This is a genomic window from Paenibacillus sp. FSL H7-0326, assembly GCF_001955535.1.
Taxonomy (GTDB): Bacteria; Bacillota; Bacilli; order Paenibacillales; family Paenibacillaceae; genus Paenibacillus; species Paenibacillus shunpengii.
Genome location: NZ_MPVN01000001.1, coordinates 403,700 through 461,370 on the forward strand (window position 1 = coordinate 403,700; position 57,671 = coordinate 461,370).

The following is a 57,671-nucleotide window of genomic DNA, read 5'->3' on the forward strand; positions in this document are numbered from 1 at the left end:
TAGGCATATATCGCATCTCCTCTACTTTGAAATGAAACCGTTTGCTAAAAATAATGAGAGGGCTTACAAAAATCCTATACCTAAGGTTAACACATTTTCGCCCCGGATAGAAACGCTAAAGTTCATCAATTTGTAACGAAAAGACTCTTTTTATCCATGGTTTTGTGATTTTTCTCGCTGTTTGAGCCGAACTAGTAATTATTTTTCCAATCCGGCAGTTCATCCAGTGTAATTACATATGGACTGTTATACACCTTTGTCAAATGCTGTGTACTATTCTGAATACCATCTCGCAAGAACTCTCCAGACCAAGTCACAAACCAGCTCCAATCCGCATGATAGGCCTGCAGCAAATCCGGATCAGGAATAGGCCCATTTTCCGTCAATGCAATGATCTTGTGATCGTTCACCAGTGTCTTCAGATTCTCATAACGGCTGCTTACCGGCCCATAATTCCCAGCACCTGGATAGCTGTCAACGCTGATAATATCAACATATTGATCCCCCGGATACCAAGCCGGATTCTCCGAGTTCCATACCCATATGAGATGATCAAGCCCATGGAAATTCGTGAATCGGTCATACATCAGCTGGTACAGCTCTTTGGCAGGTTCCGGACCCTTGGCACCCCACCAGAACCATCCTCCTTCCGCCTCATGCAGCGGTCTCCACAGTACCGGTATATTTTCCTGCTGAAGTCTTTTGAGCTGGACAGCAATGGCATCCATATCCCGAATGAGCAGCTGATAATCCTGGGAATCCGGGTGTGACATGGCATATTCAATGTCGAAAGTGGTTGCTTCCGTATAGAAGCCTCTCCACCATTCCTTTCCAGGTTGATCGATCAGATCTTTTGGCGCATTCCAATGCCACGCAAAGGTGACGATACCGCCTCCGGCATCCCACTCGATCGCATGCTCAATATCCGATGATACCGTCCCCCGCTCTGTTCTTGAAGGTGAATAGTCCATCAGATCAAGACCTAATACAGCCGGCTTCTTGCCAAGTGTGCTATGGATCCAGTTCGCATCGGCCAGTGTTTGCTGCCCAGACAGAATATGCTGTCCATACTCTGATTTCAAATAATTGTATAGGGACACGGCCTCACTGCTGGCATCTGGATTAATGAGTGCTGCATTGAGTTGATGCGGTGGTGGATCTGAAGCTCTCTCCAGCCTTACATAGTCAATATAATACCAGCCCCAATTACTGATGAAGCTGATCTCCGTCGTACCTCCTTGAAGCATGATTTTTCCTGCATCTACTTCACTGAAATTCGTTGTTTCATGAAGTGTAATCTCACCTTGCGATGAACCTCCCACGACAAGACTCGTGTTCTTCGTTCCGTGCGGAGCCTGATAACGGATACTTAAATTGTAGAGACCTGTATCCGGTACGGTCACTTGTATACTCAGCTTATCGTTCTGCGCATCAAATCCTCCTACGTACCCGCTGCCAGAGTAGCCTTGCAATTGTGTCATTACATCAACACCTGTGAATACTCCATTCTCCGCTTCAAATATAATGGGAGCCGCCTCCATTTTCTTCAAATTAGAAGGTATCATACTGCTAATCAGCAAAATACAAAGAAATACTGCCCAGCTATTCTTTACACGCATGGCTAGTTCCTCCTTTCCAATGGCGATGCATTCCTCCGCATCACAATCAATCCAATCCGTTAAGCAATTTAAGCGTCTACATTTTCATTAGTCTGATCACCTCCTTATAGAGATGTGGCCGATAAGGAGTCCAAGTCATGGACTCCTTGATCAGGTCATCATTTTCTTCAATAAGGCTTGTTCAAGTCGTGGATTAACAGACAGGTTCATATAGGATTGAGGAGGATTAAACGCATAGCCCCCCTTAAGCAGCTCGAGCGACATGGGCGCAAATTCGATACAGGATAAGATAGGAATGGCATATCCATGAGACACACCGCTGAAATATTCACGAAGCTCCGCCCCTGATCCTCGCTCATGTCCCTCTGCAATAGATACGAGGGTGTCGATATCCTCCTGGATCGGCATTCCAAATTCAATAAAAGCTTTAATTTGTTTCACAGGAGAGGATACATATATGAATGCCGCTGCAGGCTCCTTTATAAACCTCCGACGAAATTCAATCGTTTTCTTGCCTTCTTTGATTTGCTGGTAAGGCTCAGGCTGTAAACTCAAAATAATCTGACGTTTAGGCAGATCCAATAACAGCTGTAATTGTTCATTCATCTCGTCAGCACGCTCCTTTGTCTGTTTCCAACTGAATATTTTCGCTAAAAACAGACTGAACCCTGCTCCTTCGATTACAAATGAACTTAAGCGGAGTTCCAGTGTGAGAAGACAAATACAGCTGGTGAGTTCCAGTAAATCGTGATTTCGTTCCCCGCATAACTATCCTCATCATCGATATAGCAAGCAGCAGCAGGCTTGCCTTGAAGATGAGCTCTCATGCATTCATCGTTTAAATGTTTGTTTGGTCCACCAGCCAGCATGCCTGGTACGGGTGCATCTACACCATCACCTACGGATGGCCGATGATGAGGATGCATAACGGAACGCTCTCCAAACCCTGTTACATAAGACAGATCAAGTACATTAAGGCCTAATATATAATGCACATGACCAAGTGCAGCCTGTTCGTACTCCACATTTCCACATAATTTATGAGCCAAGAGAAGCAGCATCGCTCTGTTCATGACAACCATATTACTCCCCCAGATATAATCGTCTTCTAAAAGGGAGATACCATAGCCATCTTGCTTCGCGATCTCCAGCAAGCGATCTGCTTCATTCATGAGATGGCCCTTGAGGTCAGCGTAGAGGGCAGTATCTTTCTCTTGCTCATCTGCCAGCAAATATCGAACGGTTCCATATCCGCCCATATCCGCCCAGCTCAATTCACATTTAGGGAAATCCCCCTGCACGTACCCTTTGACCGCATCATGGTATACCGATTCACCGGTGGAAAAATACAGCTCGGTTGCAGCCCAATACCGCTCATCAAGATCACATGCATCTCCATATTCACCCGTGTAAATGTCCGGGGGATTTTTAAATCCTGGCTCATTCGGATGTGCCTCAAGCCAAGCCCAGGAACGTTTGGCTGATGTGAGACATCTGTCAGCAAACTCAGCGTCATAGGTATCGTATATTCTTGCTGCAGCAGCCATCACTGCACAGCTGGCCGCTGTTGCCGTTGCAGATATAGGAGCGAATACAAGTTCGTCCTCGTCCTCCTCCGGCATGACATCAAGCCCGGGAAATTGCTTGGTTGTCAGCTTGTGATAGGACCCGCCGGTGACCGTATCCTGCATCTTAAGCAAGAACTCCAGCTCTACCTTGCATTCATGCAGCACATCAGGCAACACACCATCCGATTCGGGCAGAGGTACCGGATAATCAAAGGCTTCCGGATACAATTCCCAGCTAAGCATCAGATCGGCCAGTGCTTTTGCACCAGCTACAACATATTTCCCGTAATCGCCTGCATCGTGCCAGCCTCCATTGCCGTCAAGCCGCTGATCCGGATTCGTATGAACATAGCCCGGAGAAGTATGACATGCCTTATGCTTCCACACTCCCGCATACTCCTCGTCCAAGTCTTCTCCACAGCGCAAATAATAGAAGGCCTTCAATAATCCGGCATGAACCTCATTATAAGGCTGTTCGGATATCATAAATGGAGCAGATTTATTCCCTTCCTCATCTTCAATCCTGTATTGTCCAGGCTCTTCAAATGATGAAAAATCACCCTGAAATAAATGATCACCAGAGCATAGATCCTCCACTCCATCCTGTGCCTGAGCAGAATAAACAATCTCAGAGGTCGCTGTATCCCTAATGTGGAAGGTAGAGCTGCTTCCTCTTAATATCACGAGCTTGTTCCCCCTCAAGGGGTAGCCGATCTGATTGACAAGAATTTTACGATTCGAATTAGGCACTTTTTCGCCCTCCTGATCTTTTATTCGATAGAAGAAGCCATCCCTATGCATGATACTTACATGTCTTTAGGAATGGCCTCTTTTGAAAAACACAAATGGACTGCAATTGAGTTATTGATTGTTTATTTGTTCAATAAATGAGTGGCTTTAATGAAATCTGACATGGAGCGAACGACCACTTTACCTGGTGATGCCGCTGCAAAAGCTTGTTCTCCATAAGTACGGGAAGCAAACGATACTTCTTTTACTTCACCTGGGAGCAAGTCGAAGAAATTGTCACTGAATACACCTTCGGCTTCACTATCCAGCCATACCTGCTTCGCCAGCATATTGGATTCCAAGACAAAGCGAGTTCCACTCGAGCCTTCGACTTCAGTGATCTTCACTTCAGCAGCGCCCAGCTTCAAATCCTTGAATGGAACAAAATAGTGACGCTGCACATCAACGACTTGACCGTTAACCAAGAGTTTAGCAACGGCCGTTGTACGTTCCGGATCATGACCTTGAAGCAGCTTCGCAAGTGAGAGAGACAGAACGAGATTCGTCGCATTCCCCGGATTACTTACCGCATATGTCTCGGTATGATGAACCGTACCGTCAAAATCGACAACTCGGATTTGCAGTTCACCTTCTATTGGACGGAGCAGATCGGACAGCAAGTAGAAGTCAACTTGGTTATCCTTGGTTCCGTCAATGGAGATCATTTCGTCGGCAAAGCTGCGTTTAGCGTAATATTGCAGTGCTTTCCAATTGCCGTAATAGTCCATTCCTGCCCAAGAAGCGACAGGCCACGTATCGTTCATCTGCCAATATAATGTTCCCATAACAAATGGTCTGTTTCTGCGGTGTGCCTCAATGGCCATCTTCATTGCATCCGCTTGGAGCACCTGGCTCATATAGAGGAAGGAAGGAAAATCCTTCGGCTCTGTCATATACATATCCATATATTCTTTGATGAGGCGGTTTCCATCCCCATTCTTCTGATGGGCGCGCATCACTTCGGAAGTCAGCTCAAGATCCGACTCTGTTGCATAACGAAGAACAGATTTGTGCTCAGGGAAGGATTGGAATCCATATTCACTCATGAAACGGCCCAATTTGATATTGTAATTCTCGAAAGGCTCCGTGTTATGCCATACTCCCCAATAATGGACATCCCCTTCGATTGAGCTGGTAGAAGCATGCTGGTTAATATCGTTAGTAACCGAAACAATCGGTGATGATGGCCAATAATCTGTACCTGGAACGAGTTCTGACAATACTTCTGGGAGCAGTTTATGGAAGACAGCTTCATAATCGGCCCAGATTTTCTCACGCTGCTCGTGCGTATAATCCTTTTTCCAGCCCCAGCCAGCATCTTCATTGTAGTGCGCCCAAGCCGAGTCAATCTCGTTGTTTCCGCACCAGAGTGCGATACTTGGATGGTTGCGTAAACGCTTGACATTGTCGATCGCTTCATGACGAACACTCGTAAGGAATGCTTCATCACCCGGGTACATACTGCAGGCAAACATGAAGTCCTGCCATACCAGGATTCCATATTCGTCACACAGCTCATAGAAGACGTCCTGCTCATAAATACCGCCGCCCCATACACGAAGCATGTTCATATTGGAAGCTGCTGCAGATTCAATCTCATGTCTGTAGCGCTCACGGGTTACCTCTGTAACGAAGCTGTCGTTAGGAATATGGTTAGCCCCTTTAGCAAACACCGGAACCCCATTGAGCTCAAAATAGAAGGATCTGCCGTATTCATCCTTATCACGGACGAGACGAATGCTGCGCAGCCCCGTTTTTACAGAAGCTTCAGCTAGTGCTGTTCCAGCATCCTGATCCAGCACCTGAGCGGTGAACGTGTACAAGTGGGCTTCCCCAAGACCTCTGGACCACCATAATTTAGGATTCTTGATATTCAGTGCAATTTCTACTTTCTGAAGTCCTGGTACCAGGGAAACCTTCTCACTCCACTCTCCTTGCTCTGTAGCAATGCGAATGACTCTGTCGCCTGGCTGATCTGCCGTGATCTCTAGAATGGCGGTCAGAGCAGCGGCCTCCTTCGTTACTACCTGCTGGTGAATATACAGGTCTGCTATGCGGACACCCGTCCAGGCTCTCAGCTCAACCTCACGCCATATACCGCTCGTTACAAATCTCGGACCCCAGTCCCAGCCGTAGTGATAAGGCGCTTTTCTAGCAAAGATGCTTACTCTCTTATTGCCGAGTTCTCCTACCTCAGACTGATCATTCGAAGCTGGAAGCGCGTATCCGAGTGCTTCAAGCTTGGGCAAATCCTCGTTGATCGGAGAACGGAATACGATTCTCAGTTTATTGCCTTCTGATTTGGCGTAAGGCTTAATATCCGCTTCCCACGTGCGGAACATATTGTCTGCGGATAAGACATGCTTATCATTAATGAACACTTCCGCATATGTATCAAGCCCGTTAAATACGAGCTCAATATGCTCCTTCTCCAGCAGTTCATTTGGTATATCAAACAGGGTTTTATATTCCCAGTCTTTTTTATCAATCCATTGAACAAGCTTTTCATTCGTACCATAGAACGGGTCAGGAATCTGGCCATTTCGCAGCAGATCCGTATGAACACATCCCGGAACTACGGCTGGCAGCCATTCTTCTCCTTCACACGATTTAAATGTCCAGTCATTTAGCAGCAGCTTCGATTCATGCATGGTTTAGGAACCCTCCAAATGTGTTATATTCGAATCCATTTCATAATACTATTTGGGATGACTTATAAAATAGATTCATTTCTGAAACCTATTGTCTCATGGAATCGACAACACTTCAATCATTTTGTTATCCTAACAATATATATTTTAGATAACAAAACAAAACATCAGATAAGTTCGGGTTTCCAACATATAGAGTTGTGACTGAAATATTACATGCGCGGCATAAGTGGGTTGTTCTAACGCTTAACGATCTTAACCAACTACACCCGTACGCTCCACACTTTCGACAAAGTAGCGCTGTACGAATAGGTACAAAATGATCAGTGGGGCAATCGCCAGCAGGATCCCTGTATCCACAATCATTGCTACATGGTTTGGATCCGCCTTAATGTCTGTACCCGACAATCCCATCAGCTGAGGAATAATCAGATTAACCTGCGAAGGAAGCGAAGCAACCTTCAAAGACATCAGACTGCTGTCGCTCATGAACAAGGATGGATAGAAGGTATCATTGTACGTCCACACAAATGAGAACAGCATGACAGTAATCATCGGAGGAATGGCGTTTGGGAGCATGATTCGGATAAAGGTCTTGATTCCGCCTGCTCCATCAATCAGGGCCGCCTCCTCGATCTCCTTCGGCAGACCCTTAAAGAACTGGCGGAAAATATAGATAAACAACCCCGCCTTTAGTCCGGTCGCAGTAGCCGCTGTGATCATAGAGGGCCAGTACGTATTTAAGAGATTGACTCCTTCTTTACCTGTTAACAAAGTAATCATGCCTAAGATATCAAAGTTTCTAAAATGGAGGTACATCGGTACCATCAGTGTACTGGAAGGTACCAGGATGGTCAGAATCACCGCACCAAACAATATTTTACTCCCCGGGAATTCAAATCTGGCAAAGCCGTAACCGGCGAGAGCCGTGGATAATGTCGTCAGCAGCATGATAACGACAACATAAACCATCGTGCTCCCAAGCAGAGGGAAATAGTTCATTACCTCAGCTGCAAGCTTAATATTATCCAGTGTAAAGTTCACCGGTATCATATAGATTGTCGGATTATATATATCTACTTTATCTTTAAAAGCTGTAGATACCTTCATCATGATGGGATAGAGGATGACAAAGGAAATGCCGATTATGAGCAAATAACGAAAGATGTCCCAGAGCACGTTCATCACTTTGTTTTTCGTGCGCTGCATTCGAAATACGACCGCTTCGCTGCGTCCGATTCTTTTGATTTCCTGCATGAATACCTCACCACCTAACAAGACGGATTAATTGTAATGAACGCGCTTCGATATAAAGAACCCAATGAAGAAGAGCAATAGGCCGACTACGACCGTGTAGATCCATGACATCGACGCGCTCAGCCCGAAATTCTGCGTCTGAAATGCGGTCGTGTAGATCGTTTGAGTAATTGGACTTGTTGTAAAGGAATCGATCACCGTATAGATGACATTCGTCAGAATCAAGGGACTGACCATCGGAAACGTAATCTTCCAGAAGGATTCATAGCCTGTTGCGCCTTCAATCTTGGCTACTTCATACATTGAGCTAGGGACAGATTGCAGGGCTGCAAGGAAGATAAGGATCTGTACCCCCGAGCTGCGAATAATATCGTAAATTCGCATTACGGCATCCACAATGTACTCGGTGATAACAAGGGGTAACCCCGCCTCATTCAACAATTGGACCATGGACAGTGTATTAAACTGAGAAGAGGCTCCGGCCGTTTCTTCCGCCACGGTTGCATTACCGATTAGGTTAATTAGTCCTGAAGCTTCTGCAGATGCGACTGCACCAGATGCCAGGATCACGGGTAGGAAGAAGATCGCTCTCGCCAGTCCTCTTCCTCTAAACTTTTGATTAAGCAGCACTGCCGAAAACAGGCTGAAAAACAGAATAAGCGGAACATTAACGATCATTTGCAATACAGATTCTGTCAGAATACGGTTGTAGTTTGCATCGATGAGCAGCGCTTCTTTGAAGTTGCTCCAGCCAACATACGCCAGCTCATAGCCTTGAGAAACTACCGTCAGCTCACTAAGACTGAACCGAATGGACTGGATCATAGGTGTAAGAAATAGAAAGATAAAGCCAAGCAGCCAGGGCGAAATGAAAATGATGCCAAGAAGTGATCTCTTCTGAGACAAGGTTATACGGCGTGTTCTCATGATGGGTCACCGCCTATTACATAGTCCTGTGCTGGAATTCTGACTCCGCGAGCCACCACAGTCTCCGAATTATAATTAATCAATATGGAAGCTCCGTTACTGTATTTCACCTCAACGACACCAGGCTGATGAACAATCCGATCCTGCATCTTCTCGGTCCGGAGCGGACCCAGCACCTGATTCACTTCGTCGTACATAGATACGGCATCATCGATCCAGTTGGAATACTCGGCTGAGTACATATAATCATACCGGGTGTATTTCAGCTCTGAAGAAGTGTTCGCTGTCCATAGAAAATGCGGAGCGGAGCCAAGCTCCAGGCTGTACAGAAGCTGGTGCCTCATATTGGCTGCGGCCGTAAGATTGACCGGATCTCCTGCATAATCGATATACCCGTGAATGACCATCTGATAGAAAGGCACCGATTCATCTGTCAGGTTAAATCTGCTGGAGGATTCCGGTATGTTGACAAGATGCTGAGCATATTGCAATGCATAGGCGTTCCCTCCGCTGATCATCAAATTCGGATATTCTTCTGCCAGCAGGCCGATTTGCTCTTCTACGATCGCTCTCGCCGTATTTCGGAAGATTAAGCTGTTGTTACGATAGTCAGAATGCAGTGTACTTCCCAAATCGCGAAGCGCAAGAGCCGACAATTCCTTCTTGCGGTACTGCTCCATAAATTGAGCGGTTACATCCGGAAGCTTGGCAGGAGACAGCAGATAATATTCATCCTGCAGTAGGGACATTCGATTAAGCGATCTGTCATACGGTGAGAGCTCTGCTGCTTCTTTGGTTATAAAGCGGGAAGCGTCACTAGACGATCGAAAACCTTTGCCATTGTCATAGACCTGTTGAAAGGCTACGTCAGGATACAGCTCTCCCCCTGTACGATTCAGCTGCTCCTGCAGTGCATTCAGCTCCCGGTCTTTGCCTAACTCAGAGGTGTTCAATTTGACAGGAAGCTCGTGCTCAAGCCCCGCTCCGAACCATCCCAAGTACTGCATTTGAATATTGGAGATGCTCTGTGCCTGCAATTCTGCAGCAATGCCCTGTGCCTCTTTGAAAGTGGTCATCGGTACGGTTGCATTATAAGGTACACCCAGAAAGGATTGCTGTTTATCAATCGCTCCCACAATATCGACATAGAATGGGATGTCCTCTTGATCGGATAGAGGCTGAAGAACACCTTGTTCTACAAGCATTGTTTGATAAGCTTGAGCCATTCCAGAGTAGCTTGCACCGTCACCTGACAAAAAGCTGTATTTCACACGAATATCACCATTATATTTTTCGCTTGACAGCAGCTGGATTTCTTGAACCTTACTTCCTGTGTACAGCTCCAGCTCATCATCTCCCCGCACAGCATATCGGCTGAACACGTGATTGAAGGAATTTTGTTTACCGCTGATATCGGCAGCGATGCTGGCATTTCCTTCCCCTTCCTCAATGACCGCGATGAATGCATGATCACCTGATTTCAAGCCAAACACCGGTAAGCGGGCGGGTTCAGCAATTTGAGCTCTCGTTCTGCTGTTATCATTCGGATCCTGTCCATAGACGGGCTGAACATACTGCGGCTCTTTTACTTTACCGTTATCAAAATGGATAAGGCTGCCTGAGCCATCAGGCACAAGCATATAGCCATCCTGACCAGAGATTGCAGCCCCGAAGTAGGAGAGCAAATCCAAGGTTTGAATTTGATGCCCTTCACTTTCCTCCAGCTGGGAGAGCGGAACGGTTACCATGAGGGCATCCCCTTCCAGACGGTATTCCACAGGAATGAGAAACTTCGGTTTATCCGCGGACCCTCCGGGTCCACCAATCCCGTTCTCTTCATTGTCGTAAGCTAAATCTTCTGGCGTATATCCTGCCTGCTCGAAGGCTGCCAGCATCTTGCGGAGCACGAGTGGCCGCTCGACCTGCGTATCCGCCCTTTCCACGACCTCAGGATTAGCATCCTGCACCAGATAGCGGGTCTCCACATAGCTTGCGGTCACCTCATCCAGTTTGCTCAGCACTTTTTCCTGCAGCCTTTGTTTACTAATAAATTTGGGAAGCGCATCGATCCCAAGCTCTGCATCCCCAAGGGTATATTCAATACGTACACCATCCTTAATGCCTTGTAATTCGAACTGTCCATTGGAAATGCTGTACTTGTAATTCGTATACGTATCTAGAACGCCCAGTGTATTGCGAAATGAGACCGAGACCTGGGAGGCGATGGATTCTTTTTCAAAGGCAGTAGCAATACTATCCTCTTCCATCTCCGGCGGGTTACTGTACCAGATCTCTCCTGACCGATGATCCTTCACTGCAATCACTGTCGTATCTTCATTAATGTACAAGCTTAAGCTGTCATTCTTGGCTGCAAGAGCCATTCCAGCTACACCCTCTGTCGAATCCTGAAGCGGTGTGAATGGTTCTGCTCCTGAATCAGCGGATGCTGACACATATGACTCAGGATTTACCCCGGATAATTTTCCACTTAGCACGATAAAGCAGAGAATACTGACCAGCACGAGCGCGCAAGCCAGCACAGCTGTATATTTCCATTTACGAGATGACACCAGACTTACGCCTCCTTAAGATCGGAATATGAGCTCACGGTAAATGTTGGTTACAAATTCAATGATCTGTTGGATCAGACTCATCACCAGCGTGCCCAGAAATACGATAATCGCCATAACGACGATGGTCAGCAGAATCGTTACAATCGTCTTCGTTGCTGTGTATTGATGTACTGTCATGATGCCCACAAACAGCAGGTAGATGAACCAGATGGCCGCTACGGTATTCAGCAAATAATAAAATGCGGTCTCCTCCTGCGTCATAAATCGGCTGATCAAAGTCATGGGCAAGTACACCAGGATCATCGGGATGAGTGCATAAGCGGTGGCGTTAACTATTTCACGAAACTTCCCCTCCCCTTCCATAAGTGTCGTAATGGACCAATTAGATACACACCACAGGATAAAAGGAAACACGACGTACTGGAGCTCAGCCAGGCTGTTTAATGTTCTAGGATCGTTGAAGTTAACCAGAAACCCGGCAAATTGACGCTGTATAACCATCGTTATAAATAGAAGAAATAGAATGGTAATCGCAACTCTCAGTTTTCCTTTCCCCTCATATTTAAGATCCCAATACCCTTCAAACGGATGGATGATGAGATGGAGAGGAAACTTAATAAAATCCTGCTTCATGCTGCTCTTTCCTCCTTTTACGCCAGGATTTCGACCATCTGTATCCGGCAAACACGATGACGGCTGTTGTGCCGATCGTTAATATCGTACCGAAATGCTCCTGCAGCACTTCCTTTCGGTACCTCTTAAAGGCAACCGAGTAATTTTTACGATCCATTCCCAGCTTAAAATGCTCCATCGCTTCCTTATTTTCCTTCGCATATAAGAGAGATTTTCCGATTCCGATGTAAGCGATATCATAATTCGCGTTCAATCTCAGCACTTCTCTCCACTTGGCTACTGAAGCCTCATCATCCCCGTTGTAATGCGCGGTGACAGCATCGTTAATGGCACTTCCATAGCTGGTCGGAGAGAAGAGTGTGATGGTTTCTTTGCCTTGGTCGAGGACAATATGCTGATTCCCCAGCTTCTCTATAGCGACTGGTGTACTAAAGGTTCCGACCTGTGTTCCTATTCCGCCGTAAATATATAGCAAATTGCCTTCATGGTCATATGTGAAGATACGCCCTCTGAGTGAATCCAGCACACTATACATGCCGTTTCCCTGATATTTGATATCTACTAATTTGGAGGGTCCTCCATTGACTCCTATGGACCGATATCGGATATCTCCTTTCACATCAAAATACCCATACCTTTTGAGCACATCCTCACCTGAAGGATTCAGACGCTTAATCGGGGTGCTCGAGCCAGGATCAATATTCGTTGCATATACGAAACCTTTCTCCCCCATATCAATATTGGAGAATTCTGTCGGAATGTATAATGCCATCTGATTCTTCTGTGCATCGGTAGCGATGAGACGCCATAAATAGTCAACAAAATTGCGGCGTACCTGTATTGTTCCGACGTAACCAATGAATTCACCCGACTCATCAAACTGCAGAATCCCCTCGTATGCTCCCCGGGATGTGACAAATACCCGTCCGGCATCATCCACCGCCAGCTTTAACGGAACGAAGGAGAAGCTGGCTCCGAGCACCTCGGACTGTGGGTTCTCAATCGTTTTGATCCATTCTCCTTCTGGGGACAAAATAACGATTCGCTTGTTCTCCGTATCTGCAATATATAGGTCTCCTGCTTTATTCACCGTGATGCCAGTAGGCATATTAAAGGTCTGCTCCGCTCCGTCCATGCTGTAATCGGAGAAGATTCGATCTACTGTCCAATCCTTATTTAGAACGACAATGCGATGATTCCCTGTATCCGCAATATAGATCTTGCCTTCACTGCTTACAAAGATGTCCTGCGGAGATACGAAGCCTCCAATGCCGAGATCAACTCCCGATATGCTTCTGTCCGGCAGAAATGCATCGGGAGCCGGTACAGCTTCTTCATAATAATTATAGGTATAGCTTTCGTATGGAGCCTTGGCCGCTACCGCTGAAGGAGCGGAACAGAGCAGCGCTGCTGATATTAAGGCAATGCAATATCGCTTCAACCTTCGTTTATAAGCATGCAAGTTCTTATCCCTCCTATTCCTTCATTCCGGAAGTTGCCATAGTTTCAATGATACGGCTCTGAGAAAAGACAAAGATCGTAATCGGAACACTCATCATAATGAGTGCAACAGCTGCACCAACACCAGCTCTCGCTATTCCCCCTTGAATAATATTCGTTGTCGCAGAGGTCAGCGTCTTCAGGTTCTCACTATAGATAAATCCATTACCGTCGGTCCCCCACAGGATCTGAAACAGCAGAATAATAAGTGTGAGCCAAGCCGGCTTCACATTCGGCATAACAACCGACCAGAAGATTCGATACTCACTCGCCCCATCCATCTTCGCGGCTTCGATCAGTGCGTCCGGAATCTGCTCCATGAACTGCTTCATCAGATACAGTCCGAGCGGATAAGAAAAGGCCGGAATGATGACAGCCCAGTACGTATCCACCCACCCCAGCCAGGACATGATCATATAGGTTGGGATGGCCGTAACTGCAGGGGTGAACATCAACGACAGTACGATCATCTGGAACATGATTTTGTTTCCAGGAAATTGATGCTTGGCAAGCGGGTAAGCAGCAGCAGAAGCCAGCAGAACGTGACCCACGATCCCCATCCCGGTAATAAATACCGTGTTAAAAATGTACCTTGTGAACGGCACCCATGAAGCACCCAGCAAGTTGATCAGATCTGCAAAATTATCCATCGTTGGATTTTTGACAAACAACGTCGGCGGAAAAATAAAGATCTCATCCAATGGCTTGAAGGCGGCATTTATGGCATACACCAGCGGCAGCACCATGAAGGCACCTACAACTCCCAAGACAAGAAACAACGACAAGCTTCCCAGAAAGGAGCGATTGACTCTCTTAACTCTTTTTCTCCGGAATAGGCGATAGGGTATATTCATCATCTTTATTCACCTACTCTACGCAATAATTTTTGGACAATGATGTTGGAGCCAATCATGATAATGAACAATACCGTTGCAATTGCCGATGCAAATCCCATCTCGAAGCGGATCGTGCCAAAATCCATCAAATGCGTCACAATCGTCTCTGCTGCATAATTGACGCTTGGGAATCCCGCTAGCTGAATGGACACATCGGATACGGCAAGGGAAGTTGTAATCTGAATAACGGCACCGAACATCAGCTGGGGCTTCATTGAAGGCAGGGTAATATACCACAGCTCCTGCCATCGATTCTTAATCCCATCAACAGCGCCTGCCTCATACAGCGTCTTGTCAACGGTTTGAAGACCCGCAATAAAAGCTAGGAATCCCGTCCCAAGACTAAGCCACAGCTGAACCAGGATAATGATTGGCAGCACATAGGCTTCGGTTTTGAGCCATTGAATAGGCTCGAGCAGTATTCCAATCTCAATGAGCAATCCGTTAATGATCCCATAACGGTCCCCGGAGAAGATGAGCAGCCATATGAAGAAGACATTCCCTGAGATGGAAGGAGCATAGAAGATCAGGGTCATGAAGGCCCGCCATTTGGGACTCAGCTCATTGATGATCCAGGCGAAGATAAAGCATGCAAAATAACTGACTGGTCCTGTAATGGCAGCAAATAGTAGTGTGTTCTTTAAGGCAATCAAGAAAATATCATCTTCAAGGAACAGCCGAGTATAATTCTGCCATCCTACAAACTTTGGCATTTCGAGCATGTTGAAGTACGTAAAGCTGATAATAATGGAGAGAACAACTGGCAATACAGTGAACATCAGGAACAAAATCATATAGGGTGCCATCAGTATATATAAGTGCTTCTTTACTTTTATTTCCTTGATTACTCTGCCAAGTTTGCTGTCTCGAGGCGCCCGTTCGCCCTGTGGAGGGACTGTGCGAGTCTTGTTTTCAATCTGAATATTGGACATACACTTGTATCCCCCCTCTATTCCGTCAGACCAAATTCACTGCGCTTGGCACGAATTTCATCCTGAATATATTGAACGTAATCCATCAGCGCTTCGCGCGGTTCAATCTGTCCATCTACCGTACGATAAAAAGCATTAATGAGATGTCGTCCTGTAAAGTAACCGCCCGGCACTTCCGGAATACCCTCTACCCATTCGAATCCGGCCTGCAGCTGATCAAAATCCTCAACTGGCCATGGCAGCTTCTCAAGTGCATTAATATTCGCTGTCGGATATCTGGCAGCCGCGCCCATTAAGCCTTCCATCTCACGCCCAAATTTGACCTGTGTCTCCTCGCTGGTCCACCATTTCATATACTCCCAAGCCGCTTCTTTATCTTCGGCACCTTCCAGCATAAGTACACCGCTTCCTCCGCTGGCTACAGAACGATTAATAGATCCATTCTCCAGCTCCGTTCCCGGAATTACGGTAAATCCCCACATACCGCGAATTTCTGGCGCAAAGACGGTCAATTGGTTATAGGTCGTGTAATCCGCAATGCCAATCGGCATTTCTCCTGTCCGAAAACGGTTCGCAAAGTCATATTCTCGTTCCAGCTTGTAATCCGTATAGAACTCCGTCCATTGCTTAAAGGCATCAATGCCGATCTGGGAATCGAGGTCCGATTCCTTGCCTCCATCCCGATAGAATTCTCCTTCCGTCTGGAAGAGCAGCATCGAATATACGGAGTTCGGAGGTACGTTCTCTCCGGGATAGCTTGGCTGCACGACCAGCGGCAGGCCAAAATCCATATGGTTCTTATCCAGCACAGAGAGAAGACTCCATACTTCATCCCACGTCTGAGGTACTTCGAGTCCCAACTCATTCAATACATCCTTACGATAAAACAGCATGTTGAACGTCTGTGTTTCAGGAAGCGCATATACGCCATCCTCATACGTGTATGGAACTAGAGCACTGTCACGGAATCTTGCAGCCACCTCGTCATAATCCGAAAATACAGATATATCTGCAGCTGCATTACGCATCGCATAGTTGACAGGTATGTCATTTCCCATTTGCATGGCGACATCCGGGCCTTGACCGGATAAGGTGGCAGGCAGCAAGGAGCCCATTGGAACCAGCTTCAGATTAACCTGAATTCCTGTCTCTGGAGTGAATGTCTCATCAATCATGGATTTGATCGTATTCGCCTGGTCTCGGCCACTTCCGATCCATACCGTGACCGTTCGCCCCTCCTCTGATTCGCTCGCTACACTCCCGATGGAATCATAATCAATGAAGAAGGAATAGAAGAAGGTTACAATTTCATGCCACATTTCCGCGAACCAGCTGCTTCCCTTATTAGAAATCGTTTGATCTGATGAAGCTATGTAGATAGAATCGATCTCAAGCGGCTGCTCTCTTATTTGCTGGAGCCATGTACCGAGACCGCCAGTATTGGTCTTGTAGGCCTGTAGTCGTCTAGGAATCGTATCCGGATCATCGACCATTTCATCAAGCTGCAATGACATCGTTTTTAATAATGCGTCCTGATCTCCGCTGCCTGGAGACAACACTCTTAGCTGTGCTCCGACTTGCTTCAATCGTTCGCTCTCCCTGCTGAACACTTCGAGCAGATCAGGAATCCGTTCATCGACTCGGTAATCCCGCACTTCATCAGGGGCCGTACCTGTGATCATCAAAATTTTGCGGTACATGGAGTTCAGTTCGATAAGGCTATCCTCTACCTCGCGTATAAGCGGTGCAAACTCGCCTAGTGTGACCTCCATACGAATGGTGTTCGTGCCAGCCTTCAAATGATACAAATACGGCTCTTTGAATTCATCTTCCATGATTCGCATTTCGTAGCCATTCTCGTATCGAAAAGGAATTCTGCTCATTTCTTCGAAAGGAATTTCACCATTAATTGTCAGCTTTCTCGTTGAATAGATCCCTCTTACAAAATTCTGCTTGGTGTTAAAGGCGAGTTTATACAATCCTTCCTTCGGCACCTCGACCTCCCATTCAATCCACTGACCTGGGATCCGCCAGTTATACCCGCCGATCGTGTTCACTTTTGACAGCTTCGGACTGTATGGATAGGTAGCCGGGCTGGATCGATCCATCAGCGGATATAGGGTTGGGGAAGATTTCGCTGTGGCGTCCTCTGCCTGCAGCTCAATGAGTACTCCTGCTGGTGAATCCACTCCTTCAGATGTCTTCAAGCCTGCATATTGTTCATACGCGGCCGGCTCCTCATACTTGTGAAGCGTAAGCTCCTTGATGATCACCGGCTCACGTTGCGCAATTAACGATAAGGTATGTGTCCCTTGACTGAAATAAAATGCAAAGGGCTCCTCATAGTAACCGTTAGAATCCTTAAGCATCGTCGTTTGCCAATCCGGTGTCTCATGCTGCTGAGGACGAAGATCATTGCCTCGATTATCCTGTTCTATCTCGGGCTTCAGATTGTCCCATACCCGGTCCATTTGAATGAAAGCCGCCTCACGAAATGGAAGCTCCCCATCAATGAGCAGACTTCGTTCGATGGCTGAGCTCTTGCCTTCGATTGGATAATAAGTGGATGAAATATAGTATAGGCCAGCTGTTTCGACCTTAAATGTCCATTCCAAAGTGCTGTCTTCCCCTGTTTTTATCGATTGTCCTGAGGCTCCCTCTGCATTTGAAACGATTTCTGAGCCCTCCCCCTCAAGAGAGCTTACCTTCGCTGCATCCAATATGATGGATTGGTCAGGGTAAGATGCCTGCTCATACTTTTTAATATATTCGCTGTAAGATTCATCTTTGGTCAGAATCAGATCTTGTGACAACAGGGGGGCTTGCTCCGTAGATTGAAGCATCGAAGCATTCTCATCGGCAGCGACAGTTCCTATGCCTGAAGCAGAGAACATCACAGTGGAGCCGACCGCAAATACCAGTATCACTTTTAACCATGTTTGCACACGCATCAGCGGATTCAATTCGCACGCCTCCCTACTACCATAGGCAGCATAATTCATTTCCTTTATAGTAAACTTAATAAAGAGAGGGACAGGGCATTGTGTATCATAAAACCCTGCCCCTCTCCAGCTTCAATGGATAAAACCAATTATTTATTTTGTGCTTCGAGCTTATCGATTGATGCCTGAGCCTGCTGCTTATATTTCTCCGCAGCCGAAGCCACGGAAGCGTTCTCAACAAGAACATCAGCAACGAAGCTGTAATACGGATACTCTGGATAAGCCTCGTCAAGCGATACCAAGCCAGTGCCTGTAATGTTTTCTCTTATAATGCGGATGTCATCTTCGTAGGAGTAGAGGCTTTCTAAGTAGTTCTGGGAAGGATACTCCTCCAGCTGTGGAACATCGTACAATTCCTCGAAGATCTGATATACAAGTGCCGGATCCTTCACACCTTTCGGGATGAAGTAAGCATTCAGAGCCGTATCTCCATAGGTGACTTCAGGATTACCTTGAGGTCCGATCGGATATGGAACAACACCAATTTCAAAATTAATATCGCCGATTTGCCATTGTGCAGCGTGGAACATCGCAATATCGCCGTCCTTGAAAGTGTCTGTTTCTTCCCACAGTGTCTTGTCTCCCGATTTCACTTTGACCACGTTATTGTTGTACAGTGACGCCAGATATTCTATCGCTTCAATCGTACGAGGGTCGGTGAGACCTTCAGTTGCCTTCGTCTCGTCTCCTGCTGGATCGAGCACTGTATTACCGCCATTTGCCACGATCAGATTGCGTCCGACCTGAGCGGACCAGCCGGAGAAGCCCCAAGTGTCCATTTTTCCATCATTGTTTGTGTCCTTTGTGGCCTGCTTGGCGATCTCAAGCATCTTATCCCAGGTCCATTCGCCTTTGTCGTATAATTCTTGAAGATCAGGGAGTCCAAGTTCTTCGAATAAATCTCTGTTGTAGTGAATTCCTACGCCGCCGTTACTCGGCATGCCGCCGTAGAAACCGTATTGCTCTCCAAGTAATGCTGGCCCGGCATTCGCTAAGCGCTGATCCGTGTTAATGCTGGATTCTGGTGTTGTAAATTCCGAGATTTTGTGAAGCTGGCCTTTCTGAATGGCAGGAAGTGCTGCTTTGTATTCGAGGTAGGTGATATCAGCGAGAGGCTCTCCCGCCAATACGGAGGCTGTGAATTTTTCCATGTATTCTTCATAAGGTATATTAACGAATTCGAACTTGACGTTGTATTTCTCTTCTGTCTTCTTCAGCTGTTCAACCAAAGCCTTGCCTTGTGCATCTGTATCTGTCGGTGTGAGATCCCACCAGGCTGAGAGCTTGATGACCCGTCCGCCTAAATCGGGCACGTCTTCGGCAACTGCTTCTTCCGTATTTTCAGTATCCGTTTCGGCAGCTGGTTCTGTATCATTACCGCCAGAAGCTTCCGTATTCGTTTCAGGAGTCGTCTCTGGAGCAGCAGCTGGTGTGTCTGCCCCCCCTCCAGAACACGCTGCCAAAAAGATGAACGTGAACACCATCAACAAACTTAAAAGCGCTTTCATTTTTCTCATTGAAAAATACCCTCCCCTTTAAATTCATCAAGTTTGCTGTCTGCATGCGCTGTCTGACGTGTCTGCTGTTTCATGCTGTAAATGACCACCACCCGTTATGTTAATGCAATCAATTTACAAAACAACAATAACATCTCATGGTAAAATCAGTCAAACACTTTTTTGTTTAATTCAACTTTTGTTATTTATATGTTATTTTATTTAGGGTATTGTTTTATATTTTATGCTGAATATGTTGGATATATGATTTGCTTCTCTGCTATTACCAATCGAGGGGCACTCGTTGAAGAAGTAAAAAAAGCCGTCCTAATGGCAGACCCATCAGTACAGCTTATTTATCAATTCATTTCAGGATTTAGCATCTTTTCGGGGCTAGTTATTGCTGACAGCTGCATCTGCGGCTCCTCTTGCCGGAATGCTCAGCTGATTCCGTATAACCAATTCTGCTGCCAGCTGCTTCTTCTCCATCGGCGCCTCCGGATTGGCAATTCGCCACAGCATTTGATCTACAGCTCGCATGCCAAGCATTTTTTTATTCACATGCACGGTTACAGCAATGCTATGAAGATCATTGATATGATCAAATCCCGTAACCAAGCACTCCTCCGGAGTCTTAATCCCATGCCTGCTGAGCTGTTCAATCAGATCCAGCGCAGTTGCATCATTCATACACACGAACACCTCAGGCAGTGTACCCTGCATGTCTGTTAAAGCCTGCCCTATATCCTCGAAAGTTCCCTTGAGGAGCTTCTCATTCTGATTACATGCAATACCATATTGTTCCAACACAAGTCGAAATACGGTCCAGCGTTCAAAAAAGCTGTAAGCCTCTGTCTTGTTGCCTACAAACTGATAGCTTCTAAATCCCTTTGTTACAAGGAGCTGCATCAATTCTCGCATACTTGTCTGATTATCCGTGAAGATCATATCACAGCCTAACGACGCATCCATATGATCAATCATGACAACCGGAATTTCCAGCTTGTGCAGTTCAAATAAGCTTGCGGACGAGACCGCCCCCACCGTTATTGTACCTCTAATCGCCTCTGGATTAAGGAGAGAGAATAAATGATCATGTGACGGCTCGGTTACCGTCAGGATGTCGAGTCCATATTCATTAAGCTGGGTTGTTACTCCCTCCAGTATGGGTCCCCAGTAGGCTGAGTCATAATTCTGAAATCTAACATTTGGAAAAAGAACGAGAATCGTGCCCCGGTTCCTTGATTCTTTGTTAATCTGGCCAGCGTCTCCTGATCTAGCTGCGGAACTGTCGGAAACAGAGATTGGCATGTGATTGTAATAACCAAGCTGTTCTGCCACATGTACGATTAACTCACGTGTCCGCTCGCTGACACCTGGTTTGCCAGCTAAAGTACGTGAAACCGAGAATTTGGATACACCTGCCTGGTTGGCAATTTGCTGAATGGTAACCTTTTTACGCATGCTATCACCTATGCTTCCGTCTGCAGTATCTACTTCTGCTCTATATTAGCATAATATCGACCTAAACCAAACATTAAATGTTATTCCTATATCATAACAAATCATAACAAAATCTTAATCCAGATAAAAATCTATCAAAAAAAGCATATCTCTCTCAACCAAAAACGGTTAAAGCAGGGATATGCCAAAGATCATCCTATTTTGTTAATGCATAATGGTCTCTATGGATCAGATCAGCCTGTATCAATAGTCTCTCATATGGGGATTCAGGATGAGACAGCCTCCATATCAACTGATCTACCGCTCTCTTGCCAAGAAGAGCTTTGTTTACATCGACGGTTGCCAGTATCGGCTGATCTGTTTCCACATTATCGAAACCCGTTACCGCACAGCTATCCGGTACAGATCGTCCTAATTTATGTAACTCCTCAATGACAAAACGTGCTGTAATATCATTTACACAGACAAACACTTCTGGTAATTCCTCCGGCGGGATCTCATGGATGGAGTGTATCATGTCTATATCATCCAGATATCCGAGCAGAGACTCCTTCTGAGGACATTTAATTCCATGCTCGTCCAGCGCCATACGATAGGCAGTCCACCGGTCCATAAAGCTAGGTGCTTCCTTAATATTCCCAACAAATTGAAACTTCCGATAGCCTTTGCCGATGAGGCCATTCATCATTTCCCGCATCAGAGTAATATTATCGCTGAATATCGTATCACAGTGAAATACCGGCTCAATATGATCGACCATCACTACAGGAATTTGAAGTCTTTGGAATTCCAGCAGCAACGAGACAGACACGGTTCCCACCGTAATAATCCCTTGTATTGCATCAGGATTCAATAAAGAAAATATCTTCTCTGAAGAAGGCTCGGTCAGCGTCAAGATGTCATGACCCATCTCATTTAACCGCGCTGAAATGCCTTCAAATACAGGTCCCCAATAGAGTGAATCCATGTTCTGGTATCGGATGTTAGGAAAAAGCACAACGATCGTTCCGGTTCCTTTACGGTGATCGGTTATATATTGTTCTTTGGGTGATTCACCATTCGCTGGCTTGCCAAGTCCCGCGGTATTCTTGAAATAACCAAGCTGTCCAGCAGTGCGAATAATCATTTCCCGCGTCGTCTCGCTTACTCCGCTCTTTCCAGTCAACGCTCTGGACACGGCAAACTTGGAAACGCCTGCTGCATCAGCGATTTGCTGCATTGTAACTTTGTTCCGCATTTTTTCACCTGTTTTCTAGTGTAAAGATATAGGTCATCTTATCATAATCCGGAGGAAAAATGCCATGTTAGAGTTGATAATTCACGATATAGGGACTTAACATCGTGTTGTAATATCCGGTACTCCACTCAACAGCACGACCATCTTCCGTATAAGCAAAACGTTGTCGTCTGAGAACAACATCTCCTTCAGACATGCCCAATTCACTGGCGATGCGGGCAGATAAAGGCGCTACCGTGAACTGATCACGGTACTGTTCAGCTACCAGATTATGATCCTCTAACCATTCGTATAAGGAAAATTCATCTCCAACACTCCAGTCCTCTGCCTCGGCAAGACCAAGCGGCAATCTATGCTCATAGTAGATAAAGGGCTGGTCATTTAACAGGTACAAGCGCTCCAGGCACAAGCAGCGATCCCCAAACAGCGTATAAGCTTCGCTGCCCGGACTATTCTGCTCCATATTCTTGCCAACCAGCCGTTTATATATCGTTTCCCCTTGCTCAACCAAGATCTCGGTAAACTGCTTGCCCTTCGATAATTGAGGCGCAACGCTGTTTCGTTGAACCGTTGTCCCTACACCGCTCTGCTTCATCACGTACCCTTCCTGCTGCAGCTCCTTAATTGCATTTCTCACGGTCATTTTGCTTACCGCAAATTCCTGCTCCAGCTGGGGCTCAGAAGGGATCAATGTACCAACCGGATATTGACCATGCACAATTCGATCTCGGATGATCTTTTTCAGCTGCAAATAGAGCGGTCCTTTCTTTCTTGATAAGGACACAAGTATCACTACCTTTCAATATCTGGTGCAAGCTCATGCATTGCTCTTACGATATCCTGCTCGGATAAAGCTGCAGTATCACCCGGCACGGTATGAGCCAGAATGGAAGCAGCTGTAGCGAACTGAACCGCATATTCAGCATCATAGCCATTAATATTGCTGTGTATAATACCTGCCGTGTAAGCATCACCTGCACCAACCCGGTCCAGAACAACAGCGTTCATGGGTCTTCCAATCTTCATCATACCATCCTTATACATATATCCGGTAATCATATGATGATGGTCTGGACCAACCTCCCGCTGCGTTCCTGCTATCATTTTTATTGCATATTTGGACGCGATCATAGGAATAAGCTCCTGAAGCTGCTCAGTACGTCCTTCAAAGCTGGACTGATAACCTAGCAGTGAAATGGCATCCCGCTCATTCATCATTACTATATCTGCAAGACACAGCATTTCCTCGTAATACGATTTGGCATGCCTGCGTTCTTCTTCCTCCCACAGTGTGCTCCTGTAATTACAGTCAAACACCACACTTCCGCCTGCCGATTTGACCTGTTCTGCAAGTGACTTCATTTGATATCGTACATTCGCATTCATAGCCAGGCCAATACCGCATAAATGCAAGTAATCTGTATTTTCAGCGATCAGCATCGTGTTATATGCCTCTTTGGCCGTGCTGTTAAAGCTGCTGTTCTTCCGGCTTCCATACGTAACTCTCGTTGGTCTCATGCCATAACCGGTTTCAAGATAGTAGCTTCCGAGGATGCTGCCCTCTGCACGTACAAAGCGTGTATTTAGATCTAAGGCCCGAAGTGAAGCCGCAGCCGCATCTCCAAGCGAATTGTCAGGGACGGTGGTAACTATGGATGCTTCATGCCCTAAGCGGGCCATAGCTGCAGCGATGTTAACTCCTGTTCCTGTAAAAGCATAAGTCAGAGACCTGGATTGTGACAATGTCTCGTAATTCGGGACGGCGAGCCGCATCATCACTTCTCCAAATGCAGTAATCCGCTTATGTGCCTTCATGGGCATCCACCTCGCACTTCAGAATCTGTGTCAATTCAAGTACGTCTTGGATGTTAGTTAGACCCGTTTCCTTATCAATAATGGAGGAATAAACATGCGGTATCACTTGCGGTACTCCTGCATCTAGAGCAAGCCGTAGGATATCTCTGAAATTGTCCTTGTCGATGCCTCCGGTTGGTTCGAGAGCAAAGTTCGCCCTGGCACAGGCCTTAGCGACCTCTAGGTATTCTTCTTTTGTCTCCAGCCCGTTCATCGGAAAATACTTCAGCGCGTTTCCTCCCATATCGGCCACGAGAGCAATCGCAGCCTCAACGGGCACGATGGCTTTTTGGGTCAGCATAGAACTGGCTGGTCCGGTAGATAGATTCACGAATCCGGGCTTGCCGCATGGGGACACCAGGCTGTTGATCCAGCTCTCCTTACCGTTTAGATTGGCACGCGTCGCTCCAACACCGGTAAACACCTGATTAATATGGGAGCCTGCATAATGAACTGCAATACTACTCACGACCTCTGACTGTCTTGGATCTCCTGCCCCTAGTCCGATCGAGATGGCATCCGCACAACCCTCGCCATAGCTCTGCATGGCTTCTGCAGCTGACACTGCATCTGAATAATTCTTGGATAATACGCCGATCAGCACATAACCTTCCGCCGCTTCAAAAATGTCCTTTGCATTGCTTACACTTCCGGCCAGGACGTTTAGTGCTGCACGGCCTTTATATAATCGCTCCGCCATTTTGCTCATTTCTATTCAGCCTCCCTTAATGATTTCCGTAATTCGATCAAATATAACTTTTATATCGTCTGCCTTAAGTGACCGTGGATCAATATCGAAATATCCCTGCTTCACACCGTAATCACGGGTGTAGATGGCAATATCTCCTGTACGGAGCTTCTCTGCCACTTGTAAGGCATTGATTCCGGCTTCTTCTGCATTTACCTTGATTCGTCCCCGATAAATAAGCCTTCCAGCCTCATCCTGTACGATGCTCATATCGATGCCAGCGAGTTCAGATAATGCGGCAAGCTCCATCAAGGATTGTTTCTCTTCTTCGCTTCGATCCTGCTTGACCCCATATTCATCCAGCGCCTGCAGCAGCCCGAACGAGGCTTCCTTACCAACTTTCATGCTTCTGCCAATGCCATGGAGCTGCACTTTAAGCCATTCAATATATTTACTTCTACCCGCCACGATACCGGAAGTAGGGCCTTCAATTGCTTTGGAGCCGCTATAAATTACGAGGTCAGAAATGGATATATAGCTCTTCAGATCCTCCTCCGCTGCCGCATCTATTATAAGAGGGACCTGATGCTCTCTTGCTACTTCCCATGCTTCCGCAGCAGAGATCATATTCTTCTGAACACTGTGGTGTGATTTCACATAGAGTATTGCCGCCGTTCGCTCTGTAATCGCATCCTCCAGATGCTCCTGCTTGCCTTCGTTTGCATATCCCGCCTCAACCAGCTTGCCTCCGCCCAAATAGATCATCGTCTCTACAGGAGCTCCGTATTGAACGTTGTGACCCTTCAGCATCACGATTTCATTTTTACTGATCGTCTCTTGATGGAGCTTGAGACTTAGTCTTCGATTCCCCTGCGTAACCATAGCTGCTACGGACAGCGCAATGCCGCTTGAAGCTGAATTGACGATAGCAGCCGCCTCTGCACCGAGCAGGCTTGCAATATGCTCTCCTGCCTTGTTCGTTAGATCACTGATTTCAACGTACTGCTGTCCACCTTGCTTCATTGCTTCCATAACAGAGTCCGTCGGTGCGGATACACCCAGAACGCTCATTCTGCCGCTTGCATTAATCACTCTTTTTAAACCGTATTTATGAAGAATAGAAGTATTCACCTATGATTGCTCCTCTCGATTGAATAATTGACTTGGCCAGACGTGTATCTCCATTTGAATCGGTCATTGTTCTTGACTCAGGCACCACTTCAAATAAAGTGAGATTCGCTTCATCCCCTACCTGAATTCGTCCCAGCTCCGGCCGTCCAAGCCAGTCTGCAGCCCGCTTTGTCACCCGATCTATAACCTCGTCAAGAGAGTATCCGATGACCATAAATTTGGTCATTACATCGGCCAGGCTGTACACCGGACCCTTCACACGATTGCCTCTGTAAATGTCTGAACTGATGGTATCTGGATGAATTCCTCTACCTTTGGCAGTCTCAGCAACACGAAAGGAGAAGCTGGCCGTTCCATGTCCGACATCCAAATGCACGCCGCGACGGATCGCCGCGTTCAGCTCAGGTATGAGCTCATTTTTGTCGTCCAAAATGTTATTGGCCTTCCCATGCAGATAATGAGTGACAATATCTCGTGCTCTCAGGCTGTTCAGCACTTCATGAATGCCGGGAGGACCGGAACCTATATGAACCATAAGCGGTAATTTGACTTGCTCTGATATATGAAGGGCTGCCTTCAATGGACTTATCCCTTCTTCCTTGACTACACTTCTGCTGATTCTCGCCTTGAGTCCGACGATAAAATTACGGTATCTGGCTATGGTCTCCACAGCTAATTGCCGGTCTATCCACTCTGCTCTGCTCAGCTCATCCTGCCTTAAGCCCAGCCCAATTCGTGAGATATTTAAGAAGGCCAGCACTCGCGTCTTTGCTGTCCTGCTGCGTCGATACAGCTCCTCTAAATGATCTGCACCACAGCTTCCAGCATCAATAATTGTGGTAACACCCTGGCTCACACCGATCTTGTCAGCATCATCACCATAAGGCTGGTAGCTGTCCATGGCATGGACATGCATATCAATCCACCCGCTCGATACATAGTGACCTGAACAATCTATAATCTCATCACCTGCAGCGGATTCTGCTGTCTCTATAGCAGCGATGTGTCCCTGCCTGATCACCAGATCAAACCTCTCCTCCGAATGAACAGTCCTCACTGAACGAAGTACTCGGGTATGCATTACAACCTCCTCCATCTCCATGTTCTTCCGCTTTTCACTTGTACCTTAACACAGATTTAGCAGCAGGTAAATATAACGTTATAATGTTTAATTGATTATCTGACATACTAAAAAGACGTTTTCTCTATTGAAAACGCCTTGATTCAAGGTTAGACCCAATGCTCAACCTACCCACTCGAATTTTTGATTCCTATAGCTAACTTTGTACAAAGATTGCTGCGAAGCCTCTATTATATCCCGAACCGTTGAGATGGGTTTCTTTTTTTGAAGTGAAGCAGCTTATTCCACTTGACCTCGGTAAGAATAACGCCTCCCAAGATGAGTGCTGCGCCCATATAACCATTCAAGCTTAGCTGTTCTCCATATATTGCATAGGCAAATCCGGCAGCAAATACAGGCTCCAGGGAAAAAATAAGTCCGGCACGCGTAGAGGAAATATGCTTCTGCGCCATGATCTGCAGGGTGTAGGCGACTGCACTGCATAATACAGCCAGTCCCAGAATGGATATCCAGGCTCCTCCTGAAGCCGGAAGCTTCGGTTCCTCAAACAGGATACTGAACAGTAGAGCGAGTCCTCCGGCAAAACCGAGCTGCAGTATGCTGAGTGCCTTGCCATCCCCTTGCTGAACCATACGCCCTGATAGAAGGATATACAATGCATAGCTCAAGGCTCCCATAATACATAACAGATCACCTGTTTTGAGCTGCATGCTGTTCTCAAGCGTAAGAAGCCCGATACCCGCTATGGCTAACAAAATACTGCATACAATCTTCGCCTCAGGCCAGCGTTTTTGAACCATCGATACGAGAATCGGTACAAATACCACAGATAAACTGATTAGAAATCCGGCCTGCGAAGTGGTTGTTTGTTTGACTCCATAAGTAATAAATACAAAGGAAACAAACAGGACTGCCCCTAAGACAAAACCCTGCCGCAGTGTACGAAAAGTCATTTTGGACCATGTTCTGTAGAAAATAATGCCCATAAGAATAAAGGCCAAACCGAAGCGAAGGGCAATCATATTCAGCTCTTGAATCGATGTCAAACCTTCCTTCATAAATAAATAAGAGGAACCCCACAACAGGGTTACAAGCAGCATCTGCAGATCTGCCTTACGTTCTACTTTCACTATCGTTCTTCCCTTCAATTTCTTGCTTGTATGTATAAGTGGATTACCGAACTCAAACAGCAAGATTCAGTATATATCAAGTCTTTTCACAAGAAAAATGAATGTTTATAATTGATATTATGAATTTATTTCATGTAAAAGGAAGATGACAAATGTCTCTGGCAAAATACGAGATTTTCACAACCGTAGTCGAACTCCAAAGCTTGACCAAAGCTGCCGAAGCTTTGAATCTCACTCAATCTGCAGTTAGTCATGCCATTTCAAGCTTAGAAGCAGGCTGTGGATTTGCATTACTTATTCGCTCCAAAGCGGGTATTCAGCTCACCGCAAACGGAGAGCGAATTCTGCCCTATATGAGAGAAATATTGAAGTGGAACGAAATGATGCATCAAGAAATCCAGTTACTGAGCGGCATTCAAACAGGTACAGTCCGAATCGGAACATTCACGAGTGTGTCCTCACAGTGGCTTCCTGGTGTTATCAAATCCTTCCAGCATGAATATCCCGCTATTCATATTAAGCTCAAGGAAGGAGATTACGGTGAAATCAAGGGGTGGATTGCTTCAGGAGCGGTTGATTTTGGATTTTTGTCGCTGCAGGGCAGGTCTATTTTTGATACAATCCCGCTGAAGAAGGATCGCTTGGTATGTATCCTGCCGGATGGACATGCTCTGGCATTAGAATCCTCCCTTCATCTGGATCAGCTGCGAGAGGAGCCTTTCATTATGCCGAAATGGGGCGGAGATGATGAGATCGAATCCATGATTCGGACTCATAAGGTAAAGCTTAGCATCCGGTTTGAGGTTGCTGAAGAGCAAGCCATAATAGGGATGGTTCAGCACGGACTCGGCATCAGCATACTGCCGGAGATGGTACTTGGGAATCTGCCGGATACGGTACGAATTGTTCCATTGGCAGAGAAGCCCTATCGCATGATCGGAATGGCTGCATTGTCCTTGTCCGAATTGTCGCCCGCAGCTCATAAATTTATTAACTCGGTTCAGGACTGGCTAACCCTTCAGCATCTAATGGATGATCTTGGGCACCTTCCCTCTTCACCATAAATGATGATATCGCCCAATCAGCATTCGCCTGCATCTCATATATTACTGTGTAGATGAATGATGAGGAGGTAAATGTCATGGGAGAAGCAAAGCGTGGCTATGGTGAAGGTGGATATGGTGGTTACTCTTCGGTAGGGGCGATCTTGGTATTGTTCATTCTGCTCGTAATCATCGTTAGTACATTCCAATATTAATCCTTCTTATAGATATTGGAACAGAACATGGCGATCTCCATTGGAGATCGCCTCTTTTTCCTCTTTTTCGCTTAACCTGACTAGAAATCTTCATAAACAAGATCCATATTGATTCCTATAGCTGCCTTACTGCCTTCCGCTGCTGCGATAATTAACTGTGTAGGAGAAGGAACCGTACTATCCCCGGCCGCATAGATACCTTTAATATTCGTCCTTCCATACTGATCTGTCATCAAGGCGCCCCGGTCGTTCATATGACACCCCAGTCTTGGCCCAATAGGGCTTGCTTGGCTTAGCTGTGGTGTAACAAATCCACCCTCTCGCTCGATAGTTTGACCATTCTTGAACCGTATGGCCTCAAGCTTTCCGTTACGTCCGGATAATTGGCTGATTGGCTGCTCTGCAATTCTTATCCCTTTACTCACAAGTTTTTTTTGTTGTTCTACATTAAGGATCCTCTTTCCATTTGTACATATAACCAGATCCTTGCTCCAGTGATAGATCATTTGAGCCGTACTGAATACATTCATCGTCTCCGCTAGAAGAACAAGGCGCTTCCCTCTTAGCTCGTAACCATCGCAGTAGGGACAACTAAAGAGACTCTGCCCGTAATACTCCTGAAGTCCTGGCAGCGAGGGAAGAATCTCACGGAGACCCGTACTTAGCAGAACTTTTCTTCCGGTTACCTCTTTGCCGCTGGTCATACGGGCTTTAAACCCGCCAAATACAGGCTGAACATCAATGACTTCCTCTTGCATTATACTTATGGAAGGATACTCGGATAGCTCTTGATGAGCAATCTGTCTGAATTCAGCAGGACTAGCCCCATCCCTGGTCAAATAACCATGAGATTGTCTGGTCCGCGCATGCCGAGGTCTGCCGTGATCGAAGATGATCGTTCTGCGGAGAGAACGTGCCAGCACCAATCCAGCACTCAGTCCTGCAGGACCGCCGCCTATAATGATGCAATCAAGCATGCCAATCCCCCTTTGATAGCTCAAAATTTCAGATATTCGATATTATGATAGCGGGCATAGAAATAGCCCCCTTGCTATCGCAAGAGGGCTGAATGTCATCCTTCTTAAGGAATATATTGTTGTACGATTTGTATAACTTCACCGTTCTCAATCGTTAGATGATAAGGAAATACGCTCATGTCCATATTCGTTGTATCTCCGTAGAGTTCGGCAAATTTATCTAAGCTGATCTCTTCATTCCACTCGATGTCAATATCCTTGGCATCTCCCGTACGATCATAAATTTGAACCGTAACGGTTGCATCATCTGCGATCTTTAGGGTTTCATTTGCTTCCTGCTCATTCACAATATAGTAGCCGTCCGGAGCATAGTCAATTCCAGCGTCAGGCTCTTGCTCCACGAAAACGGTGTTTGCTTCTTCACCTTCATACCACTCAATCTCGTCAGCTTTGATTTGCAGTTCTCCGTTAAGATCGCTAAGATCGTTGATATATACAGTTTGATTCTCTACGCGAACCGCCGTATCCTGAGCTTCCTCTGACTTCGCAAAGACTGTTGAATGATTCCCGATATTAAAGTTACCATATATTAAAGTTCCCGAAAGAATTACACCCAGCGCAACAAATGTAAATAGCCGATTTTTCATTTGACATCTCTCCTTCTGGTGCGGCTCTATAAAGCCTCCATGTGCTATGTATTAAATCTTCTTAGCTGTTCTTAGTACCTAGTATAAACGTTTATTGTTAACGAAGAGTTTCAATCTTGTTAATAAAAATATAAAATTTATTCATCTCATAAGTATAAGGGTCCCGACGAGGGACCCGAACCTGTCTTCATTTCCAACACTAATTCTTAACGAATTTGACCAACACATGTGCTAATGCATGCTGTTGTTCGTTATTAGCTGCATTCCATAGCTCTTGGAGCAGCTTCTCCTCTCTGTTTCTCGGCTCTTCATTCTTGGATAACATCTCTGCAACCTTTTCTGCAACCAATGTTAACTGTTCTTCGTTCAAACCGAGTGATTCTCCCAAGGATACACGCTTCTTCAAGTATTGTTTGAATGTTTCAAATTGTTCCAAAATATCATCCTTTTGTTCCGGAGCCATTCGATTCATCACTTCATCCACCTGATTCAGCTCTACTTTTCTATCCTTATTGATCATATGTGTTTGTTCAGACATCGTATTCTCCTCCAGTTATACAGATATTTTGAACGCTTGCACACTTCCTATTAACCTTCCCGTCTAGAATGAAACAAGATGAATCTATTACATTTTCTTTTTATCCTTAGCTGCTATGCATTTGATGCAATGCTTTGTTGATCCAGATTGCCGACAGAAGTCCATCTCCCATCGCTACAGCGGCTTGCTCCGAGTGCAAGCCGATATCACCCGCGATCCATAGGTTCGGTACAGATGACATTCGCGAACGCCCGTCTGCCTCAACATGCTTGTTACCCTCTACCTTAGCACCGAGCTGCTCCGCCAATTCCGAATGAACCTTGTTGTCTCCAAAAGCGATAAACCCTCGTTCAGCCTCGACAACAGTACCATTTGCCAGCTTGACAGCTGTTATCATGCCCTTGTCATCACTCTCTACTTCAGTAATGGCCTCTTCAATATATTGAACACCCTTCTGGCTTAATTTGTCTCTCAATTTCGAGGTCAGCTCAGCTTGATCGTGATTAATATAGATCATCTCGGAGGCCCGTTTAGCCAAGATGTTCGCCATACCGGCGCCGGTAACACCGGAACCCATAATGACGGTCCGCTTGTTCTCAATCTCGTATCCATCACAATCAGGACATATATAGACAGACATTCCCAGTGCATCTCGGAGACCCGGAATATTCGGGTGCCGATCTGTAATACCTGTAGCAAGCAGAAGTGTTCTAGCTTGATACAACTGATCATGATTACCGTTTAGTAGGAAGAGCTCACCTTCCTTTTTGGCAGAGGTAATGCGATCCGTACAAAATTCTATGCCCGTCGCTTCAGCATGAGCTCTTCCTCGTCTGCGGATCTCCTCTCCAGATATCCCCTCCGGAAACCCCAGTATATTATGATAATTACGGCATATGGTCGAACGACCTTCCCCCGCATCAATGACTAGCACCTTGTGTATAGAATACCTTCCCAGCTGTATAGCAGCCTGCAGCCCGGCAATACCTCCGCCGACAATTATGCAATCATATATCATCCTATCCCTGCCTTCTTCTATATGTCTTCTCTCTTTTATCCTTAAACAATATGTATCTTTTTAAACGAAGAGCCCGGAATCATTAAAAAGGACCATGCTAAGCATGATCCTCTTAAGAGTTATAATCCAAATGAATAAGCTGCATATTGTCTGGCATTATTCATCGCTGTCCACACATCGCTAGTCTCAGAGCCCATATACCAGAACGCATAACCTGCAACATCATATGCTTCAAACAGAGTTGTCTTGGCTGACAAGGAACGGCTGTCTTCTGCCCATATCCCGCGAGATATCCCCTGAGAAGTATATGTTAACGTGTATTGCGCAATATCAGAATTCCATTTCATAGCAGGTGAATATTGACGATAAATTTCTCCCTGCGTCTTCAGTGAAATATCATAGGAGCCAAGCTGAGGAGATGACAAGGACCAATTCCGAGTATAGGTTGGCAGTGCTGCGATAATCTTGTCCTTGGGCACGTTCTGCTGTAATCTCTGAACAGCGTACTCCAGCCATGGGATTGAAGCGACCGAGCCTGCAGTGGACGAACCATTCCAATGCTCCTCATATCCCATTAACACGACATAGTCGGCCACCTCGCCAAGTGCCTTGTAATCAAAAGCAGCCGTCCAGCTTGTACCCAGATCAGGAGATACATCAATAGATAAAGTCACACCTATGCTGGTGAGCTTAGAATACAGCGAAGTCATAAACAATGTCAGATATTCGCGTTCCTCTGGTGACACATTTTCAAAATCAATATTCAGGCCGGCTAACTCATACTTCTTCGCATAATCCACCAATTTGGAGACAGTAGCTTCTCGCAAGACAGCATTCGACAACACCCGATGTGTCATCTCTGCATTTGCGCGGTTGCCTACCATACCCCAGATATTCAGCTTATTTCGCTTAGCAAAAGTTAATAGCCTCTGATCCGTATGATCCTGGACAACTTCTGTCTCATCGAGAAAATACCAGCGCGGAGAAAGAGTATTGATTCCTGCATCGAGCACCTGCTTCTCGTACTCGGCTGTCGTTGAATCGTACTGCCAGCCAAGCAGAATCGGATCCGCTTCACTGATATTGAGCTCAGATTTAATAGCTGGTGCTTGCAGTATACGGTCTAGCAGAACCGCTGCTTCCGCACGGGTCAACGAATCATTCGGTCTAAACGCCCCGCTGTCACCCTGCATGAATCCGAGCTGAGTTACTTGACTTATATAGCCCCATGCCCACTTAGAGGTTTGCTTATGATCTATGTAAGGCAGCTCTGCTGATGCTTCGATCGGATTAGGAGCGGACTTCAGCATACGGACCATCAGCGCTGCAGCTTCCTCCCGAGTCACGTCTGATTTGGGTGCAAAATAGTTCTCTGATCTTCCTTGAACGATCCCCAAGTTCAATAGAGCACTAATGTCACCGTAATACCAATCCTTCTCTTTCAGATCCTTGAAAGGAGTCAAATCGTTCATCGTCGGATCAAGCCTGAGAGCAGCGACCATCATTTTGGCAAGTTCTGCTCTTGTAACCTTCTTCCCAGGCTCAAACGTCGTCAAGGTAGTTCCTCGAACAATGCCTTTATTATACAACCGGACGATGGCCTCTTTAGCATAACTATTCGAAATGTCTCTAAAAGGGGGCTCCAAAGAAGATGCAGCTGCATGCTGCGGTGTGATATAAACTGTCAATAATGAAACAATAATGCCTAGGTTCATGCCTTTTTTTACAATCCTGCCCCATGTGTTACTTTGTATTCTCAAAACCAGCGCCTCACTTGCATTATAGGATAAATCTATCCTATCAAAGTGCTGTGAGTCGTGTATGTACTTAAATTATGGTTATACTTCTATATTTATCTGTGCAGCATCTTGAACGACAAAAAAGAGTATCGCTTCATTCGAAGCAATACTCTATCTAAGTATTCGTTATTTCAGCAATTATTTTAACACTTTAAGACGGGTATCCAGTGGAGCAAAATCTTTGTCACCCGGATCTGCCGCAGGCGTGCCAAAAGGCATTTGTGCAATCAGTTTCCATGTTGCAGGAACATCAAATACTTCCTTCACTTCGTCGTCAATCAGCGGATTGTAGTGCTGGAGAGATGCTCCAAGACCTTCTTGCTTAAGCGCTGTCCATACGACCAATTGCAGCATGCCGCTAGATTGGTTCGCCCAGACTGGGAAGTTGTCCGCATAGAGAGCAAACTGCTTCTGCAGGTTCTCAATCACTTCCTGATCCTCGAAGAACAGCACGGTGCCGTATCCTGCACGGAAGCTTGCCATTTTGTCCGCAGTTGATTTGAATTTCTCATCGTCATTTACCGTTTTGCGAAGTGTATCTTCCGTAATGTTCCAGAGCTTATCATGCTTCTCTCCCAGCAATACGACAACGCGGGCCGATTGGGAGTTAAAAGAAGACGGCGTATACTTGACTGCTTCACCAATGATCTCCTCAATTCTTGCATCCGAAACATGGGATTCTTTAGAAATCGCGTAGTAAGATCTTCTTTCCTTGAGAGCTTCCATAAATTCTTTAGCCATTAGAAAAAAACCTCCTGGTATATTTTGTAGGTCGACAAAACTAAAGATAGTATACTCGCTTACATTAGTCAAGTAAATCTATAAAAGTTTGAGTGAATGTCGTCCATAACTAACCGTCTTTTATTATTTATAATCCGAGTTGATTTCATTCACGAGCTTTGAAGTAATTCTTCAATTAATCCCGATAATCGGCACGGTATTTCTCTTCTGTTGAAGAATTTTGCTTGGTCGCCTCTTTATCCTTCTCTTCTTGTTTCTCCATATTCAGATCCTGAACCGGAATGGGGTCTACATGCAGTTCTTCTTCATATTGATCGAACAAGCTTTCCTTCTCTGTCGGGTACTGCTCGGGATGATCCATCTGAGTGCGATCTTTTTTATCATGATTCTTCATATCAGCCATTGTTCATTTACCTCCTTGTTCTGGAACGATATTTATCATTACCATGCTCAACCCATGACTAAACATGCACAAGAGAACCATCGATTGACACTATACAGACATCAAAAAAACACCGTCAACTTCGATTCATCGAAATTGACAGTGCTATTTCACAAACTATTGGGTCAGCTGCTGCTCATAAACCAGCTGGGCTTCAAAGATACTGAATCCTTCTGAATTCATTCCACGAAACCAGATGCTCGATCCATCTCCATCCGAACGTTGAAGGGTGAATGTCTCGTTCAATCTTACCTCTCGGTGATAAGTAATTCTAAACCTTCTCCATACGAGATGTTCCAATTCCTCAGCTGTCAGAGCATCATAACAGAGGTCTGCATATCTTGCATTATTCAGATGTCCATTGCTATCGGTTGTACTATACCCGGCTTTGAACTCGTAAGCAGTCTTAAGCTCAATAGCTTCAGAGATGGATACTTTATCCGGCATATCGCCGGAGGAGGATTGACTGGTAACCGTTGGAATGTCATAAGGCAATGCAGATGGACGCAATATCTTGCGTTTATGAATATCAACCAAGGTCCAGGTAGACCTTGCATATCCCATTGCTCCATCAGTACCCTCAAACCGATAATCTCTTAGCCAGACAACACCTTTGTACCCTCTGGACCATGTCGATACCGTCCACTCTTCCTCAAGCACCGGTATCTGCTCACAATCGATCTCTATCGTCATGAGCATCCAGCCATAATGATTCTTCAGCATCTCGCTTATCGTAATTCCCAGCTCCTGCAAATGACGGTCGGCAGCATCCTGGAGCCTCTCAAGAACGGACGAAAGCTTAATGCGAGAATGCAGATCAGACTGGCTGGAGCTCACGACGAAGATTTCTTTACATATGTCTGTCACATTTACACTTCCTTTGCCTGCGATCTACTCCTGCTGCCCTTCATTTTAGTAGATAAGACCAGGCAAGGCAAACGAAGCGTTAACAGCAAAGTGGTTAGCCGCCTAAATCATTTAGCTGCTGGCTCAGATTATTAATGTTCGTTATCAGATCCGGAATACCCGTCTGTTCCCAATTCTCCAGTGTGAAGCCCTGCTCCTGTATTCGCTGACTGAACTGATCAACCATACCGGTGAGCTGTTCATTATATTCTACGAGCCTGGCATGGATGGATTCTCCAATGGCTGGAGGCGTTAGCTGAGCAAACTCACTAGCTTCCGTCCGGATTTGTTCCAGCTGTTCCTGAAACTGAGCTGCCGCATCAGGGTTATTGACAGCTTCCTGGGCCAGATTTTGAAGCTCTGTGCCGGCTGTTGATACTTGATTGATATATTCGGTTGCCTCATTTACATAATTAAGAGATTGATTCACACTATCTACGGCAGAACAAGCAGATAGCATCACAGCGGATGCAAGCATCGTCGCCATCATAACAGCCTGCTGTTTTCTTTTTCGTTGTCTTCTCATATAGCGGGTCTCCCTTCACAAAAAAAGCGTTCACATAAACGTTTATACGAACTGCTTTATGTTCAGGTTTCATTTCATATAAGATGATGCGTCCGAAAAACCTCCGGTGTACAGCCCACCGTCTGTTTAAACATACGGCTGAAATGCGAAACCCGCTTAAATCCCGACTTCTTGCTTGCTTCCGTGACGGACATATCCGGATGGAAACGAAACAGCAGCTTGGCTTGATTGATTCGTCGCATATACAAATATTTAAAGATTGTTGTGCCTGTCATCTCTTTGAACAGTGCTGCCATATAAGGCTTGGATAAATGCAGCTCTCTGGCGATCTCATCCAGCCCAATCTCGTTCATATAATTTGTCTCCAAATAAGTAATGATGCCTTGGATGTGTTCTTCCTTATCTGTACGTGTCCTGTGCTCTAACAGCTTATTGTCGGTGAATTGCTGTGCCATAATCAAGAAGTCACACAGCTTAAGTACGAAGCGGTCACTCATCTGTTCCCGCCCCTTCATCTCATAGAGCTGGTTCAGCTGGGCTAGACTCGCCTCCGTTTCCTGCTGCTGCTCAGCTGTAAGATGAAAAACATGATTCTTCAGTTTCTCGAATGGTGCGAGCAGGGCATGAGCGCGTTCAGCGACAAGATACTCTTCAAGCATCATTGGATAGAAATGCAATGTCGTTCTTATATAAGGAATGCTTGGATCTGGGTGTGGTCTGTGTAAGGTCATGCCATGCATCAAGATTAAATCACCAGGGACAAGAGTATAGATCTTGTCGCCAATAACATACGTGCATTTGCCTTCGTGGAAATAGTACAGCTCATAAAATGGATGGGAATGAAACCCATCATCCTGACCGTGCTTTACAGGGTGGCTATTCCGGTAATTAAAGGCGAGCGGATCAATCATGTTGAACGTATTTGCCACAATTGAAGTCACTCCTTCATTCCTTTGCATCGTTTTGTTGCTCATGCAAAGATCTCATCGTGACTTCATTGTATCACGCAATAGGCTGCAAACGACAACATCAATTACCGTGCGGCTTGGAATGTCCCTGCTGATGCCAGTTCTTGAGCAGTGAGACATAACTCCGCTGCCTTAAAAGCATGAGCCTGAGACATGGCATCCTCTGTTCTATTTATACAATCCTTAATTAATTGACTGAAAAAAGGATAGCCTACCTTCCCTTTTACATTAAACCGGTATTCCCCCTCATGATTGACCAGATATACTTGATCGCCTATCGATTCTCGTGCAATGTCTGTATATTTACGCAGTTCAATGTAACCGTCCGTCCCCAGTATGGTCGTACGCCCATCTCCCCATGTAGAAAGGCCGTTCGGTGTAAACCAATCCACCCGAAAATATCCTGAGGCGCCGTTATCACCCACGAGCGCAGCTTCTCCGAAATCTTCCAGCTCCGGATACTCGGGATGCGCCATATTAACCGCACGACTATACTTCACTTCTGCATTCTGACAAGATGCAAAGTATAGAAATTGTTCAATTTGATGGCTTCCAATATCGCAAATAATTCCACCGTATTTGTCTTTCTCGAAGAACCATTCTGGGCGGCTGCCGGCATTTAAGCGATGCGGTCCTGTACCCATGACTTGGAGCACCTTGCCGATCGCCCCTTGAGATATAAGCTGACCAGCATAAACAGCGCTCTCGACATGTAGGCGTTCACTATAATAAACCATATACTTTCGGCCTGTTTCCTTTACCTTCTGACGAGCAGCCTCAAGCTGTGTGAGGGAAGTAAAGGGGGCTTTATCCGTAAAATAATCTTTACCTGCGTCCATGACGACAAGACCCAGCGGCCCTCTTTCCGAAGGAACAGCCGCTCCCGCCACGAGACGAACCTCGGCATCATTTAATATTTCATCAAGGGAATTGGCTGCCTTGGCTTCCGGAAATCGTTCCTGAAAAGCCCTTACTTTATCCGGGTCAGGATCGTATACCCATTTTAGAGTAGCTCCTGAGCGTACAAGCTCGCCACACATCCCATAGATATGCCCATGATCCAGAGCTGCTGCCGCGATGACAAATTCTCCAGGTCCTGCAACAACTTCATTCACTGCACTCTCCGGCGCATAAAACATCCCATCTCGATTACTCATTGTCAGCACCTCTTTCCAGCATATTCTTTAACTCCATCATCTTATTGAAAGGTACCGCTTAGATCAGCCGGTGATTGAGTCTCTCTCACTGGATCCGTATTCATCTTGGAATGACGAATGCGTTCCTGAAGATGCTTGTTAAACAGCTCCTCATCAATTGGCAGCTCGACCCAATGATCCGTCCAAGTAGATAAATACATGGCATTGGATAAAGTCAGTCCATGAATTCCTTCTTCCCCAGGAGCAATAAGCGGTGAGCCATGCAAAATAGCATCTACAAAGTTCTGCATAATACCAAGGTGTCCTGTCTCTCTGCCCTCAATGGGAATATCAATCTTCCAGCATTCTGGCTGTCCAAATCCGCCGGTATATCGCTGATTAAATTCACTTTCGGGTTCACGTAGCCGCCAAAAGGTCATCTTCCCATCCTCAACGACAATTTTGCCGCGATCACCTGTTACTTCAAATCGATTCGTTCCCGGAGTTTCTCCTGTCGTTGTGATGAAGACGCCGGTGGCTCCATTCTCATATTCTACGTATGCAGTCACATCATCCTCGACTTCAATGCTGCGATATTTGCCAAACGCACAGAAGGCTCGCACCCGCTTCGGCATCAGGCCTACTGTCCACTGCCATAGATCCAGCTGGTGCGGAGACTGATTCAGCAGCACACCTCCGCCTTCACCCGCCCAAGTCGCACGCCAGCTTCCAGAATCATAATAGCTCTGAGAGCGGTACCAGCTAGTAATAATCCAGTTGGTCCGCCGAATCTCACCAAGTTCCCCTGAAGCAATCAAATCCTTTAATTTGATGTACAGTGGATTGGTTCGCTGATTGTACATGATCGAGAACACCTTCCCGCTCTCATTCGCGGCTTCGTTCATCTCTCTCACTTGACTTGTATATACCCCAGCCGGCTTTTCTATAAGAACATGAAGCCCTTGATTAAATGCCAGTATGGCAAGCTCCGAATGCTGATAATGAGGTGTAGCAATAAGGACTGCATCAACTTCCCCCGAGAGCATCATGGCTTTCGGATCCTGGAAATACTGAACTTCTCCTTGCAGGTTATCTGCTGCCCATGCTTTGGCGCTCTCTCTCATATCACTGATCGCCGTAAGCACTGCCCCTTTAATCTTACCTTGATTAATGGTTTTGGCATGGGCAGAACCCATATTGCCGATGCCTATGATTCCGACTCTTACCGCATTCATTGTGCAGCACCTCCAATATGTAACTGTTTGCTCAGTGAATGCATGCTCTGCGTGAAGTTCTTGAGCATCTCCACTGAAGAATAGCTCTGACTAAAATCTTCTATTCCCAGATATCCCTTATATCCAACGGATTCAAGATCTTCAAGAACGGTGCTCCAACGAACGACTCCGTTAAGTAAAGGAGACCATTTTGATTGATAATAGGTTTCTATCTCGCTATCTGGCTTCTCCAGCTGTATCCAGCTGGCATTCTTCACATGAACATGGGCTAGATAGGGTCCAAGCAGCTCTAAGCCCATACGGTAATTTTCATAGCCTTCGTGGACCATATTCCCCGGATCATACAACACTCCGATATGCTGTGGATCGAATGAGGAAACGAGCCGATAGGCAAGTCCCGCACTAGGAGCTATGGTGCCATGATGTGTTTCGACCAGTGCTTTTACTCCATACTGACGAGACATCTCCTGAACCTCGCTTAAGTACGAGATTGCACCATTGTACAGCTCATGATAATTCGCCGAGCGATGATAACCTGGAACACCCACCCGCATCATTGCTGCACCTAGCTTTTGAGCGGATTGGAAGGCCTGCTCCGTAGCCTTCAGATCTCCCGAAGTAAGATAAGGAACAAGAGCAATCGATTTCAGCCCGTATTGTTCAGTTAGTGCTGCCGCCTTCGCGACCTCCTCATCTGCATTCTCAGGATCTATGGAGGCCAGATTTCTTCTCCAAAAAGAAGGTTCTTCCTGGCTTGCCTCCATCGGGACGCCTTTGTACCGCCATTCAATACCTTGAATTCCGGCATCCGAAGCAGCCTTGAGCATTTGTTCAGGCAGTAAATCTGGGGTCGCAACCGTAAATAAAGATAACAACATTCCTTATCACTCCTTTAGAATAAAGCGTATTCACAAGTTCATCCTATCACTGTACTTCAAGGACAGATACGGCTATTTCTTAAGAGATGAACCACAGATAACAAAACAGGCGAGGAAGACACTCAGAGGCAAATCATTTGAAATCATTTATAACCGCAAAAAAACACCTGCTGATTCGTTATTAAAACGATCAACAGGTGTTTATCACCATTCGTATATATTTAGACTTCATTATTGCAGCTCCAGGGATGATGAAATGGATTCACTTGCTGTCATAATAAACATGCTGTATATCCATTTCGTCATCAACCCTGATTACACCGTGTGAATATTGTGACTGCCTTCTCTTGTCCGTAGGTGACCCCGGATTAAATAGTATAATTCCATTCTCTTCTTTAAGTACAGGGATGTGTGAATGTCCAAATACGATACAATCCACTTGCTCTGACTTGAAGGCTTGAAGTGCATTATCTTCCGTGCTCCCTCTGCCCATGTGTCCATGTACGATACCAAAGCGCTTACCTCCGGCTTCGACAATGGTTTGTTCAGGCAATAGGCCTCGAATGATGGCAAGGTCGGTATTTCCATATACTCCGTGAAGCTTCCCCATAGACTGAAGCTCCTCGTAGAGTGAAATGTCCGTCCAGTCACCCGCATGAAATATGTAATCCGTATCCTGAAGGTCCTGAAGCAGAGGTGCAGGCAGCTGCTTGGACATTCGAGGCATATGAGTGTCAGATAATACGGTTATTTTGATCATATGACGTAACCTCCTTGGTATTCCCTATTCGGTTAATCCATGTATGGGTCTTTATCCGGGCGGGCCTTGGCTTTGAGCTGCCGAACACTGTACTCCAGCTGTTTGATTACATCTTCAATCTGTTTACGATCGATCAGATTTGGATCCGCTTGCGGTTTAGGTACATTCTTCAGATTCCGAATCATATATTGCTGTTCCTGCCATTTATCCATCAGATCAGATATATGTGCATAAAAACGCTCATAATCCTTGATGATGATATCGAGAAATTCATCCACCTCATCCGGATCGTAACCCCTAAGCTTGTGGTTGAATTGTTTCTCATGAATGGATAGTGCATCCATCTGAATGCCGAGCTGCTTAAAGAGCTGCTTCTGCTTATCCAGCCGGCGTTTCATATGTTCATCCATATCTAACTAACCTCCATTAATCGAATTCCCTTATTTTTTTATATCATAAACTGACCCCTGATGAAAATGAATCAACATAAACTTTCCCTTACATTAACCAAAAACTAACTTATTCTCCAATCAGATTCCTGTTATTCCCTGATATATGCTATTCCCATCGAGTATGGTTGTGATGAGCTTCGTTAGGGTAATAACATACAAGAATGAGACAAAGGAGCTGCTAGACATGAATACAATAGAACTTACAAATGAAGAACTTAAGACATTGAAGAGTCGTTTGTTGGAAGAAAAAGAAAACATTCAAGCTCATTTTCAAATAAACCAAGACGGAATCAATTCAGAAGACAACTCCCTGCTTGACGCTACGGGAGAATTATCCTCCGTAGATAATCATCCCGCAGATATCGGAACCGAAACCTATGAGCGAGCCAGAGACCAGGCTATTGATGATCAGCAGTCTGAGAAACTGGACCAAATCGAAAAAGCCATTGGCAAGATGCAAGAGCAGAGCTATGGTCTGTGCGAGGAATGCGGCAAACCGATTCCATACGAGCGGCTTGAAATTATTCCCTACACTTCATACTGTATTGAGCATGCTGAACAAGAGCAGCAAGGTGAGCTCAACGAATATCGTCCTGTAGAAGAGCAAGTGATGACTAAACCTCCCAGAGGGGCTGGTGAAATCAGCCAACGAAATGCGGGTAAATTTGATAATGCAGAAGCCTGGGAAGCTGTAAAAGAATATGGAACAGCAGATTCTCCTGCCACGTCCACGAAGCGGGATGTAGAGGATTATGAGGAGCTGTAAATATAACTTAATATATATGGGGGCCGCTTAGCGGCCCTTTGTTATGATGTCACGATGTCATGATTTCATATTTTTCATTTGTTCTATTACTGTTGCAAACACTTCGTAGGTATTCGTGCCTTTCTCTCTCCGCTTCATAAAATAGGGCTCGCACAGCTTCACAATCTGGGCATACAGCTCTTTGGCTTCTTCCTCGGTCGCATAAATCGAACGGTTCAACAAATGCGCTGAGGAAGGATCTCCTGCGTCCATGCGCTGAACAAAGCTCTGCTTGTTCTGTTCAAACAAAGCCGTAATATGCGATGCATTCTCGGAAGCGACAACCTGCCTCATCGGCACATCTTCCTTCGTCCCCCGGCTGACAATGATCTCACCGGGAAATACCTCATAGTATTTTGCTATGATACCATTGATTTCCCGTGTCTCCACGAGCGAGAGCAGACCTACTTTTTCAAGCTTCTTAACATGATAATAAACTTTTGCCGGCAGTTCGCCCAGCTCGTCTGCTACTTCTTTTACCGTGGCTGGTTTGCCCAATCTATGAAATACATTTAATATTTGAAGTCGGTAAGGATCGGAGTACGTCTTGACTTCCTCCATCGTAGTTAGCACTTTATTATTCATTTAAGATCCCACCTTTTAATAAGTGTTGCATTCTATTATATGGTGATGTTCCAAGCAGGTCAAAATTACAAAAAAATAACGCCTCTATGGATTGTTTGATCGTTAGTTACCAAACAGAGACGTTAATGATCTATGCTATTGTTGTCTTCAGTAATTATAGGATCATTCACAGCAGTGCAATGCGTTCCCGTCTCTGTGCAGACTGAATGCAGGCTTCCACCACACGTATATTCAGAAGAGCATCCTCTGGCGTAAAGGGGAGCGGTGTTCCATCCAAGATTGCATCGGCAAATGCATCAGCTTGAAGAACAAACGAGTTAGATACTGAAATTCGCTCTTCTCTTGACACATCATCGGTATGTAAGATGATTTGAGGAGGAATATCGCTGTTCTCCCATCCAAACACTTTTGGAAGCTCGATTCTGCCCTCTGTTCCCAGTATTTCAAGCTCTGCTCTGGAGCAAGCCCACATTCCGCAATCAAAAGTAAGCGCAACCTTCTCCGGAAATTCCACAAGTCCTGAGGCCATCATATCCACATTATCATGATCTGAAGAGAACAACGCATGTACTGTGACAGCTTCTGGTTCTTGTCCAAGATACATTCTTGCCGCTGAAATGGGATATACACCGACATCATACAATGAGCCGCCACCCATTTCCTTCTTGAAGCGCACATTGTCAGTATCGTAGCAGTTATTGTAAGTGAAATTCGCATGAATCGCTCTTACCTGACCGATTTCGCCGCTCTCAATAATTTCCTTGACCCTTGCATGCTTGGGATGATATCTATACATGAATGCTTCTGCAAAAACGACCTGCTCCTGATTGCAGATTTCAATCATCTGTCTTACCTGCTCCTCATTCAGTGCTGCCGGCTTCTCACACAATATATGCTTACCGGCTCTCGCGGCTTTGATCGTCCACTCCATATGCATGTGGTTCGGGACAGAAATGTAGACAGCATCAATCTCCTCATCCGCAAGCAGAGCGTCATAGCTTCCGTAGGCTTTGGATATATCCAGTTCGGCAGCGACCTCTGCTGCTCTGCTCTCATTACGGCTTGCAATGGCTACAACTTCACCCCGGTTAGAGTTCTGTATGGCAGGAATAACCGCTGTCCTGGCTATCTTTGCAGTACTCATTATTCCCCATCGGATTTTTTCACTCATCATTGATCCTCTCCTTCCCTGCTTACTAATGTGATTTATTCAAATGTGATTAATAATTATCCTGTTCTGCCTTCCTCAGCATGCCTAAACAACGGTCCAGATCTGTCTTGACTTGCTTCTTATATAATCTGGCCTTCTCTTCTCCGTCGTCGGTAAAATGATACAGAACGATTTCCTGAAAATCGATTCTCGGATCATTTCCTTTTAGTCGCTTCGTACGATAAAAAACCCCTTCTTGCACAAGCTCATGCAGCGCACGGTATACTTCACTCTGAGGCGGGACATATCCAAACCCTTTGAATTCTTCCTTCATGGCCTCAAGCATTTCATAACCATATCCTCTATGCTGCTCTACCATCGTAATTAAGTAGAGTTTAATGAACGCCCGCTGGGATATCATAAAAGCCATGCAAGTGTCCTCCTCTCATTAATTTCAAATAACCAACTTTCTCTCATTATAAACGTCTTTTTTCATCTTGACATCCTTCTATTTTTTCATATATCTGTTTTAAGACAGAATATATGACATAAGTACGTGACAAATTACCTCAGTTAAATCAAAGGAAACCAAGTTCAGATGAAACGTTCCATTAATTTGAATTTTTCATATGTTGAATTATTAATTTCAATGAGAACTTATCTTTGCTTTAATAGGCTTTAAATGATCTCCGAATTAAAGTACTTCATACTGATTCAAACCCCTAGAATTTATATTTGCACCTAGTTATTGTGAATTTTTCAGGTGTTGATTATAGGAGTAAAGGGAGACACAAATTTTCAAATAAAATCCAAGCACAAAAAAACCGCTTTGATTACAAAGCGGTTTCTAGATGAAGCAGATTATATCTCCATTCGTTTTTTAGTGCGTGAAAGTGGTGACCTTAGCGCATCGTTCGATCAATTCTTGTTCCCATCGCTTCCTGCTCCACCCGATCCTCTGGCACTCTGTCTGGACCTGGCATATTGTCTGTACGCTCATTGTACCGATCATCATAGCGATCCGCATTTAAGGACCGGTTGTCTCTGAATACACCGTAAACATCGGTATCGGCATATTTTTGATCGACTAGTACAAGAATTTTACCTTCATCAATATTTTTCTCGTATTCTTTTGCTTCATCTTCAGGAATACCAAGTCCAACCAAACCACCGACCAGTCCGCCTGCTCCAGCACCGACGGCTGCTCCTGTCAGTGTAGCAGCAATAGGCCCTGCCGCTAGAATCGGTCCAATTCCTGGAATGGCAAGTGCACCGATTCCTGCAAATAATCCCGCTAGTCCGCCAAGAACACCGCCTGTAGCAGCACCCGCTGCAATCCCTTCAGGCGCTTTTGTTCCTGTTTCGCTCTCAATCGCTCTCTGATCTTCCTTGCTCCTCGTGATTACCGATATTTCTTCATTCGTATAGCCTTTACTTATCAACTGTTCTATTGCACGAGATGCAGCCTCATCTGTCTCGAATACACCAACTACTTTTTGCTTTGCCATTGTTCATTCCTCCTTGAGTTAAGTACTTGTTTCTTACTTACCCTTCTCTCGGAGAGCTAAACAGATCTAGTAGTAACAGATCCAAATCCATTTCAGAATCCTCTTGTGTAATGAACCATGTTGGGAAATCCCGCTTACGTACCAAAGCTATTATTTGGGCCTGACTCTGCTGGTAGGCATTGCTTCCAGCGGATTATCCGGCCAGTAGTGCTTCGGATAGCGGCCTTTCAGATCCTTTTTCACTTCGAAATATCCTTCACGCCAGAAGCTTTCGAGATCTTTCGTCACTTGAACCGGACGCTGTGCCGGAGACAACAGATGAACTGTTAATGGGACTCTGCCGTTACCAATTGCAGGTGTCCGCTCGAGACCAAACATCTCCTGTAGTCTTACCGCAATGTAAGGAGCTCCCTGTCCACTATATTCAATCTTGACTCGCGATCCGCTCGGTGCGGTAAAATGAGTCGGCGCCTCTCGCTCCAGCAGCTGCCGCTCCTCCCAGGTCAGACTGTCCATGAGGACAGAGGTGATAGATACCTTCTGAAGCTGGGCCGCTGTCCTTATTCCAATCAGATAAGGAGCCATCCGTTCTGCAATATAATCCACGAGCTCCGTTTCATTCGTAAGCTCCGGCCACTCCGGATAGGCTCGATGCATGAATTTGATTCGTTCGATGAGCTGATGCTCCGCTTTACTCAATGTCAGCAGGCGAAGTCCCTCTTCCTTTATTCCCTCAAGCAGAGCGGTAATGATGCTCTCCTCAGGAGGATCTGGATAAGCCATCTCCTTCAATATAAGGGCATCCAGACGCTGCCGTTTTTTGGCGCGTACACTTTGCGTTTTGTAGTCCCATTTTACTTCGTGCTCCAGTTGAATCCATTCAGGCTTATATGTCATGAGTTCACTAATTGACAGTGGAGCTGCAAGCCGGATCAATCCGTCTGCCCCTTGATCATCGGCTTCAGCAACGACGATGTAAGCCCCTTCGTTTCCCGTGAAGGCCCCTGCTCCGGGGAAACGTGTACCGCGGCCGCTGGACAGCAGGTAGCGGCCATCCTCTCTTCTTTGCCCAATCCGATCCGGATAGGCAAAGGCAAGCAGTAGGCCGCAGCTGTATTCGCTCATCCTCCGCCCATTCTCCGGCTTCTGCCGGTGATGTGCGAGGGATGCCAGCAGCTGGCGGCTCTCCTGCAAGATGCGGTGCTTCGCCGCATCTTGAGCCCCTGGTGCCCGCATTAGCGTCAGCTGCGGGCGAATGTCCCATCCCGCCGCGGCACCTGCCATGCGGGATGAGCCCTCTGCAAGCAGCGCAGCGAGCAGGCTGGCCTCCTCGGCCAGCCCAAGCTCTGCCGCTTGCAGCAGCATGCTGCCGAGCCGCGGGTGGGTGCCCATACCCGCGATCTCACGACCTCGGCTCGTAATGGTGCCGAGGTCATTCAGACAGCCAAGCCTGCGCAGCAGCTGCTTGGCTTCTTCGTAAGATGCTGGCGGCGGTGCATCCAGCCAGCTCAGCTCGCCTGGGTCAGTCACGCCCCAGGCCGAAAGCTCCAGCGTCAGCTGAGCCAAATCCGCTGACAGTATTTCCGGCCGAGATGACTCCGGCCGGGCATCCTGCTCCAGCTGGCTCCACAGACGATAACATACCCCTGGCTTTACACGTCCTGCACGTCCTCTTCGCTGATCGCTCGATGCTTTGGATATGGGCCGTGTGACGAGTCTATTCATTCCTGTACGGGATGAGTACAACGACTCTTTGCGCAGTCCGCTGTCCACAACAACGGTAATCCCTTCAATGGTAAGACTTGATTCCGCTATTGTCGTCGCCAGGACCACTTTGCGCTCCCCTGGCTGAGCTGCCCGAATAGCAGCATCCTGCTCTTCGGCAGTCAGTGAACCGTACAAAGGACAGATATGTATAGAGCTCCCCAGGTTCATCTGCTGCAGCAATCGCTCCGTCCTGTGAATTTCTCGTGCTCCGGGCAAGAAAGCCAGGATATCCCCTTCATGGTTGGCCAAGCCCCGCTGAATAATGTGGGCCATATGATTCTCCAGCTCCGTATTCATGGGGACTGGCGCGTAATTTGTCTCCACCGGAAAGGTCCTGCCTTCACAGGAAAGCACGGGTGCCCCTCCAAGTAGACCGGATACAGGTTCAGCCTCAAGCGTTGCACTCATGACAAGAATACGCAGATCATTCCGAAGGAGCAGCTTGCTCTCGAGCGCCAGCGCCAGTGACAGATCTCCGTGTATATTACGTTCATGAAATTCGTCAAAGATCAGCAGAGCCGTATCCTCCAACCCTTGATCCTGCTGAAGCATACGGGTCAGTACACCTTCTGTCACAACTTCAATCTGAGTATGTCGGCTCACCTTCGTATCATGGCGAACACGATACCCCACCGTTTGACCTACAGGTTCATTTAATGCCTTTGCCATTCTTACTGCCGCATTTCTTGCAGCAAGCCGCCGAGGCTCAAGCATAATAATCTTCTTATTGCCGAGCCAAGGTTCTTTATATAATTCTAGAGGGACGACCGTAGTTTTGCCTGCGCCTGGTTCAGCAATGAGTACAGCAGACGTATGTTCAGCCAATGTTCGTTTCAAGTCAGGTATGATCTGAACGATAGGCAATGAATGTCCTTGATGATGCTCCTTATGCATTTAAATTCAACTCTCCAATGATATTCTTCTCAAAATGAATGCGGATCTAAATCAATCATCCACCAACTTACTGCGAATTCTCTCTTCATAAGCTTGGAGGGAGGGGTTATGGCTAATCCCTCTTTTTTCGAGCATGATTCTAAGTTTGATTTGTTTCTCGGTCAGCTTCTTGATCCATTGTTCCTTATCTTCTGCTGTCTGACATAATTGAATCATTTGCTCTAGGCTGACGCATTCCTGCTGCAGTTCGAGTTCTGGGGGAAGATATCCTGAATTCTTCAGTATTTTATATGAAGCCCGAAGGTCTTCAGGGACATGAGATAGATCTTCTATTACAAGCGGCTTACCTGCTCCTGGCAGATGATCCAATTCTCCTCTTTCTATTGCCTCAGCAATCTTCTGCTCAGCGATCCTTGAAAATATACTCACCATGATACCTCCCTCTAATCCGATCCTAGAATGAAGTGACGGCTCTATCATGCATATTAGCTGTCCTGCTCGTTTACAATTGTTTCTTTTAAAAATAACGAAAAAAACCGCTTCCTGCAAGGGAAACGGCCGTTCACTCCATACCTATCGTGATCAAGATCAGCTTAACAGAGACTCCGCTCCATCAATGACAATCTGTGCACCTGTAATATGCTTGGATTCATCCGATGCCAGAAAAGCAACTAAGTCCGCAACCTCCTCCGGCTTACCTGGACCATGTGCCAGCGGCTGACGTCCATTCGGAAACTCCATCTTAATGGATACTTCATTCAGCTCTTCTGACTTTTCGGTGCTCTGATCAATATTTGTCGAGATGGCACCTGGGCAAATAACATTCACTCTAATGTTAAACTTGGCCAGCTCCAGTGCCGCCATTTTGGCGAAGGCTACCTGACCCGCTTTGGAAGTACTATATGCACTCATCCCTATATTCGAGAAGGTGTAATTCCCATTGATCGAGCTCGTAATAATAATGCTTCCTCCATCATCCTTCTTCATATGGGGAACAGCATACTTTACAGTAAAAAAAGTGCCGCCGAGATTCGTCGTTATGGTGTTCTGCCAATCCTCTACATCAATATCTTCAATGGGCGCCACAACGCCGTTAATTCCTGCATTGGCAAATATAATATCGATGCCGCCAAGCTCACTCACCGTCTTCTCTATCGCATCGGCAACACGTGCTGCATCGGAAATATCAACATCATAGGCACGGACCTTCCCCATGCCCATTGCTTGAATCTCTTGTTCTGCTTCGTGGGTACGTTTATCTATTAGATCCAATAAAGCGACATTCGCACCTTCCTGTGCCAGCTTGATGGCAACTGCCTTCCCGATTCCGGAACCAGCCCCCGTTACTAATGCGGTTTTCCCTTGAAAACGCAAACGTTGTTTTGAAGACATTCTTCTTGGTCACTCCTTAGGCGTTGGTATGTACAAGGAGCACATGCGGCTCATACATAAGAATGCCCAGTAAAGGAGAGTTTTAATAATTCAATTGGCAATTCAATTAATCGATTATAATTTATAGTCTAACTGAGTTTCGATCAATCGGATCAATCCAACAATTATGAGGTAAAGCTGATTTCAATAAATGCAGCGTCATCCTCAAGACCACCTGTATGATGTGCATCAAGAAGCACTTGGATCTGCTCGTCTGGCAAATGCAGTCCGATAGGATCGAGCTCACCCATCCCATCCGTATATAGCCTCAAGACAATTTCTTCACTTGCTTTGAAGCTTTTTTCATAGACATGCGGAGTTCCACCAATCGGTCCCTGCAGTGTAGACCACCGCTCCGATGTTGCCCTTGTCACTTCAAAACATTGTTCAAGCTCTGTTCCGTTTTGAAACAAACGGATTCTCGAATCACCTTGCCAGGCAAGCTGAAGATTGCTGCCTTTTTTTCCAGAGCCAAGCTGAATCTTGCCGCAAATATACATCGACTGACTGCCGTGCTTCTTCTTCGTCTCCAGCACTTCTCGCAGCATGATCGGAACCTTCTCGTGGTGAACAGCCTGGTATGTACTCAGCTCTCTGGAAGCAGGAATCGTAATATTCGTCAAAAATTGCTGCAAACGAGAGACGGACCACTCCTTCGTCTCCAGCATCCATCCATGCAGTGCCTTCCCTAAATATCTAGCAGCAAAATCACCATAATAACTCATAGAGACCCCATCACACAGAACAAATGTACAAATATCACCTTCCACATGAACGGCAGCAAAGTCTTGACCATTATCCCCATAGGTTGCCGATTCTGCTGCCAGCCCGTAACCATAACGACATGTAAGCCGACCTTTATAGGCGGTTAGGGGATGATCTGCTTGCTGTGAACTGACAAAGTGAAAATTCTCTTCCGGATGTGCTTTTACATGACCAGGCATAGACATTCGCAAAGATTTCACTTTCTAACTCCCCCTTACCTGACAGGCGTTGCCGCTGACATTTGAAATCCGATGGACACGAGCTCTGCGCAAGTCCCTGGGAGCATCATTAATGAACCCGGGGCAAGCAGATAATCCGCCTCGACTAGCATTTCCCTATAGCTCTCCGGAAGAGGCGAAGACATCTTCTTCAGTTTTTCTCCATGCTCATCTTTCAGTTCCGTATCCTGTGAAATACCCGTCCATCTTCTCGGTTCTGGTATGGGTGCACTAAGCAAATGATCCGAGATGAAAATATTCTCAATCAGCACGTTCCCGTCAGGAACACTCATATTCATAATTCGTCTGGCGATCGGCTCTGGATCCTCTCCCGTCGATACTCCGTCCGTCATATGACATATCAATGGAGCAGGACAATCCTGCATAAATGGAAGCTCTGCCTGCAGGATTTTCTCTGCCTGAAGAAAGGCTTTGGCCGAGTCCGAGAATCGCATCGGAGTTAAATCCGGAATTGAACCAATCGCTGCAATTTCGTCTATTCCCTTAACGCCTCCGAGCAGATCATATACATCGTCACTGTACGCAAGAATTGCAATTCGATACCTTGGTGTCAATCTGCTTCCTTTAGTAGAACGAAACACCATTTGACGTATGGCAAGTGACAATGCTTCGTACACGATGTCCATCCTTCTGCGATTTTCCATCATCATATTCATGGATGCACTAATGTCAATCAAATAAATGATGAGGGCCGGCGTTCTCTGAGATGCTTGTATCGTATAGTTCATGACCGTTCATTCACCCCTAGTTTAAATATCAGGCAATTTATAGCTTCTATTTCTAATAAATTTATAGATATGTGTCTTGCGCTGTCCCACTTTACCTACTCCTGCAAAATATTCAGCATCCTGATTATACAGGTCCATAAAGTTATTCGCGTGTTCTCTCGCAGCTTCAATCTTGCGTCCTTGCTGTGCATTATAGGCTAGATTGTAATAGGCAATGAGCTGCTTGACGTTCTGAGCACGCTTCTGCTTGAGTGCCGCCTTCTCCTTGGCTGCTTTTTCTGCAGCTGCTTTTTGCGCTGCTTGTTCTGCCGCCGCAGCTGCTGCAGCCTTAGCTTGAGCCTGTTTAGCAGCTTCTGCCTTTGCGGCAGCCTCTTTTGCAGCTGTTGTTTCAGCTTTCGCTTGGCGTGCTTTCTTCTGTTCAAGCTGGGCTAGATACGCCTCATATTTTGCCTGCTTGTCATATTTCTCCTGAAGAGCAGCCTTTTCCTTCGCCTTTTGCTTCGCTTCAACCTGAGCTAGATACGCCTCATACTTCGCCTGCTTGTCATACTTCGCCTGCTGGGCAGCTCGCTCTTTCTCTGCGGCCAGACGGGCTTTCTCTTCCTCAGCTTGCTTCAGAGCGAGCTCTGCCTCTTGTTTTTTCTTATTCTCTTCAGCAAGCTTTGCCGCTTCCTCTGCCTTCTTGGCCTGCTCCTGCTTCTCAAGCTCAGCCAGACGCTGTGCCTCGAGCTGCTTCGTCTCTGCCTGTTCAGCCAGTGTATGCATTCCAGGAATCGCAATAATGCCGATTAAGAGCACTGCTGCGCCCGCAATAACCGCTTTACGACTACGGAATTTAGAGAAGCGTGAGTTCTTAGGCTCATCCGTCTCTGTAGGCAAAGCATCTTCAATCTGGCGGATCGCTGCTGCAATCTCTACATGCAGGGCTGTTCCAGACTTCTCCAATAGCAGTGCTGATTTGTATAAGTCAAGGGCCGCATTCAGCTCTCCCTTACTTTCTTTGACAGAAGCTTCCTGGAGCAAACGATCCTGTTGCTCCTTGTCGGTTACTGAATGCGCTGCATTCGTGAGAGCGGGTTCATCTACAGGAGATGAGACGTTGCTGCTCTTATCTTCTGGAATGATTGTTGCAGCTGATGCCTCTACAGATCTCGTATCTTCAACACCAGCGGAATAATCTTCCTCACTGCTGTTTTGTACGGGGACAGCATTCAGATCGATTGTAGATATGGCTACCAGCCATTCGCCAAATGTAGGGCAGCTGCTTAAATCTTGACTATGCCATGCTCTGCCGAACAGCTCCGCTATTTTGGATCCGAATCTGGATTCAAGTGATTGCTGGAGCTTGCGATATCGCTCACTGCTCGTTTGAAGCTCTCTTTGATCGAAGAAGCTCTCTCCATAAGTTCGATTGACAATTTCGGGGTCACTGAAGCCGAGCATTTCTGCTAAGATCACCGCTCCCGCAAACCTGTCAGCATAGCTGCTCCACAAGCCGCTATTCACGATCCGGTGAGCTGCATAACCGGCTGAACCCGCGAGAAGTGCATCAGGCCGGTCCATTTTTGGACTATATAGCTGCTCTACGTCGACTAATTCAACTGCAGCAGCTCCTTCAGGCCGTTCTACTTCGGAAAAAAACGGAACCAGGACGTTCGGTGCCGAGAGATCACAGTGTGCGATACCTCTCTGCTCCATCGCCGAACCTATACTTGCAAGCGACGAAGCTAGAATAACGCTCTCTTCTGTCGTCAGCTGCTTCTTATCACAGATGATATCAAACCAGCTGATGCCATCCACCCAAGGCATGAGCACTGAATATAGAAGATCTCCATGCTCACTTATTAATTTTCCGTTTCTTTCAGGAGTGAGCACGTCTCGTTTACATACCTGCAGGCCTGATATTTCACTGTATTTCTCCATCTGCTCCGATTGGTATACCATAGCCGGAACACGGAATTTAGGAAAGAATACCTTCAGGGCTTTTGCCTCATATTCCTGTCCATTCTGCGGCACTAGTTTATACACCGTGCCCTGCCTTCCTGTTTGTGCGTATGCAATTCCTGGAGCAGCCGGATGCTGTCCTACCACATATTTCTCACCATGAATAAGGAACTCATCACCGGGTTTAGGTTGAAAAGACATGAACATCCCTCTCTTTTAACGTTGTGATGCAAGAAAACCGGAAGTTCGTGAAAACTCCCGGTTTCCTTAAGTAATATAAGTACAGATAATTCCTATTAACGAGATTGGTCAACCTGACGGAATTTCGCAGCGATTGCTGTCAGTTCCTGGCTGATGCTGTTCAAAGTTTGAACAAAGCTTTGCATTTGCTTGCTAGCCTCTTGGAATTCTTGGAAGAAACGCTGTTTTGTCATACCTTCCCATTGTCCTTCCATCCCATTGATGGATTGAGTCAAGCTGGAAACGATCTGTTGACTTTGCTCACCACTTTGTTTGAATTGGTTTGCTACTTGGTCTACCTGTTCTGGGGATATTAAAATACGTCCTGACATAGTAGGGCCTTCCTCCTTTTTCATCTGCAAATATTTAGGTGAAACACATGAAAATTGTACCAAACGACACGAAGTGTGTCTAAAGTCATTGGTCCTATTTGTAATTCACCTAAAAATGAGGCTATGAAACTGCATTTAACATCTGGTTGACAAAAAATTTAACCAACCTTTGCTCCTAGAGAAGGGTCAGTAAACTTCCACCCTGCCGGGTTCAGCTCGGTTGCTAACCGCAGGGTCCCCATATCATTTAGCTGATCCTCCGGACTCCAGGATTGCTGAATAGCCATGACAGCAGACCTAGGATTAGACACCGAAAACACCAAAGGCTTATCGCTATTAATGGATTCCAGGTGCTGAGATTGCAGCATACGCATCGGTGAAACGTTTGTGTAATCAACATGAGCTAAAAACGAATGATAATCTTCGTCAGCTTGCTTGAAATGGTTTGCCTTGCGAAGCAGTTCGGAGCTAAATCTCTCAAGTTCCAATTCAATATGTCCGGCGAGCTGCTTCGACCTCATCCATTCATACACAATTCCCTCATGAACGGCGGTATCGCCTTCTATTCTTCCAAGGGCTTGTTCTAGACCAACAACAATTTGCTGAATTTGCTCCGCCGCATGCTGAAGCTGCCCGCTAAGCGTCCGAAGCACATCCGGTTCCACACGAATGCGCATATACATCACCTTTCTTCATGATCTGCTGGCTGTATCAGCCACTCTAGAAGCATATCTTTAAAGTCTCCTTGACCCATCGGCGTAGCGATAAGCCAGTCGCCTTTACCAACAGTACTCATACGAAAAAGCCAGTTCATAGAGCTGCTCGAGATAAAAGCTGCAGACTGCGAGTCCCATTTTTCTCCAGTCCATACAAGCAGTTGAAGCTCCCCTTCTGTCTCTTGATGGATAATTGTTTGAGCCAAAGCTGCTGCTCCCTGTACATCGTAGCATGCCTCCGACAAACGGCCGGTCAATGTTTCTTCATCAAGAAGAGAATCATTCACGATCTCAAAGAAGCGTTTTTTCGAGAACATCAAAGCCGGAATATCGTTCTTTGTGTGCTCTGTGCCCCATTTAATTTTGCTAATAACCGATTTACAGGCCTGTTCAACATCGCCCAGGTCTGATAACTGGTAGGTATAAGGCTCCTCTTGTGTCGGGATCAATTCCACTACGCGTTCATTTGTACAGTGCAGGTAACCCTTGTATTTCGCTCCTCGCTTCTTCTTTATTTCAAAACGACAAGCTCTGGAGGATAAGCCTGCAATGGCCACCCTTGAGAACACGGTTGGTGTCATGATGAGTTCACTGGAGTCCTGATCTCGGGTCAAATACCCTTTCGTTAATAACTCTTCTTTGGTATTCTCCCATTCCATTACGATATCCTCTGTCAGATATCCTATAAAGGGGTCCTCAATGCCAAGCAATCGATCAGAACCTATGATCCCTGCCAGAAAGAACAGTTCCTTCTGTTCCAGTGTTACTACTTTCTGTTTGGAATGATGAACCGTCAACATTATGAGCCACCTCCCTTCAAACTACAACATGCCATCGGTCGCGAATTTTTTCGATCCAATCGGCACGTTCCATATTGTTATTCCATGGCAGCGCTGCTTTAATCCTGGAAAATCTCCGTTTTACATAGTACCCCTGTCCTGCCGGCAGGACTTTCAGACCATTGGAACCCGTATTCGATTCTGAGAAAGGAATCCGGAAGAACGACAAATCATTAGGGTCCAACGTCCCGAACAACAGTCCGCTTTGGGCTGCTTTAATATCCGTTACCCAGTCGGCACCGAATGTCGGGAAATCTGCGGCAACTCCCGCGATGATTACATGCACACCACGATCTCTGCCTTGACGTACAATAGCAGCGAGTTGATCTTTCATCGTAAAATCATTCATCTGCTTCGCCAGTGTATCAGCATCATCTATAAACAATACAATCTCAGGACCACAGCGATCTGTTGTAAGCCTCATGACCGTATCATATACTTCCTGTATTAACGGACCAAGCTCTTCATCCTTAGAAGCATTCTTACGTATATGAGGCAGATTGGACAGCCGGCTTAAGCCTTCTTCCCCATACCTCGTATCTATCGAATACATATGAAGTTCCTCAGGACTATAATGGTATGCCAAGGACAGCATCCATGTCAGCATAAAGCTGGTCTTACCACTCTCAAGTGGACTTGCAACCATAAAATGCGGACCTTCACGAAGACTGATATTAAACACTTCCAGGTCATCTGTCATGAGTCCAACGGGCACATTATAAATATCTCTCTGCTCCTGACTCCGTGTATGCTTTGTATTATCCAGCACTTCTGCAAGTGTAATGACTTCAGGAAGTGGATCTATCTTCTGAGGTATCGAGCCCTTGTACGTCTGATTAACGTTACCAATCATAGCTCTTAGCTGGTCCGCTCGCTCTGCCTCATCTGTTCCTGACACAGGCAGAACCGTTTGAAACTCAAGTGGAGGTACATTCCCTTTAACAAGACCACGACCCGGAGGATATCCGTTAGGGACACGTGCCGGTCTTCCTACCGCATAATAATAATCGCTGGGATCT

The 57,671-nt window shown here is 46.1% G+C and carries 53 protein-coding genes (2 of these 53 running past the window's edge); 2 read left to right on the forward strand and 51 right to left on the reverse strand.

Annotated elements, in window-relative coordinates; all coding sequences use genetic code 11:
* The 22 genes from BK126_RS01720 to BK126_RS01825 all read right to left on the reverse strand — a co-directional run.
* Positions 1-7, reverse strand: partial view of a DEAD/DEAH box helicase family protein gene (locus tag BK126_RS01720; RefSeq protein WP_076311010.1) — the 5' end (the start) only. The gene continues 515 nt to the left of window position 1, outside the view; only the first 7 of its 522 coding nucleotides appear in the window; the start codon lies at positions 5-7; its stop codon lies beyond the left edge, outside the window.
* Positions 8-191: 184 nt separating this feature from the next.
* Complete coding sequence (locus tag BK126_RS01725) at positions 192-1,619, reverse strand: glycosyl hydrolase (RefSeq protein WP_076311011.1); 1,428 nt, start codon at positions 1,617-1,619, stop codon at positions 192-194.
* A gap of 150 nt (positions 1,620-1,769) precedes the next feature.
* Entirely contained in the window at positions 1,770-2,225 is a 456-nt protein-coding gene (locus BK126_RS01730; protein WP_076311012.1) for a hypothetical protein, read from the reverse strand.
* Positions 2,226-2,311: 86 nt separating this feature from the next.
* Positions 2,312-3,937 carry a glycoside hydrolase family 9 protein gene (locus BK126_RS01735; RefSeq protein WP_076311013.1) on the reverse strand — a complete coding sequence of 542 codons (1,626 nt, stop codon included), beginning with the start codon at positions 3,935-3,937 and terminating at the stop codon, positions 2,312-2,314.
* 122 nt (positions 3,938-4,059) lie between these two features.
* Positions 4,060-6,627: a beta-mannosidase gene (locus BK126_RS01740; RefSeq protein ID WP_076311014.1), complete on the reverse strand. Its 2,568-nt coding sequence runs from the start codon at positions 6,625-6,627 to the stop codon at positions 4,060-4,062.
* Between the two features lie 255 nt (positions 6,628-6,882).
* Complete coding sequence (locus BK126_RS01745) at positions 6,883-7,884, reverse strand: carbohydrate ABC transporter permease (protein ID WP_076311015.1); 1,002 nt, start codon at positions 7,882-7,884, stop codon at positions 6,883-6,885.
* 27 nt (positions 7,885-7,911) lie between these two features.
* Positions 7,912-8,811 carry a carbohydrate ABC transporter permease gene (locus BK126_RS01750; RefSeq protein WP_076311016.1) on the reverse strand — a complete coding sequence of 300 codons (900 nt, stop codon included), beginning with the start codon at positions 8,809-8,811 and terminating at the stop codon, positions 7,912-7,914.
* Positions 8,808-11,381 carry a DUF5696 domain-containing protein gene (locus BK126_RS01755; protein ID WP_076311017.1) on the reverse strand — a complete coding sequence of 858 codons (2,574 nt, stop codon included), beginning with the start codon at positions 11,379-11,381 and terminating at the stop codon, positions 8,808-8,810. Before BK126_RS01755 ends, BK126_RS01750 begins: the two co-directional genes overlap by 4 nt.
* 15 nt (positions 11,382-11,396) lie before the next feature.
* A complete protein-coding gene (locus tag BK126_RS01760; protein ID WP_076311018.1) occupies positions 11,397-12,017 on the reverse strand; it encodes a Yip1 family protein in 621 nt (206 codons plus the stop codon).
* Entirely contained in the window at positions 11,998-13,479 is a 1,482-nt protein-coding gene (locus BK126_RS01765; RefSeq protein WP_143757651.1) for an NHL repeat-containing protein, read from the reverse strand. The genes BK126_RS01760 and BK126_RS01765 overlap by 20 nt, the downstream gene beginning before the upstream one ends.
* 13 nt (positions 13,480-13,492) lie before the next feature.
* Positions 13,493-14,371: a carbohydrate ABC transporter permease gene (locus BK126_RS01770; RefSeq protein WP_076312497.1), complete on the reverse strand. Its 879-nt coding sequence runs from the start codon at positions 14,369-14,371 to the stop codon at positions 13,493-13,495.
* 5 nt (positions 14,372-14,376) lie between these two features.
* Positions 14,377-15,345, reverse strand: coding sequence for a carbohydrate ABC transporter permease (locus tag BK126_RS01775; RefSeq protein WP_076311019.1), 969 nt, complete (start codon positions 15,343-15,345; stop codon positions 14,377-14,379).
* Between the two features lie 17 nt (positions 15,346-15,362).
* Positions 15,363-18,296 carry an extracellular solute-binding protein gene (locus BK126_RS01780; RefSeq protein WP_076312498.1) on the reverse strand — a complete coding sequence of 978 codons (2,934 nt, stop codon included), beginning with the start codon at positions 18,294-18,296 and terminating at the stop codon, positions 15,363-15,365.
* Between the two features lie 140 nt (positions 18,297-18,436).
* Positions 18,437-19,864, reverse strand: a complete 1,428-nt coding sequence (locus BK126_RS01785) for an ABC transporter substrate-binding protein (RefSeq protein WP_076311020.1) — start codon at positions 19,862-19,864, stop codon at positions 18,437-18,439.
* Between the two features lie 372 nt (positions 19,865-20,236).
* Positions 20,237-21,307, reverse strand: a complete 1,071-nt coding sequence (locus BK126_RS01790) for a LacI family DNA-binding transcriptional regulator (RefSeq protein ID WP_076311021.1) — start codon at positions 21,305-21,307, stop codon at positions 20,237-20,239.
* Positions 21,308-21,503: 196 nt separating this feature from the next.
* On the reverse strand, positions 21,504-22,544 hold the full coding sequence (locus BK126_RS01795) for a LacI family DNA-binding transcriptional regulator (RefSeq protein WP_076311022.1): 1,041 nt from the start codon (positions 22,542-22,544) through the stop codon (positions 21,504-21,506).
* Between the two features lie 67 nt (positions 22,545-22,611).
* A complete protein-coding gene (locus BK126_RS01800) occupies positions 22,612-23,328 on the reverse strand; it encodes a GntR family transcriptional regulator (RefSeq protein ID WP_076311023.1) in 717 nt (238 codons plus the stop codon).
* 8 nt (positions 23,329-23,336) lie between these two features.
* Positions 23,337-24,359 carry a sugar kinase gene (locus BK126_RS01805; protein WP_076311024.1) on the reverse strand — a complete coding sequence of 341 codons (1,023 nt, stop codon included), beginning with the start codon at positions 24,357-24,359 and terminating at the stop codon, positions 23,337-23,339.
* Complete coding sequence (gene dagF / locus BK126_RS01810; protein ID WP_076311025.1) at positions 24,346-25,107, reverse strand: 2-dehydro-3-deoxy-phosphogluconate aldolase; 762 nt, start codon at positions 25,105-25,107, stop codon at positions 24,346-24,348. The genes BK126_RS01805 and dagF overlap by 14 nt, the downstream gene beginning before the upstream one ends.
* 6 nt (positions 25,108-25,113) lie before the next feature.
* A complete protein-coding gene (locus BK126_RS01815; protein ID WP_445321896.1) occupies positions 25,114-26,217 on the reverse strand; it encodes a DgaE family pyridoxal phosphate-dependent ammonia lyase in 1,104 nt (367 codons plus the stop codon).
* Positions 26,195-27,298, reverse strand: a complete 1,104-nt coding sequence (locus tag BK126_RS01820; protein ID WP_076311026.1) for an amidohydrolase/deacetylase family metallohydrolase — start codon at positions 27,296-27,298, stop codon at positions 26,195-26,197. Before BK126_RS01820 ends, BK126_RS01815 begins: the two co-directional genes overlap by 23 nt.
* Before the next feature lie 230 nt (positions 27,299-27,528).
* Positions 27,529-28,428 (reverse strand): DMT family transporter, encoded by a 900-nt coding sequence (locus tag BK126_RS01825; protein WP_076311027.1) that lies wholly within the window; start codon positions 28,426-28,428, stop codon positions 27,529-27,531.
* A 152-nt stretch (positions 28,429-28,580) separates the two neighbouring features.
* On the opposite strand from BK126_RS01825, the gene BK126_RS01830 reads away from it, so the two are divergent.
* Positions 28,581-29,492, forward strand: a complete 912-nt coding sequence (locus BK126_RS01830; protein ID WP_076311028.1) for a LysR family transcriptional regulator — start codon at positions 28,581-28,583, stop codon at positions 29,490-29,492.
* A 274-nt stretch (positions 29,493-29,766) separates the two neighbouring features.
* Here BK126_RS01830 and BK126_RS01835 read toward each other — a convergent pair whose 3' ends face one another.
* From BK126_RS01835 to BK126_RS01905, 15 genes are all read right to left on the reverse strand, one after another.
* Positions 29,767-30,663, reverse strand: coding sequence for an NAD(P)/FAD-dependent oxidoreductase (locus tag BK126_RS01835; protein WP_076311029.1), 897 nt, complete (start codon positions 30,661-30,663; stop codon positions 29,767-29,769).
* Between the two features lie 104 nt (positions 30,664-30,767).
* The gene (locus tag BK126_RS01840) at positions 30,768-31,310 is read right to left on the reverse strand and encodes a hypothetical protein (RefSeq protein ID WP_076311030.1); all 543 of its coding nucleotides are present in this window, start codon (positions 31,308-31,310) and stop codon (positions 30,768-30,770) included.
* A 199-nt stretch (positions 31,311-31,509) separates the two neighbouring features.
* Positions 31,510-31,848 (reverse strand): DUF3243 domain-containing protein, encoded by a 339-nt coding sequence (locus BK126_RS01845; RefSeq protein WP_076311031.1) that lies wholly within the window; start codon positions 31,846-31,848, stop codon positions 31,510-31,512.
* A gap of 106 nt (positions 31,849-31,954) precedes the next feature.
* Positions 31,955-32,866 carry an NAD(P)/FAD-dependent oxidoreductase gene (locus tag BK126_RS01850; RefSeq protein WP_076311032.1) on the reverse strand — a complete coding sequence of 304 codons (912 nt, stop codon included), beginning with the start codon at positions 32,864-32,866 and terminating at the stop codon, positions 31,955-31,957.
* Between the two features lie 119 nt (positions 32,867-32,985).
* Positions 32,986-34,626 carry an S-layer homology domain-containing protein gene (locus BK126_RS01855; protein WP_143042057.1) on the reverse strand — a complete coding sequence of 547 codons (1,641 nt, stop codon included), beginning with the start codon at positions 34,624-34,626 and terminating at the stop codon, positions 32,986-32,988.
* A 177-nt stretch (positions 34,627-34,803) separates the two neighbouring features.
* Complete coding sequence (locus BK126_RS01860) at positions 34,804-35,406, reverse strand: nitroreductase family protein (protein ID WP_076311034.1); 603 nt, start codon at positions 35,404-35,406, stop codon at positions 34,804-34,806.
* Between the two features lie 175 nt (positions 35,407-35,581).
* Entirely contained in the window at positions 35,582-35,809 is a 228-nt protein-coding gene (locus tag BK126_RS01865) for a hypothetical protein (RefSeq protein WP_047909597.1), read from the reverse strand.
* 156 nt (positions 35,810-35,965) lie between these two features.
* Positions 35,966-36,715 (reverse strand): acyl-[acyl-carrier-protein] thioesterase, encoded by a 750-nt coding sequence (locus BK126_RS01870; protein WP_076311035.1) that lies wholly within the window; start codon positions 36,713-36,715, stop codon positions 35,966-35,968.
* 94 nt (positions 36,716-36,809) lie between these two features.
* Positions 36,810-37,280: a DUF6376 family protein gene (locus BK126_RS01875; RefSeq protein ID WP_076311036.1), complete on the reverse strand. Its 471-nt coding sequence runs from the start codon at positions 37,278-37,280 to the stop codon at positions 36,810-36,812.
* 74 nt (positions 37,281-37,354) lie between these two features.
* The gene (locus BK126_RS01880) at positions 37,355-38,254 is read right to left on the reverse strand and encodes an AraC family transcriptional regulator (protein WP_256702675.1); all 900 of its coding nucleotides are present in this window, start codon (positions 38,252-38,254) and stop codon (positions 37,355-37,357) included.
* A 59-nt stretch (positions 38,255-38,313) separates the two neighbouring features.
* A complete protein-coding gene (locus BK126_RS01885) occupies positions 38,314-39,405 on the reverse strand; it encodes a Gfo/Idh/MocA family protein (protein WP_076311037.1) in 1,092 nt (363 codons plus the stop codon).
* A 41-nt stretch (positions 39,406-39,446) separates the two neighbouring features.
* Positions 39,447-40,619, reverse strand: coding sequence for a Gfo/Idh/MocA family protein (locus BK126_RS01890; RefSeq protein WP_076311038.1), 1,173 nt, complete (start codon positions 40,617-40,619; stop codon positions 39,447-39,449).
* A complete protein-coding gene (locus tag BK126_RS01895) occupies positions 40,616-41,497 on the reverse strand; it encodes a sugar phosphate isomerase/epimerase family protein (RefSeq protein ID WP_076311039.1) in 882 nt (293 codons plus the stop codon). The genes BK126_RS01890 and BK126_RS01895 overlap by 4 nt, the downstream gene beginning before the upstream one ends.
* Positions 41,498-41,759: 262 nt before the next feature.
* Entirely contained in the window at positions 41,760-42,254 is a 495-nt protein-coding gene (locus tag BK126_RS01900) for a metallophosphoesterase family protein (protein ID WP_076312501.1), read from the reverse strand.
* 35 nt (positions 42,255-42,289) lie between these two features.
* Positions 42,290-42,667, reverse strand: a complete 378-nt coding sequence (locus BK126_RS01905; protein ID WP_076311040.1) for a DivIVA domain-containing protein — start codon at positions 42,665-42,667, stop codon at positions 42,290-42,292.
* A gap of 226 nt (positions 42,668-42,893) precedes the next feature.
* Here BK126_RS01905 and BK126_RS01910 point away from each other — a divergent pair, with 226 nt between their 5' ends.
* The gene (locus BK126_RS01910) at positions 42,894-43,475 is read left to right on the forward strand and encodes a TraR/DksA C4-type zinc finger protein (RefSeq protein WP_076311041.1); all 582 of its coding nucleotides are present in this window, start codon (positions 42,894-42,896) and stop codon (positions 43,473-43,475) included.
* 57 nt (positions 43,476-43,532) lie between these two features.
* Here the strand turns inward: BK126_RS01910 and BK126_RS01915 are convergent, their stop codons facing one another.
* From BK126_RS01915 to essC, 14 genes are all read right to left on the reverse strand, one after another.
* Positions 43,533-44,099 carry an ArsR/SmtB family transcription factor gene (locus tag BK126_RS01915; RefSeq protein WP_076311042.1) on the reverse strand — a complete coding sequence of 189 codons (567 nt, stop codon included), beginning with the start codon at positions 44,097-44,099 and terminating at the stop codon, positions 43,533-43,535.
* A gap of 166 nt (positions 44,100-44,265) precedes the next feature.
* Complete coding sequence (locus tag BK126_RS01920) at positions 44,266-45,270, reverse strand: Gfo/Idh/MocA family protein (RefSeq protein ID WP_076311043.1); 1,005 nt, start codon at positions 45,268-45,270, stop codon at positions 44,266-44,268.
* A 49-nt stretch (positions 45,271-45,319) separates the two neighbouring features.
* Positions 45,320-45,679, reverse strand: coding sequence for a replication termination protein (locus BK126_RS01925; RefSeq protein WP_076311044.1), 360 nt, complete (start codon positions 45,677-45,679; stop codon positions 45,320-45,322).
* Positions 45,680-46,151: 472 nt separating this feature from the next.
* Positions 46,152-46,757 carry a general stress protein gene (locus BK126_RS01930; protein ID WP_083655680.1) on the reverse strand — a complete coding sequence of 202 codons (606 nt, stop codon included), beginning with the start codon at positions 46,755-46,757 and terminating at the stop codon, positions 46,152-46,154.
* Between the two features lie 150 nt (positions 46,758-46,907).
* Positions 46,908-49,418: an ATP-dependent helicase HrpB gene (gene hrpB, locus BK126_RS01935; protein WP_076311045.1), complete on the reverse strand. Its 2,511-nt coding sequence runs from the start codon at positions 49,416-49,418 to the stop codon at positions 46,908-46,910.
* Between the two features lie 51 nt (positions 49,419-49,469).
* Positions 49,470-49,847 carry a DnaJ family domain-containing protein gene (locus BK126_RS01940; protein ID WP_076312502.1) on the reverse strand — a complete coding sequence of 126 codons (378 nt, stop codon included), beginning with the start codon at positions 49,845-49,847 and terminating at the stop codon, positions 49,470-49,472.
* Positions 49,848-50,006: 159 nt separating this feature from the next.
* Positions 50,007-50,810 (reverse strand): SDR family oxidoreductase, encoded by an 804-nt coding sequence (locus tag BK126_RS01945; protein ID WP_076311046.1) that lies wholly within the window; start codon positions 50,808-50,810, stop codon positions 50,007-50,009.
* Positions 50,811-50,974: 164 nt separating this feature from the next.
* The gene (locus BK126_RS01950) at positions 50,975-51,814 is read right to left on the reverse strand and encodes a hypothetical protein (RefSeq protein ID WP_083655681.1); all 840 of its coding nucleotides are present in this window, start codon (positions 51,812-51,814) and stop codon (positions 50,975-50,977) included.
* 14 nt (positions 51,815-51,828) lie between these two features.
* Positions 51,829-52,581 carry a vWA domain-containing protein gene (locus BK126_RS01955; protein ID WP_076311047.1) on the reverse strand — a complete coding sequence of 251 codons (753 nt, stop codon included), beginning with the start codon at positions 52,579-52,581 and terminating at the stop codon, positions 51,829-51,831.
* A 21-nt stretch (positions 52,582-52,602) separates the two neighbouring features.
* Positions 52,603-54,726 carry a protein kinase family protein gene (locus BK126_RS01960; RefSeq protein ID WP_076311048.1) on the reverse strand — a complete coding sequence of 708 codons (2,124 nt, stop codon included), beginning with the start codon at positions 54,724-54,726 and terminating at the stop codon, positions 52,603-52,605.
* Between the two features lie 95 nt (positions 54,727-54,821).
* Positions 54,822-55,097, reverse strand: coding sequence for a WXG100 family type VII secretion target (locus BK126_RS01965; RefSeq protein WP_047909612.1), 276 nt, complete (start codon positions 55,095-55,097; stop codon positions 54,822-54,824).
* Between the two features lie 158 nt (positions 55,098-55,255).
* On the reverse strand, positions 55,256-55,774 hold the full coding sequence (locus tag BK126_RS01970; RefSeq protein ID WP_076312504.1) for a WXG100 family type VII secretion target: 519 nt from the start codon (positions 55,772-55,774) through the stop codon (positions 55,256-55,258).
* Between the two features lie 5 nt (positions 55,775-55,779).
* Entirely contained in the window at positions 55,780-56,613 is an 834-nt protein-coding gene (locus BK126_RS01975; RefSeq protein WP_076311049.1) for a hypothetical protein, read from the reverse strand.
* A 16-nt stretch (positions 56,614-56,629) separates the two neighbouring features.
* Positions 56,630-57,671, reverse strand: the end of a protein-coding gene (gene essC, locus BK126_RS01980; RefSeq protein ID WP_076311050.1) for a type VII secretion protein EssC. 2,954 nt of this gene lie beyond the right edge of the window; 1,042 of the gene's 3,996 nt are visible here — the last part of the coding sequence; its start codon lies off the right edge, out of view; it ends in the stop codon at positions 56,630-56,632.

Bases quoted from the DNA above. Each gene is read 5' to 3' on its own strand.
- BK126_RS01885 (WP_076311037.1), bottom strand. From the start codon at position 39,405: ATGAGTAATCGAGATGGGATGTTTTATGCGCCGGAGAGTGCAGTGAAT.
- BK126_RS01890 (WP_076311038.1), bottom strand. From the start codon at position 40,619: ATGAATGCGGTAAGAGTCGGAATCATAGGCATCGGCAATATGGGTTCT.
- BK126_RS01840 (WP_076311030.1), bottom strand. From the start codon at position 31,310: ATGAAAAATCGGCTATTTACATTTGTTGCGCTGGGTGTAATTCTTTCG.
- BK126_RS01850 (WP_076311032.1), bottom strand. From the start codon at position 32,866: ATGATATATGATTGCATAATTGTCGGCGGAGGTATTGCCGGGCTGCAG.
- BK126_RS01875 (WP_076311036.1), bottom strand. From the start codon at position 37,280: ATGAGAAGACAACGAAAAAGAAAACAGCAGGCTGTTATGATGGCGACG.
- BK126_RS01975 (WP_076311049.1), bottom strand. From the start codon at position 56,613: ATGTTGACGGTTCATCATTCCAAACAGAAAGTAGTAACACTGGAACAG.
- dagF (WP_076311025.1), bottom strand. From the start codon at position 25,107: ATGAGCAAAATGGCGGAGCGATTATATAAAGGCCGTGCAGCACTAAAC.
- BK126_RS01970 (WP_076312504.1), bottom strand. From the start codon at position 55,774: ATGCGCATTCGTGTGGAACCGGATGTGCTTCGGACGCTTAGCGGGCAG.
- BK126_RS01845 (WP_076311031.1), bottom strand. From the start codon at position 31,848: ATGTCTGAACAAACACATATGATCAATAAGGATAGAAAAGTAGAGCTG.
- BK126_RS01920 (WP_076311043.1), bottom strand. From the start codon at position 45,270: ATGAGTGAAAAAATCCGATGGGGAATAATGAGTACTGCAAAGATAGCC.
- BK126_RS01795 (WP_076311022.1), bottom strand. From the start codon at position 22,544: ATGCGGAACAAAGTTACAATGCAGCAAATCGCTGATGCAGCAGGCGTT.
- BK126_RS01965 (WP_047909612.1), bottom strand. From the start codon at position 55,097: ATGTCAGGACGTATTTTAATATCCCCAGAACAGGTAGACCAAGTAGCA.
- BK126_RS01745 (WP_076311015.1), bottom strand. From the start codon at position 7,884: ATGCAGGAAATCAAAAGAATCGGACGCAGCGAAGCGGTCGTATTTCGA.
- BK126_RS01730 (WP_076311012.1), bottom strand. From the start codon at position 2,225: ATGAATGAACAATTACAGCTGTTATTGGATCTGCCTAAACGTCAGATT.
- BK126_RS01785 (WP_076311020.1), bottom strand. From the start codon at position 19,864: ATGAGAAAAATGAAAGCGCTTTTAAGTTTGTTGATGGTGTTCACGTTC.
- BK126_RS01930 (WP_083655680.1), bottom strand. From the start codon at position 46,757: ATGGCAAAGCAAAAAGTAGTTGGTGTATTCGAGACAGATGAGGCTGCA.
- BK126_RS01955 (WP_076311047.1), bottom strand. From the start codon at position 52,581: ATGAACTATACGATACAAGCATCTCAGAGAACGCCGGCCCTCATCATT.
- BK126_RS01835 (WP_076311029.1), bottom strand. From the start codon at position 30,663: ATGCTTGATTGCATCATTATAGGCGGCGGTCCTGCAGGACTGAGTGCT.
- BK126_RS01775 (WP_076311019.1), bottom strand. From the start codon at position 15,345: ATGTCCAATATTCAGATTGAAAACAAGACTCGCACAGTCCCTCCACAG.
- BK126_RS01805 (WP_076311024.1), bottom strand. From the start codon at position 24,359: ATGAAGGCACATAAGCGGATTACTGCATTTGGAGAAGTGATGATGCGG.
- BK126_RS01905 (WP_076311040.1), bottom strand. From the start codon at position 42,667: ATGGATGAACATATGAAACGCCGGCTGGATAAGCAGAAGCAGCTCTTT.
- BK126_RS01910 (WP_076311041.1), top strand. From the start codon at position 42,894: ATGAATACAATAGAACTTACAAATGAAGAACTTAAGACATTGAAGAGT.
- BK126_RS01780 (WP_076312498.1), bottom strand. From the start codon at position 18,296: ATGCGTGTGCAAACATGGTTAAAAGTGATACTGGTATTTGCGGTCGGC.
- BK126_RS01915 (WP_076311042.1), bottom strand. From the start codon at position 44,099: ATGAATAATAAAGTGCTAACTACGATGGAGGAAGTCAAGACGTACTCC.
- BK126_RS01760 (WP_076311018.1), bottom strand. From the start codon at position 12,017: ATGAAGCAGGATTTTATTAAGTTTCCTCTCCATCTCATCATCCATCCG.
- BK126_RS01790 (WP_076311021.1), bottom strand. From the start codon at position 21,307: ATGCGTAAAAAGGTTACCATTCAGCAAATTGCCAACCAGGCAGGTGTA.
- BK126_RS01725 (WP_076311011.1), bottom strand. From the start codon at position 1,619: ATGCGTGTAAAGAATAGCTGGGCAGTATTTCTTTGTATTTTGCTGATT.
- BK126_RS01960 (WP_076311048.1), bottom strand. From the start codon at position 54,726: ATGTCTTTTCAACCTAAACCCGGTGATGAGTTCCTTATTCATGGTGAG.
- BK126_RS01880 (WP_256702675.1), bottom strand. From the start codon at position 38,254: ATGAGCAACAAAACGATGCAAAGGAATGAAGGAGTGACTTCAATTGTG.
- BK126_RS01860 (WP_076311034.1), bottom strand. From the start codon at position 35,406: ATGGCTAAAGAATTTATGGAAGCTCTCAAGGAAAGAAGATCTTACTAC.
- BK126_RS01820 (WP_076311026.1), bottom strand. From the start codon at position 27,298: ATGCATACCCGAGTACTTCGTTCAGTGAGGACTGTTCATTCGGAGGAG.
- BK126_RS01770 (WP_076312497.1), bottom strand. From the start codon at position 14,371: ATGAATATACCCTATCGCCTATTCCGGAGAAAAAGAGTTAAGAGAGTC.
- hrpB (WP_076311045.1), bottom strand. From the start codon at position 49,418: ATGCATAAGGAGCATCATCAAGGACATTCATTGCCTATCGTTCAGATC.
- BK126_RS01865 (WP_047909597.1), bottom strand. From the start codon at position 35,809: ATGGCTGATATGAAGAATCATGATAAAAAAGATCGCACTCAGATGGAT.
- BK126_RS01895 (WP_076311039.1), bottom strand. From the start codon at position 41,497: ATGTTGTTATCTTTATTTACGGTTGCGACCCCAGATTTACTGCCTGAA.
- BK126_RS01740 (WP_076311014.1), bottom strand. From the start codon at position 6,627: ATGCATGAATCGAAGCTGCTGCTAAATGACTGGACATTTAAATCGTGT.
- BK126_RS01945 (WP_076311046.1), bottom strand. From the start codon at position 50,810: ATGTCTTCAAAACAACGTTTGCGTTTTCAAGGGAAAACCGCATTAGTA.
- BK126_RS01830 (WP_076311028.1), top strand. From the start codon at position 28,581: ATGTCTCTGGCAAAATACGAGATTTTCACAACCGTAGTCGAACTCCAA.
- BK126_RS01750 (WP_076311016.1), bottom strand. From the start codon at position 8,811: ATGAGAACACGCCGTATAACCTTGTCTCAGAAGAGATCACTTCTTGGC.
- BK126_RS01925 (WP_076311044.1), bottom strand. From the start codon at position 45,679: ATGGCTTTTATGATATCCCAGCGGGCGTTCATTAAACTCTACTTAATT.